Origin of the sequence: Rhizorhapis suberifaciens (assembly GCF_014200045.1) — a bacterium.
In the GTDB taxonomy this organism is placed as follows: Bacteria; Pseudomonadota; Alphaproteobacteria; order Sphingomonadales; family Sphingomonadaceae; genus Rhizorhapis; species Rhizorhapis suberifaciens.
This window is the reverse complement of record NZ_JACHOV010000013.1, coordinates 1-53751: the sequence shown is the minus strand read 5'-3', so window position 1 is coordinate 53751 and position 53751 is coordinate 1. Positions and strand designations below refer to the sequence as shown.

Annotated in this window: 65 protein-coding genes (1 of these 65 only partly in view); 30 read left to right on the top strand and 35 right to left on the bottom strand. The window is 62.0% G+C overall.

Annotated elements, in window-relative coordinates; all coding sequences use genetic code 11:
- Positions 1 to 761: the 3' portion of a carboxylate-amine ligase gene (locus HNQ99_RS14875; RefSeq protein WP_184477042.1), read on the top strand. It extends 427 nt beyond the left edge of the window; 761 of the gene's 1188 nt are visible here — the last part of the coding sequence; the start codon falls outside the window, past its left edge; the stop codon is at positions 759 to 761.
- A gap of 33 nt (positions 762 to 794) precedes the next feature.
- Here the strand turns inward: HNQ99_RS14875 and HNQ99_RS14870 are convergent, their stop codons facing one another.
- Together HNQ99_RS14870 and HNQ99_RS14865 are read right to left on the bottom strand one after the other, a co-directional pair.
- Positions 795 to 2282 carry a DHA2 family efflux MFS transporter permease subunit gene (locus HNQ99_RS14870; RefSeq protein ID WP_246415025.1) on the bottom strand — a complete coding sequence of 496 codons (1488 nt, stop codon included), beginning with the start codon at positions 2280 to 2282 and terminating at the stop codon, positions 795 to 797.
- Between the two features lie 19 nt (positions 2283 to 2301).
- Positions 2302 to 3339, bottom strand: coding sequence for an HlyD family secretion protein (locus HNQ99_RS14865; protein WP_184477038.1), 1038 nt, complete (start codon positions 3337 to 3339; stop codon positions 2302 to 2304).
- A gap of 491 nt (positions 3340 to 3830) precedes the next feature.
- Here HNQ99_RS14865 and HNQ99_RS14860 point away from each other — a divergent pair, with 491 nt between their 5' ends.
- The 4 genes from HNQ99_RS14860 to HNQ99_RS14845 are packed head-to-tail and all read left to right on the top strand — an operon-like array spanning position 3831 to position 7263.
- On the top strand, positions 3831 to 3998 hold the full coding sequence (locus tag HNQ99_RS14860; protein ID WP_184477036.1) for a hypothetical protein: 168 nt from the start codon (positions 3831 to 3833) through the stop codon (positions 3996 to 3998).
- Positions 3999 to 4013: 15 nt separating this feature from the next.
- Positions 4014 to 5531, top strand: coding sequence for a radical SAM/SPASM domain-containing protein (locus HNQ99_RS14855; protein WP_184477034.1), 1518 nt, complete (start codon positions 4014 to 4016; stop codon positions 5529 to 5531).
- Between the two features lie 17 nt (positions 5532 to 5548).
- On the top strand, positions 5549 to 6289 hold the full coding sequence (locus tag HNQ99_RS14850; protein WP_184477032.1) for a 2OG-Fe dioxygenase family protein: 741 nt from the start codon (positions 5549 to 5551) through the stop codon (positions 6287 to 6289).
- A 26-nt stretch (positions 6290 to 6315) separates the two neighbouring features.
- A complete protein-coding gene (locus HNQ99_RS14845) occupies positions 6316 to 7263 on the top strand; it encodes a 2OG-Fe(II)-dependent halogenase WelO5 family protein (protein ID WP_184477030.1) in 948 nt (315 codons plus the stop codon).
- Positions 7264 to 7285: 22 nt separating this feature from the next.
- Here HNQ99_RS14845 and HNQ99_RS14840 read toward each other — a convergent pair whose 3' ends face one another.
- From HNQ99_RS14840 to HNQ99_RS14820, 5 genes are all read right to left on the bottom strand, one after another.
- A complete protein-coding gene (locus tag HNQ99_RS14840) occupies positions 7286 to 8569 on the bottom strand; it encodes a Fic/DOC family protein (RefSeq protein WP_184477028.1) in 1284 nt (427 codons plus the stop codon).
- Entirely contained in the window at positions 8569 to 8826 is a 258-nt protein-coding gene (locus HNQ99_RS14835; protein WP_184477025.1) for a hypothetical protein, read from the bottom strand. The genes HNQ99_RS14840 and HNQ99_RS14835 overlap by 1 nt, the downstream gene beginning before the upstream one ends.
- 169 nt (positions 8827 to 8995) lie before the next feature.
- A complete protein-coding gene (locus tag HNQ99_RS14830; protein ID WP_184477023.1) occupies positions 8996 to 9496 on the bottom strand; it encodes an RNA polymerase sigma factor in 501 nt (166 codons plus the stop codon).
- A 465-nt stretch (positions 9497 to 9961) separates the two neighbouring features.
- Complete coding sequence (locus HNQ99_RS16720; protein ID WP_246415024.1) at positions 9962 to 10393, bottom strand: hypothetical protein; 432 nt, start codon at positions 10391 to 10393, stop codon at positions 9962 to 9964.
- Entirely contained in the window at positions 10390 to 11307 is a 918-nt protein-coding gene (locus HNQ99_RS14820; RefSeq protein WP_184477021.1) for a GGDEF domain-containing protein, read from the bottom strand. The genes HNQ99_RS16720 and HNQ99_RS14820 overlap by 4 nt, the downstream gene beginning before the upstream one ends.
- 102 nt (positions 11308 to 11409) lie before the next feature.
- Here HNQ99_RS14820 and HNQ99_RS16715 point away from each other — a divergent pair, with 102 nt between their 5' ends.
- Positions 11410 to 11673 carry a helix-turn-helix domain-containing protein gene (locus HNQ99_RS16715; protein WP_184477019.1) on the top strand — a complete coding sequence of 88 codons (264 nt, stop codon included), beginning with the start codon at positions 11410 to 11412 and terminating at the stop codon, positions 11671 to 11673.
- 92 nt (positions 11674 to 11765) lie between these two features.
- Complete coding sequence (locus HNQ99_RS14810) at positions 11766 to 12242, top strand: hypothetical protein (RefSeq protein ID WP_246415023.1); 477 nt, start codon at positions 11766 to 11768, stop codon at positions 12240 to 12242.
- Positions 12243 to 12258: 16 nt separating this feature from the next.
- On the opposite strand, the gene HNQ99_RS14805 is transcribed toward HNQ99_RS14810, so the two are convergent.
- The 3 genes from HNQ99_RS14805 to HNQ99_RS14795 all read right to left on the bottom strand — a co-directional run bounded on the left by HNQ99_RS14805 (position 12259) and on the right by HNQ99_RS14795 (position 15435).
- Positions 12259 to 12765, bottom strand: coding sequence for a MucR family transcriptional regulator (locus HNQ99_RS14805; protein WP_184477017.1), 507 nt, complete (start codon positions 12763 to 12765; stop codon positions 12259 to 12261).
- Positions 12766 to 13371: 606 nt separating this feature from the next.
- Entirely contained in the window at positions 13372 to 15198 is a 1827-nt protein-coding gene (locus HNQ99_RS14800; RefSeq protein ID WP_184477015.1) for a ParB/RepB/Spo0J family partition protein, read from the bottom strand.
- A gap of 45 nt (positions 15199 to 15243) precedes the next feature.
- Positions 15244 to 15435: a hypothetical protein gene (locus HNQ99_RS14795; protein ID WP_184477013.1), complete on the bottom strand. Its 192-nt coding sequence runs from the start codon at positions 15433 to 15435 to the stop codon at positions 15244 to 15246.
- 326 nt (positions 15436 to 15761) lie between these two features.
- On the opposite strand from HNQ99_RS14795, the gene HNQ99_RS14790 reads away from it, so the two are divergent.
- The gene (locus tag HNQ99_RS14790) at positions 15762 to 15956 is read left to right on the top strand and encodes a hypothetical protein (protein WP_184477011.1); all 195 of its coding nucleotides are present in this window, start codon (positions 15762 to 15764) and stop codon (positions 15954 to 15956) included.
- A gap of 52 nt (positions 15957 to 16008) precedes the next feature.
- Here HNQ99_RS14790 and HNQ99_RS14785 read toward each other — a convergent pair whose 3' ends face one another.
- The 7 genes from HNQ99_RS14785 to HNQ99_RS14755 form a co-directional block, all read right to left on the bottom strand.
- Entirely contained in the window at positions 16009 to 16455 is a 447-nt protein-coding gene (locus HNQ99_RS14785; protein WP_184477010.1) for a hypothetical protein, read from the bottom strand.
- Positions 16456 to 16532: 77 nt separating this feature from the next.
- Entirely contained in the window at positions 16533 to 17054 is a 522-nt protein-coding gene (locus tag HNQ99_RS14780) for a hypothetical protein (RefSeq protein WP_184477008.1), read from the bottom strand.
- A gap of 149 nt (positions 17055 to 17203) precedes the next feature.
- A complete protein-coding gene (locus HNQ99_RS14775; RefSeq protein WP_221232714.1) occupies positions 17204 to 17851 on the bottom strand; it encodes a class I SAM-dependent DNA methyltransferase in 648 nt (215 codons plus the stop codon).
- A 55-nt stretch (positions 17852 to 17906) separates the two neighbouring features.
- The gene (locus HNQ99_RS14770) at positions 17907 to 18104 is read right to left on the bottom strand and encodes a hypothetical protein (protein ID WP_246415022.1); all 198 of its coding nucleotides are present in this window, start codon (positions 18102 to 18104) and stop codon (positions 17907 to 17909) included.
- The gene (locus HNQ99_RS14765; protein WP_184477004.1) at positions 18101 to 18418 is read right to left on the bottom strand and encodes a DUF7673 family protein; all 318 of its coding nucleotides are present in this window, start codon (positions 18416 to 18418) and stop codon (positions 18101 to 18103) included. Before HNQ99_RS14765 ends, HNQ99_RS14770 begins: the two co-directional genes overlap by 4 nt.
- A 30-nt stretch (positions 18419 to 18448) precedes the next feature.
- Positions 18449 to 19117 carry a hypothetical protein gene (locus HNQ99_RS14760; RefSeq protein ID WP_184477002.1) on the bottom strand — a complete coding sequence of 223 codons (669 nt, stop codon included), beginning with the start codon at positions 19115 to 19117 and terminating at the stop codon, positions 18449 to 18451.
- Positions 19114 to 20037, bottom strand: a complete 924-nt coding sequence (locus HNQ99_RS14755) for an ArdC family protein (protein WP_184477000.1) — start codon at positions 20035 to 20037, stop codon at positions 19114 to 19116. The genes HNQ99_RS14760 and HNQ99_RS14755 overlap by 4 nt, the downstream gene beginning before the upstream one ends.
- Positions 20038 to 20370: 333 nt before the next feature.
- Between HNQ99_RS14755 and HNQ99_RS14750 the strand changes: the two genes are divergently transcribed.
- Complete coding sequence (locus HNQ99_RS14750) at positions 20371 to 20610, top strand: hypothetical protein (protein WP_017184242.1); 240 nt, start codon at positions 20371 to 20373, stop codon at positions 20608 to 20610.
- Positions 20607 to 21173 carry an AAA family ATPase gene (locus HNQ99_RS14745; RefSeq protein ID WP_184476998.1) on the top strand — a complete coding sequence of 189 codons (567 nt, stop codon included), beginning with the start codon at positions 20607 to 20609 and terminating at the stop codon, positions 21171 to 21173. Before HNQ99_RS14750 ends, HNQ99_RS14745 begins: the two co-directional genes overlap by 4 nt.
- A 172-nt stretch (positions 21174 to 21345) precedes the next feature.
- On the opposite strand, the gene HNQ99_RS14740 is transcribed toward HNQ99_RS14745, so the two are convergent.
- The 3 genes from HNQ99_RS14740 to HNQ99_RS14730 all read right to left on the bottom strand — a co-directional run bounded on the left by HNQ99_RS14740 (position 21346) and on the right by HNQ99_RS14730 (position 23610).
- Positions 21346 to 21690: a hypothetical protein gene (locus HNQ99_RS14740; protein ID WP_322790383.1), complete on the bottom strand. Its 345-nt coding sequence runs from the start codon at positions 21688 to 21690 to the stop codon at positions 21346 to 21348.
- 439 nt (positions 21691 to 22129) lie between these two features.
- Positions 22130 to 22729, bottom strand: a complete 600-nt coding sequence (locus HNQ99_RS14735) for a thermonuclease family protein (protein WP_246415021.1) — start codon at positions 22727 to 22729, stop codon at positions 22130 to 22132.
- Entirely contained in the window at positions 22726 to 23610 is an 885-nt protein-coding gene (locus HNQ99_RS14730) for a DUF7146 domain-containing protein (RefSeq protein WP_246415020.1), read from the bottom strand. The genes HNQ99_RS14735 and HNQ99_RS14730 overlap by 4 nt, the downstream gene beginning before the upstream one ends.
- A gap of 109 nt (positions 23611 to 23719) precedes the next feature.
- Between HNQ99_RS14730 and HNQ99_RS14725 the strand changes: the two genes are divergently transcribed.
- From HNQ99_RS14725 to HNQ99_RS14655, 15 genes are all read left to right on the top strand, one after another.
- Positions 23720 to 23995: a hypothetical protein gene (locus HNQ99_RS14725; protein WP_184476996.1), complete on the top strand. Its 276-nt coding sequence runs from the start codon at positions 23720 to 23722 to the stop codon at positions 23993 to 23995.
- A 122-nt stretch (positions 23996 to 24117) separates the two neighbouring features.
- Positions 24118 to 24513, top strand: coding sequence for a hypothetical protein (locus HNQ99_RS14720; protein ID WP_184476994.1), 396 nt, complete (start codon positions 24118 to 24120; stop codon positions 24511 to 24513).
- Positions 24513 to 25202, top strand: a complete 690-nt coding sequence (locus HNQ99_RS14715; RefSeq protein ID WP_184476992.1) for a lytic transglycosylase domain-containing protein — start codon at positions 24513 to 24515, stop codon at positions 25200 to 25202. Before HNQ99_RS14720 ends, HNQ99_RS14715 begins: the two co-directional genes overlap by 1 nt.
- On the top strand, positions 25199 to 25570 hold the full coding sequence (locus HNQ99_RS14710; RefSeq protein ID WP_246415019.1) for a TrbC/VirB2 family protein: 372 nt from the start codon (positions 25199 to 25201) through the stop codon (positions 25568 to 25570). The genes HNQ99_RS14715 and HNQ99_RS14710 overlap by 4 nt, the downstream gene beginning before the upstream one ends.
- A 63-nt stretch (positions 25571 to 25633) precedes the next feature.
- Positions 25634 to 25978 (top strand): type IV secretion system protein VirB3, encoded by a 345-nt coding sequence (locus HNQ99_RS14705; RefSeq protein ID WP_322790382.1) that lies wholly within the window; start codon positions 25634 to 25636, stop codon positions 25976 to 25978.
- Complete coding sequence (locus HNQ99_RS14700) at positions 25971 to 28361, top strand: VirB4 family type IV secretion/conjugal transfer ATPase (protein WP_184476990.1); 2391 nt, start codon at positions 25971 to 25973, stop codon at positions 28359 to 28361. Before HNQ99_RS14705 ends, HNQ99_RS14700 begins: the two co-directional genes overlap by 8 nt.
- 12 nt (positions 28362 to 28373) lie before the next feature.
- The gene (locus HNQ99_RS14695) at positions 28374 to 29087 is read left to right on the top strand and encodes a type IV secretion system protein (RefSeq protein WP_184476988.1); all 714 of its coding nucleotides are present in this window, start codon (positions 28374 to 28376) and stop codon (positions 29085 to 29087) included.
- Positions 29084 to 29389: a hypothetical protein gene (locus tag HNQ99_RS14690; RefSeq protein ID WP_184476986.1), complete on the top strand. Its 306-nt coding sequence runs from the start codon at positions 29084 to 29086 to the stop codon at positions 29387 to 29389. Before HNQ99_RS14695 ends, HNQ99_RS14690 begins: the two co-directional genes overlap by 4 nt.
- Positions 29390 to 29417: 28 nt before the next feature.
- Positions 29418 to 30422, top strand: a complete 1005-nt coding sequence (locus tag HNQ99_RS14685) for a type IV secretion system protein (RefSeq protein ID WP_184476984.1) — start codon at positions 29418 to 29420, stop codon at positions 30420 to 30422.
- 401 nt (positions 30423 to 30823) lie between these two features.
- Positions 30824 to 31516: a virB8 family protein gene (locus tag HNQ99_RS14680; RefSeq protein ID WP_184476982.1), complete on the top strand. Its 693-nt coding sequence runs from the start codon at positions 30824 to 30826 to the stop codon at positions 31514 to 31516.
- Entirely contained in the window at positions 31513 to 32346 is an 834-nt protein-coding gene (locus tag HNQ99_RS14675) for a TrbG/VirB9 family P-type conjugative transfer protein (RefSeq protein ID WP_184476980.1), read from the top strand. The genes HNQ99_RS14680 and HNQ99_RS14675 overlap by 4 nt, the downstream gene beginning before the upstream one ends.
- 1 nt (position 32347) lies before the next feature.
- Positions 32348 to 33532, top strand: coding sequence for a type IV secretion system protein VirB10 (gene virB10, locus HNQ99_RS16920; protein ID WP_322790381.1), 1185 nt, complete (start codon positions 32348 to 32350; stop codon positions 33530 to 33532).
- Complete coding sequence (virB11, locus tag HNQ99_RS14665) at positions 33529 to 34539, top strand: P-type DNA transfer ATPase VirB11 (protein ID WP_184476978.1); 1011 nt, start codon at positions 33529 to 33531, stop codon at positions 34537 to 34539. Before virB10 ends, virB11 begins: the two co-directional genes overlap by 4 nt.
- Positions 34529 to 36331, top strand: coding sequence for a type IV secretory system conjugative DNA transfer family protein (locus HNQ99_RS14660; protein WP_184477055.1), 1803 nt, complete (start codon positions 34529 to 34531; stop codon positions 36329 to 36331). The genes virB11 and HNQ99_RS14660 overlap by 11 nt, the downstream gene beginning before the upstream one ends.
- Positions 36332 to 36395: 64 nt before the next feature.
- The gene (locus HNQ99_RS14655) at positions 36396 to 37070 is read left to right on the top strand and encodes an LPD7 domain-containing protein (protein ID WP_246415018.1); all 675 of its coding nucleotides are present in this window, start codon (positions 36396 to 36398) and stop codon (positions 37068 to 37070) included.
- Positions 37071 to 37194: 124 nt separating this feature from the next.
- Here HNQ99_RS14655 and HNQ99_RS14650 read toward each other — a convergent pair whose 3' ends face one another.
- The 5 genes from HNQ99_RS14650 to HNQ99_RS14630 form a co-directional block, all read right to left on the bottom strand.
- A complete protein-coding gene (locus HNQ99_RS14650; RefSeq protein WP_184476974.1) occupies positions 37195 to 37452 on the bottom strand; it encodes a hypothetical protein in 258 nt (85 codons plus the stop codon).
- Between the two features lie 70 nt (positions 37453 to 37522).
- Positions 37523 to 39076, bottom strand: a complete 1554-nt coding sequence (gene tnpC, locus HNQ99_RS14645) for an IS66 family transposase (protein WP_456153893.1) — start codon at positions 39074 to 39076, stop codon at positions 37523 to 37525.
- Between the two features lie 60 nt (positions 39077 to 39136).
- The gene (tnpB, locus tag HNQ99_RS14640; protein WP_184476972.1) at positions 39137 to 39484 is read right to left on the bottom strand and encodes an IS66 family insertion sequence element accessory protein TnpB; all 348 of its coding nucleotides are present in this window, start codon (positions 39482 to 39484) and stop codon (positions 39137 to 39139) included.
- On the bottom strand, positions 39481 to 39864 hold the full coding sequence (tnpA, locus tag HNQ99_RS14635) for an IS66-like element accessory protein TnpA (protein WP_037543215.1): 384 nt from the start codon (positions 39862 to 39864) through the stop codon (positions 39481 to 39483). Before tnpA ends, tnpB begins: the two co-directional genes overlap by 4 nt.
- 132 nt (positions 39865 to 39996) lie before the next feature.
- Positions 39997 to 40473, bottom strand: coding sequence for a hypothetical protein (locus HNQ99_RS14630; protein ID WP_184476970.1), 477 nt, complete (start codon positions 40471 to 40473; stop codon positions 39997 to 39999).
- A 69-nt stretch (positions 40474 to 40542) separates the two neighbouring features.
- On the opposite strand from HNQ99_RS14630, the gene HNQ99_RS14625 reads away from it, so the two are divergent.
- Positions 40543 to 41106 (top strand): GNAT family N-acetyltransferase, encoded by a 564-nt coding sequence (locus tag HNQ99_RS14625; protein WP_221232712.1) that lies wholly within the window; start codon positions 40543 to 40545, stop codon positions 41104 to 41106.
- A 28-nt stretch (positions 41107 to 41134) separates the two neighbouring features.
- Here HNQ99_RS14625 and HNQ99_RS14620 read toward each other — a convergent pair whose 3' ends face one another.
- From HNQ99_RS14620 to HNQ99_RS14600, 5 genes are all read right to left on the bottom strand, one after another.
- Positions 41135 to 42241 (bottom strand): relaxase/mobilization nuclease domain-containing protein, encoded by a 1107-nt coding sequence (locus tag HNQ99_RS14620; RefSeq protein ID WP_184476968.1) that lies wholly within the window; start codon positions 42239 to 42241, stop codon positions 41135 to 41137.
- On the bottom strand, positions 42241 to 42765 hold the full coding sequence (locus tag HNQ99_RS14615; RefSeq protein ID WP_184476966.1) for a hypothetical protein: 525 nt from the start codon (positions 42763 to 42765) through the stop codon (positions 42241 to 42243). Before HNQ99_RS14615 ends, HNQ99_RS14620 begins: the two co-directional genes overlap by 1 nt.
- A gap of 239 nt (positions 42766 to 43004) precedes the next feature.
- Complete coding sequence (locus HNQ99_RS14610) at positions 43005 to 44009, bottom strand: ParB/RepB/Spo0J family partition protein (protein ID WP_184476964.1); 1005 nt, start codon at positions 44007 to 44009, stop codon at positions 43005 to 43007.
- The gene (locus HNQ99_RS14605; protein ID WP_184476962.1) at positions 44006 to 44746 is read right to left on the bottom strand and encodes a ParA family protein; all 741 of its coding nucleotides are present in this window, start codon (positions 44744 to 44746) and stop codon (positions 44006 to 44008) included. The genes HNQ99_RS14610 and HNQ99_RS14605 overlap by 4 nt, the downstream gene beginning before the upstream one ends.
- A gap of 3 nt (positions 44747 to 44749) precedes the next feature.
- Positions 44750 to 44938: a hypothetical protein gene (locus HNQ99_RS14600; RefSeq protein ID WP_184476960.1), complete on the bottom strand. Its 189-nt coding sequence runs from the start codon at positions 44936 to 44938 to the stop codon at positions 44750 to 44752.
- A 95-nt stretch (positions 44939 to 45033) separates the two neighbouring features.
- Between HNQ99_RS14600 and HNQ99_RS14595 the strand changes: the two genes are divergently transcribed.
- Positions 45034 to 45234, top strand: coding sequence for a YlcI/YnfO family protein (locus HNQ99_RS14595; RefSeq protein ID WP_184476958.1), 201 nt, complete (start codon positions 45034 to 45036; stop codon positions 45232 to 45234).
- Here the strand turns inward: HNQ99_RS14595 and HNQ99_RS14590 are convergent.
- From HNQ99_RS14590 to HNQ99_RS14580, 3 genes are all read right to left on the bottom strand, one after another.
- Positions 45231 to 45551 carry a single-stranded DNA-binding protein gene (locus tag HNQ99_RS14590; RefSeq protein ID WP_184476956.1) on the bottom strand — a complete coding sequence of 107 codons (321 nt, stop codon included), beginning with the start codon at positions 45549 to 45551 and terminating at the stop codon, positions 45231 to 45233. The genes HNQ99_RS14595 and HNQ99_RS14590 overlap by 4 nt on opposite strands.
- Positions 45552 to 46087: 536 nt before the next feature.
- A complete protein-coding gene (locus tag HNQ99_RS14585; protein ID WP_184476954.1) occupies positions 46088 to 46924 on the bottom strand; it encodes an RNA replicase in 837 nt (278 codons plus the stop codon).
- A gap of 449 nt (positions 46925 to 47373) precedes the next feature.
- Positions 47374 to 48216 (bottom strand): replication initiator protein A, encoded by an 843-nt coding sequence (locus tag HNQ99_RS14580; protein ID WP_184477049.1) that lies wholly within the window; start codon positions 48214 to 48216, stop codon positions 47374 to 47376.
- 335 nt (positions 48217 to 48551) lie between these two features.
- Between HNQ99_RS14580 and HNQ99_RS14575 the strand changes: the two genes are divergently transcribed.
- Complete coding sequence (locus HNQ99_RS14575; protein WP_184476952.1) at positions 48552 to 49142, top strand: recombinase family protein; 591 nt, start codon at positions 48552 to 48554, stop codon at positions 49140 to 49142.
- 99 nt (positions 49143 to 49241) lie between these two features.
- On the opposite strand, the gene spt is transcribed toward HNQ99_RS14575, so the two are convergent.
- Positions 49242 to 50471 carry a serine palmitoyltransferase gene (gene spt / locus HNQ99_RS14570; protein WP_184476950.1) on the bottom strand — a complete coding sequence of 410 codons (1230 nt, stop codon included), beginning with the start codon at positions 50469 to 50471 and terminating at the stop codon, positions 49242 to 49244.
- Positions 50472 to 50720: 249 nt separating this feature from the next.
- Here spt and HNQ99_RS14565 point away from each other — a divergent pair, with 249 nt between their 5' ends.
- The gene (locus HNQ99_RS14565; RefSeq protein WP_246415017.1) at positions 50721 to 51569 is read left to right on the top strand and encodes an N-formylglutamate amidohydrolase; all 849 of its coding nucleotides are present in this window, start codon (positions 50721 to 50723) and stop codon (positions 51567 to 51569) included.
- Positions 51570 to 51658: 89 nt separating this feature from the next.
- On the opposite strand, the gene HNQ99_RS14560 is transcribed toward HNQ99_RS14565, so the two are convergent.
- The gene (locus tag HNQ99_RS14560) at positions 51659 to 52906 is read right to left on the bottom strand and encodes an ATP-grasp domain-containing protein (protein WP_184476948.1); all 1248 of its coding nucleotides are present in this window, start codon (positions 52904 to 52906) and stop codon (positions 51659 to 51661) included.
- Between the two features lie 289 nt (positions 52907 to 53195).
- Between HNQ99_RS14560 and HNQ99_RS14555 the strand changes: the two genes are divergently transcribed.
- Positions 53196 to 53723: a GNAT family N-acetyltransferase gene (locus HNQ99_RS14555; RefSeq protein ID WP_184476946.1), complete on the top strand. Its 528-nt coding sequence runs from the start codon at positions 53196 to 53198 to the stop codon at positions 53721 to 53723.
- Positions 53724 to 53751 lie beyond the last annotated feature (28 nt).

Here is a 53751-nt window from a genome sequence, read left to right as displayed (position 1 = left end):
GCATTCGGATACTGAATTCCATATTGCCTATGGTGCCGGTATTCATCGCGCTCGCGGCCAACTCTCCCATTTTCGATGGCAGTGTCGGTGCGTTTCTGAGCATGCGTCGAGCAGTGCTGAGTGCGATACCCAGATTCGGTTTCAATCCCCCATTCCGTCGATATGAAGAGTACGAATTGTGGCAGAGCCGCTACCTGAAGTCAGGTATAATAGCCCGTCCGGGGGAACTCTGGTGGATGGTCCGACCTTCGCAGAGCTATCCGACCATTGAACTCCGCGCGCCGGACACGTGCAGATCACCGCTGCTGGCGGCCGCGCTTGCCGCTCTGTTCAGGTGCCTCGTGATTGCCGGATGTAGGTCAGATGGTGCGAGCGAGCCGATGGCTTCTGAGCTAAGTGTGCTGGAAGAGTCCTGCAGACAAGCGGCCCGATATGGCGTACGAGCTCGCCTTCCCGATCCAATGGCAATACCACTTGAATTGGCAACGCTCGTGCGAAACTGCTTGTCTCAGCTGCAGCCTATCGCAGCCGAGTTCGGTCATGATGATGACTTCGGTTTCATTGCACATGCTGTCACGGGCAATGAAGCCGCACTGCGGACGATAGAAGCGTGGGAACTGTACCAAGACGGTCTCACCGAGGCCGGACGCAAAAAGTTTTTCGATACGCTGACCGTCACGGCTGATACACAGTGGAGCGTATATGACGATGGCCGCCGGCGAAGGCCGGCAGAGAACATTCCGACCGCTGAGACCAAATAGCCTCGAAGTCAGCACCGGCAAATCCGCACTGGCTTAGGATCGGTCAGGTGCGGCCGCCGCGATCCGACCTCTCAGCGTGAAGGCCAAGATCGCCGCGCCCCAGCAATAGAGGGCGGTCAACGCAAAGCAGCGATTGAAGCCGAGAACCAGCGCGGCGTCATTTAGAGCCGCAATCGGGACCGCATTATCCCCAGGCGCGGCATGGGGTCCAGCGACCACACGGTAAGAAGCAGACAAGTCGGCGTAGGCTTGGTGGGATGCCACCACAAGCTCGCTAGATAGCAGCGCTACGCCGAACGCACCGCCCAGGTTACGCGCGAGGTACAAAAGGCTGGTCGCGCTGCTGACCTGCCCAGCATCGACGCCCTTCATGGTGAGGCTCTGCGTGGTCGTCACCGCGACGATCAGGCCGATCCCGCGCAAGATTTGCATGGTCGCGAACTCCCAGAAGTCCCACTGTGCGGTGGCGGCCTGACCGAGCCAGAATGCATAGCCCGCCATCGCGAAGCCGCCGCCCATCAAGAGCCGCGGATCGACCCGGCTCAGACGCGGCATCAGCACCAGCCCCGCGATGATCATGCTCACTCCTGAAACCATCAGGGTCTCGCCCACCTGAATGGGTGAATATCCCCGCACGTTGGCCAGGAAGAGTGGTAGTAGATAGCTTCCCCCGAAAATCGATACGCCGCTGACCGTAACCAAGAGCCATCCAGTGCGGAAAGCGTGGGCGAGCAGCGGCCTTAGGTCGATTAGCGGATCTTTCGCCACCATGCTGCGCCGGACAAATGCCAGCAGTCCAACCGCGCCGAGCACCATCAGCGCACATATCCACCCGTCCTCTGTCCAGTTGCGCCGCTGCCCCTCCTCAAGGGCGAACTGTATGGAGGCCAGGCACGCGGACAGGGCGACCAGCGAGCCCCAGTCAAGTGGCGGCGCCGGGCTCACGCGCCCCTCGGTGGCCGAGATCGAGCGCGTAACCGCGAGGATCGCTAGCAAGCCAGGCATGACGTTAACGAAGAACAGCCACCGCCATCCCGCCGCATCTGAAATGTAGCCGCCGAGTACCGGTCCGATCGCGGGTGCCGACACTGAAAATAACGCCAGGATCAAGCTGATTCTAGGCTTTAGCGCCTCGGGGAACGCGGTAAAACCATAAGTGAAAGCCATTGGAAGCATGACGCCGCCGGCACAGCCTTGAAGCGCGCGTGCCACTATCAGCATGGGCAGTGACTGCGCGGTGCCGACTGCAAGACTGAATAACACGAAGGCACCGCAGGCGATCCCAAACAGGGTTCGTAAGCCGAGCCGTCGAGTCAGACTTCCGACTAATGGGATCGAGAGGGTTTCGGCGATCAGGTAGGAGGTCTGCACCCAACTGATCTCGTCGACGCTGGCGCCGACGCCAGCCTGGATCATTTCGAGCGACGAGGTTACAATCTGAACGTCGAGCACAGCGATGAATTGTGCCACCAGTAATCCGATAAAACACCACCAGGTGGATTTCCCATGTGCGGGCGGCATCGTCGGATCGCTCGACATGTCAGCGGGCTTCGCCGAGATCGACGGAAACGTTTGCGGACAGGCCAGGTCTGAGCATCCGATCGGCCGCGGCCGCTGCGGCTGGCGCTAGTTCTATCCGGACCGGTACACGCTGGACGATCTTTACGAAATTGCCGTTTGCGTTGTCGATCGGCATTGCCGCGAATTTCGACCCGGTAGCGGGTGAGAGGCTCTGGATACGGCCGGTAAGGACGCGGCCTGGAAAGGCATCAAGCCGGATCTGTGCGACCTGTCCGACGCGCAACCGACTGAACTGCGTCTCTTTGAAATTGGCGACGATGTATTGCGCCCGTGCTGGCACCACATGCATCACCACATCGCCGGGTCTCAGAAACTGCCCAACCCGGGCGAGCACCGGACCTACGGTCCCGCGCACCGGCGAGCGAAGAGACGTACGCTCCAAGTCCAGTCGCGCACGCGCGACCTCCGCGTCGGCCCGGGCGAGATCGGCCGCAAGGGTTTCCGCCTCCCCGGACACCGTGCGACCCTGCGCCGCCTCTGCCGCCATATCGGCCTTCGCTTCATCAATGTCGGCCGTCGCCTTTGTTGCGTCGGCTGTGGCTGTTTGCAGAAGCCGGCCTGTCGCCCAGCCCTGAGCGGCGAGCCGCGCGATCCGCTCCTGCTGCGCTTGCACCGCCTCGCCCGTCGCCATCGCGCCGCGGAGCGCGGCCACTTTCTCTTGCAGTGCCGCTCGCCGCTCGGCGCTTCGGTGGGTGAGCTGAGTAATCGCCGCCTGTGCAGCGCGTCGTCTGGCAAGCGCAGCAGCTAGGGTTAGCCGGAAGTCGGCTGGCTCAATGACCGCCAGCGTCTGTTCACGGCGAACGTGGTCATTGGGAGTGGTCACCACCTGCACTACAAAGCCGCTAATCTGTGAGGACAACATGATGATGTCCGTATCAACAAAGGCATTGTCCGTGGTCACGTAGCGCTGCCGATCGGACCACCACCACCAGGCGCCCGCACTGATGACCAGTGACAGCGCGAACCATGCCCCCCTTTCGAAGGTCAGCGCACGCATACCGGTCGTACGCGATGCTAGCCATGCGATCCCTTTCACCGGGGATCGGGCGCGCGGAATCGAAACCGCGTCTGGACCTTGCCTGTGCAACCGGCGGTGCTCACCCGCACAGGAGATCCGCGGCGGTCGTCGTGCAGTTCCCCGGCGCCTCGTCGGAGCAATATGGTCCCGTGGGAATGACCGTTGTCACGGCTACTCCCGCCTTCTGGGAAGATTTGACCGGGGGCCATGGCAGAAAGGTCGTCGAAATGGCACATAACGGGAATCCATATATATCTTCCTTATAGAGCGCGAGTGCCTCAAGGTATTATGTTGCCATATACAATAACTGATCCGCCGTTATTGGAGTGAATTCGCTCCATACTTTGCACCAAGGCTACACCAACCCGCTTCTTGTTATCATTATCTACTTTCGTATCTTGTCTGGTGGCTTGCTGATCGAGTCAGTTGGCCGAGGTGAAGTTGATTCAACCAGCTGAAGGAGCGACATCATGAAGACAACGATCAGTGGAACTGTGGGCGGTACTGTCGGCGGAACCGTCGGCGGTACGGTGGGCGGAACCGTCGGCGGCACGGTGGGCGGCACTGTCGGCGGAACCGTTGGTGGCACGTCCGCCATCCACAACGGCGTCATGCTGAAGCATGCGCTGACCAAGTAAGAATGGAGGCTGTCCGTGCTGAAAACGCCGAACATGGTTCGCGAGAACATCGCACTCGTCCTTTCGGATGAAACGGTCGAGCGCAACGTCGGAAGCCGGACAGCCGTCTATCATCGGCGGCTCGGCGGCCTATGCCTCTTGGACGAAGCCGCTCTTGCCACGTTGCACAGCTTCAAAGGTGGTCGAGCGATCCCGGCCAAATGGCTCGAGGGTGATGCAGAGTCACGTGAAGCCGAGCTCGTCCAACAATTGGAAGCGCGGCAATTATTGTTCCGGGAGGGCCAGTCCTCGGATCGTCGGCAAGATGAAACCAAGCCCCCTCGGGTGACCGTCATCCAGTTGATAATGGCCAACGCGTGCAATTTTGGCTGCACATATTGCTTCGAGGGCATTCAAGGCCGCGAGATGTCGGTCGAGTCTGAGGTACGGAAGGTTGAGTCTGCTCGCCTTGCGTCTCCGGAAAGCATCAAGATCGATCTCGGCGACTCGATGTATGCGTCGAAGGAGCGCTTCGAGCATCAGTTCGACCCGAAAAACCGACGCATGAAGCCCGACGATGCCGTTCGCTACATCGACGAGGCTCTTGGCGTGGCCAGAGCTGGCGGCGTCAACGAGGTTATGATTCAATTTTTCGGCGGTGAGCCGCTGCTGAACTGGCCTGCGGTGGCCGCCGTTCTAAAGCGCTTCGGCAATGGTGCCGACGATGGGATGACGATCCACTACTCAACAGTGACGAATGGCTCGCTTATCACAGAAGAGATCGCCAGGACCTTCAGCGAATATGGCGTCGCAGTTTGCGTGAGCTTCGACTCGCCCGACAGTCCGAACCGCCCCCTCAAGGATGGGTCTAGCAGCACGCCATCAGTCATGCGGGGGTTCCGCTACCTCCAAAAGTTCGGCAATCGAGTGGCGATCAATGCTGCGCTAACCTCCAGCACATGGGATCAGTTTGACAACTCGATTGTCGACCTCGCCGTGGATGTCGGCGCATCCGAGATTGGCGTGGTGGTCGATTTCGATCCGACATTTTACGTCAGCTATGACGCTGACCAAATTGGCGACCGGCTATGGTCCGTCATCGAGTACGGTCGACAGCGCGGTGTCGTGTTGACCGGCTACTGGCACCAGATATTTCAGGTACTGCTCGGCTTCGACGTCGTGAGCCAACGAGGTTTCAAGAACTGCTCCGCCAAGGGCGCGCAGCTCAGCATCGAACCAAACGGTTCGGTCTTCTCCTGCAAGGCTGGTTCCACGCTTCTTGGTAAGATCGATGCCGGCGCCGATCTTCTCCGAGCCGAGCCATATTTGGCACATGACAAGCTGCGCACTGAGAACCCCCCATTTTGCAATGGATGCGAGATCGAGGGTTTCTGTGCGGGCCTTTGCCTCGGCCCCTTGGAGAAGAAGTTTGGCGAGATCGATATGATCGAGCCAGCAGCCTGTGATTTCTATCGTGACATCACACGCAAACACATCGCTGCCCTGCAGCCTTTTGAGGTGGCGACGTTCGACCTTCAGCACCAGCCAGCTTAACCCCAGGGGAACTCGGAATGCTTGATATTGTAGAAAAACCACTCTCGATCGCCGGTGATTTCGCTGTGGACGGCTGGACGATCATCGATACACCGCCGCTTTCGAACGAGATGCTGGCAACCTTCGAGGACCTGCCGCGCGACATGCATAGCCTCCAGCGCTATCGCACCGTTCGGCTTACGCAATATTTCGCCTATTGCGAGGATAGAGAGTGGATTTTTGCGCCGCTTCCGCGTCGCGATTATGTCCAGTCTGCCGAGTATATTAAGATTCCCGAGGCTGGCGGCGTCAAACGTTTCCGCGAGCAATTGGTGTGCGACCCTTCCTCACTTCTCGTTGCAATACTGGCCGTGCTGCCGATCGATCGCGATGAGCTCTACCAAATCAATGTGAGCCAGTTTCGAGTGCGTGTCGATGCGGAATGGAAGGGCATCACGGTGCCCGAAGGTCCGCATCGGGACGGGCACCGGTTCAGCGTCGTCGGGGTTGCCCGACGCCATCAGGTCGACGGCGGCGAAACTCAGATCATCGAGCCGGCAACGGGCGAGATCGTTTTTCGGACGACGCTTCAGAACAACCAGGCTATCCTGATGAACGACGACCGTTGGATCCATTATGCGACCGACATCGTTGCCGCTGAAGGCTATGACAGTGGCTACCGCGATATCTGGGTGATCGAGGTCGATCCATGGGCGGAGCGCTGCTACGGTCCTCTGCATGAGCAGCGTGCTTCCGCACCATCGATTGCCGCTGAATGATCTAGCCCGCAGTCGGGCGGCCATTGGTGATCGAACACATTATCGCGAACAATCGTACGGGCACTTCGTCGTCGTACATTCCGAGCTTCACGGGCGACAGGAATTTGGAAGGAGGGCTGCGGTCACGTGGCTCAGAAGGAACGGACATGTTCAGAGGTCAAGAAGTCTCGGCTCAGGAATTTGCCTGGAACTCACGCGTACTTTCGCCCGAAAGTCTTAGCGACGATGCTTCTCTGGAAGCACTCATTACAGGGCAGGCGGGTGTCATCGTACTGCGTGGTTTTCTGTCGAAGGAGGTCTTGTCGTCTGCCTTCGGATCCGTAGAAAAAATGGAGCCGCTCATTAAAGACAACCTTTACCCTAATACCCGCCTGATTACAGTAGGGCCTTATCTCGCTGGAGCCTTGGACCTTCCACAAGCCTACTTCGATAGAGCCAGAGATATGGAACAGGCCGTTCCGCCCGAGATGACAGTATTCACTGCAAAGATATACGACTTGGTTGCCACCGCCCTATGTCTTAATACTCTCAACGTAGCACGCGAGGAATCTGGCGACGCCTATTCACCTTTTATGGTACTTATACATCGAAGTGGCATGGCGATGCCCCTGCACAACGATATGATCGCAAGAGATGCCATCGGCAGCAGCTTACGGGTTGCCGCCGCGAGGAGCCAGCTCAGGTGTACCGTTTGCCTGCAGGAATGCACCTCTGGTGGAGAACTCATCCTGTACAAAAAACAGTGGTCTTTGGCAGATGAGGCTTCAAAGATAAGGGGCAACTTTGGCTATCCGCTGAGCGTCGTTGAGGGATGCAAACAGCTCGTTTTTAAGCCGGAGACGGGCGACATCTATATTTTCAATCCCACCTATTACCACGAAGTAGCCGAGACTGCTGGCGACACGAGGGTGACACTGGGTTTTTTCTTCGGACGCGCTGGCGGTGACGATCGCGACATGGTCGCGTGGAGCTGACGTTTGAACTACCCCAGGGCCATCAGCGTCTTCGGTCCTTATCGCGTGGTGCTGTCGCCGGCGCCACGCCACCAATTTTGGGATCCAGCGTATCGCCCGATTTGATCCGATCGGCAACAAGCTGGCGGGTCGAATCGCCGATCGTTCCCACCATGCGGGCGCTTTCACCTCGATCGCGCGCCGTCTGCATTGCCGCGTCGACGATCGCCTGCGCTGGCGCAAGGCGCGGATCGGCATGGTTCATTTCCGGCGTATTCTTCAGGAAAGCGGCGGCAAGTCGCTCCTGACCGGGAGAGTGCCCAGGGGGCAGGACCGGCTTTTGCAGCGCCCGCACGGCACGCTGAATGTGTGCCTGCTGCTGGACGTTGATCTGGATGCCAAGAGCCGCGCCGATCTCTCGCACGCGTTCAAGAGGCGTCTGTTGGGCACTTATGACGGCATCGACCTGCCGAACGCCAAGGTAGGTTAGAAGATGAGACTGATAGACCGGCCCCTTGGCATGGCGGACATAGGCAAGCTCGGTGCGCGCATTGGCGATCGCGGCGGAAGATGCGTCCTCCTTTATCAAGCCGCGCAGCCGCTCGACTGCCTGCTGGCGCGCGGCCGGCAAGTAGCGTTCCAGTTCCTCACGTGCCTTTGTCAACGTCACGCGGTAGCGCTGGCCCTCGGGTGGCGCGCGGTTGGGGAGCAGGGCGATCCCGGCCGGGCCGATGCGCGGCTCGGGCGCGAGATCCCGTTTGATTGCCGCCGCTGAGAGGACCGCGGCCATGCCGCGATGATCACCGGTGAGAAAGCCGTGGCGCGAAGCCTCCATCCACCTGTCCTTGTCGATCGCCGCAATGCGGATCGGATGCCCCGCATCGCGCGCGATCTGCGCCGCGTGTTGGCGCATCGTGCGGCCATTGCCCTCGCGGAAGGGGTGGATGGCATTGATCTCGTTGATGTGGTTGCCGAGCCGATCGAAAAACTCGTCTCGAGGAAGGCCACGGAAATCGTTCGTTGCGCTCATGTCCGTGAACAGCTTGTCGAGTTCGCGCGCGACGTAGGGCACGGCGGCGAAGCTCGACCCGCCTTTGGCAATGTTGACGGTGCGGTCCTGGCCCGCCCACTCGTAGAGGTCCTGGAACAGGTGTTTGTGGAGGGCTCGGTAGCCGTCGGCAGTCGCCGGAAAGGTCAGGCGCCCAGCCTCCGCGCTCCGTGCCAGCGTCAGGCGTCGCTCTGCCTCGGTGAGCGAGTTCTCGTCGGTGATGCCAAGGCGATTCCTAAACGTCTCCGTGCCGGGATATGCGTAGGGATCGCCGACCATCAGGCAGCGATCTGGTCAGTTCCGGGCTGATAGAGGCTAAGGATGATCGAGGGCATGAGTGCAGGGGGAACACCCTCGTCGAGCATCATCGCGAACATCGCGTCTTCATCGATGGTCGGCTCCATGTCCTCAATGGCAAGATTCGCGCGTGCTTCCGCTACGTCCTCGCGCCACGCCGCGACCTGTTCAGGGGTGCCGCGCTCGAAATCCATCTGCCGGACACGCTCACGCAGCGCCTCAAGATCGATCTGAGCCATCATCATCCTTTCCACATTTACATTACGCCTCCCGGGGCGATTTCTCAACAAATCACTTAATGCAACGTGCATTCGGCTCACCATATTCCACGTCCATTTCGGCGCGACGTATGCAGGCAAATATCAGTATTCGCTTGGAAACGTGACGGTCACTCCGTGCCTGCTATGCTCATGACAGATCGTCCCGGAAACGGCGTATATGTTTCATCGCTTTCGCAAGGTGATATTCGACGCCGTGGATGCTCAACCCGTAGCGGGCCGCGAGTTCGGGAAGCGTCAGGCCGTCTACCCGATGAAGGAAAAAGATGGTTCGCGTTCGTGGAGTGAGCCGCACAAGGCTCGCCTCGACCCGGCGCAACAGGTCGGCCGCCTCAAGCTGCATAAGGGGATCGAGCCCGCATAGATCGACGCTATCGGTGGAGACATGCCGATCGACGCGATGCCGGGACCGTGCCCGCCAATGCTCAATCGCGAGGTTGACCGCCGTTCGCATCAGGAAGGCTTCGGGACGGTCGGCCCTGCGCCCGACCGTTCGACGAAAACACTCCTGCACCATGTCCTCGGCTTCGTCGCCGAAGCCCTTGTTGCGAAAGTAGCGCCTTAGTCTCGGGGCGGCACGATCAAAGACGCTCTCGATCGGCTCCCCGGTCGGCGTTGGCGACGTCCCCATAGATTTTCCTCCGGCATGGGCCACAAGGCCGCTCGGGCCTCAGGGCCCTGCCGTTCCGGCGAGGAACGGGATGGGGAGGGGGAATGAGAATCGATCGTTGGCGCGGGCGAGCCGCCTAGCCTGGCCGGCGCTCTCCGCCGGGAGCCGGGCTTGGCGGATTACACGGGCGATCGATTGTCGTTCGGGAACGAAAGGGCGGCGCCCTTGGCGTTCCCCTCGTCCGGCGCAGCTCGTCCGCCAGTGCACGCCGGTCGACAAAGACTCTCGCGCCCCGGCGCGCGGCCGCAAGAGAAACCCTTCACGTCTTGGACAGCGGCAATTCGTCGCGCGCTGTGTGTGATCCGGCGAGTTTCACCCGAGCCTGCGCGTGCATAGCGATATGTTTCCGCCTAAAGGGCCGCATCGGCCTCCTGGCTGACCACTCCCGGCGACAATCCACCTTGTCGCCGGGAGACCATGAAGCCCTTAGCGGCGCTGCATCGGTTCCCCGCGCTGCGCCTCCGCGACATCGCGGAGGATAGCCCCCCAACAGGCGATAATCAGCCCCTCATCGTCGGACGTTTCCTGGGTCGCCAGCGCATAGATACCAAGGAGATCGGCAACCTCTTCGACCGAGCTGCCGCCCCGGCGTGCCAGCAAGGTGGCGAATACCGCCAGCGCGCCGCCGATCGCGCGGACCAGCGCCGGATCGGCGACAAGCTGGGGAACGGAGGTAGAGGCGCCGCATCTTTCATCCGGCAGCTCGTCACCCGGCTTCATCGGGGGAATCCGCTCGGCGACGTCGATGGCCATTTGCAAGTGGACAGCGGCGACGTCCTCCCTCGTTTCGTCGAGCATGGCGATGGCCTCGCGCATAAGTGCGACGGCGCGCCGCCGCAGCGAAACCGAATCCTTCATGCAAGTCCCTTCTGGCGCTGGACGGCGGTGCGGCCGATCGGCGGCCTGTCGGGCTCGCCGATCCTGTCTACAACGATCGAATTCTTGCCCGTCCGTTTGGCGCGATACATGGCCTGATCGGCAGCATGCACCAGTTCCGCGGCGTTGCGCGGAGCATAAGGCGGGATCAGCAACGCGCCCATGCTGCACGTCACGGGATAGCGTGCATTGGTTAGCACGGCCGTCAGGCGGGCGTGCATGTCGTGCGCGAAACCTTGACCCTCGGCGATCGACGGCACGCGCACCAGCAAGGAAAATTCATCGCCGCCGATGCGGCCGATGAGATCTTCCCGGCGCATGATGGTTGAAACGCCTTTGGCGAACGTCGTGAGAACTTCGTCGCCGGCCTGATGCCCCTCCCGACTGTTTACGGCTTTGAAGTCGTCGAGATCGAGGATGACCAGCAGCAGGGTTTGGCCTGTATGCGCTGCACCCTGGATGGCCTTGGCGCAACGGCGTTGGAAGACTTCCTTGTTCAAGGTGCCCGTCATGCGATCGCGATGGGCGTGGAATAGTTCGCGATCGTAGGAGCGACGAAAGCTAGTGATGGTTGCCGCGAGGAAGAGGAATGTCGCGACGTAGATTATGACGCGCAGCGCATGGACTGCAGGATCGACCGGTGAATCTACGCGCAGCGCCGGCATGATGGCCAGCAACGCCGCGATCACCGCCACGAAATAGCCCTCGCGCGCACCCAGGCCCCATGCTGCTCCGCAGATGATCGGGATGTAGAGCGGAGCGCCACCTACAGCGGGCACCGCATGGTCAAGCGCAGCGACAATGCTGGTCGCGGCGACCATTGCGACCCAGATTTTTTCTCTCGAGAGGGCTTCGAGATATCCGGCCAGGCGGCCGACAGGCAAATGGCTGTTCATGCACGTTTTCCAACTCGGCAAATTCCTGACCTTAGCAGCGGTTCGTAAAATGATACTTAAAACCCGTCGCCTTATAACCATCTCGCAGGCGATTTATGAAGGGTGAAACGCACCCATCCCGGATGCTTACGTGCTATCGTCGCAACCAATATCCGCCGATACCGGAAAGCCCTTGGCATCAGCCAACAGGACTTCGCTTATGACATCGAGATGGATCGCACCTATTTCGGCGGCATAGAGCGCGGGGAGCGCAATGTCGCCATCGACAATATCGAGAGGATAGCGACAGGCTTGAAGGTCAGCCCCTATCTGTTGTTGCTCGATCCAGGCACAAATGTTGAAAGTGCCGATACACCGTCGGAATGAGGGTCGGCAGCTGCTTCGAAAACCGGCACAGGCCCGGTCGGCGTGCCGATTTTCTGCTTTCGTTCTCGGCTCGACTGATTCAGAATCGGCCCATGCCGATCGCCCCCGAACATCGCTGGCTCTATCCGATCGACTGGCCCGAACTGTCGAAGCTGATCCGGTTCGGCCGCGCCATGGGGTGCTGCGAACATTGCCGCCGCCCGCATGGTCGGCGCGTGTTTCACCTGGGCGATGGTCGCTGGTGGGATGCCGATCACCGGCTCTGGCGCGATGGGCGCGGGCGCCGGGTGCGAGCGCCAGGCTCCGACATCGTGGCGATCGTCCGCCTCACGCGGGTCTATATCGCGTGCGCGCACCTGAATCATGATCCGACCGACAACGCGCCGCGCAACCTCGCCGCGCTCTGCCAGCGGTGCCACATGATCCACGACGCGGCCGAGCATCGGCGCCGGCGCTGGCGGAATGCCTATCGACGGCGCGCGCTGGGCGACCTGCTGGTGTTGCTCGACGCGCCTCCGGCGACGGGCTGGGGTGTGCCACGTGGCACACCTGCAGCGGCTCGCAGCTAGATCCGCAGCGCCGGCGTTACTCCTTGGTCGATAGACCGAGCTTGCGGCGTCGGGGCTTCGGTGCTGCCGGCGTTTCTGGCGCGGGCGTCGATGCGGGCGCGGCGGGCTTGCGGCCAAGACCGATCTTCTTCGCCATTGCGCGCCGCGCCTCGCTGTAGGCGGGCGCGACCATCGGATAATCGGGCTTCAGCTTGTAGCGAGCGCGATACTCGTCGGGAGTGAGACCGTGCGTCGAAAGGTGGCGGCGCAGCGTCCGATAGGGCTTTCCGTCGATCATCGAAATGATCCGCTCGGGTGAGGCGAGAGACTTTTTGGCGGTCACGGCAGGGGTATGAGCTTCGGCCGCATCGCCGGGGACGTCGTCGGCCGTTGCACCGGCTCCGGCGCGGAGTTGGGCGATCGCACCGTGCACGGCGTTCAGGAACGCGGGCACGGCCTCGGCGTCCGCGCGCGTGTTGGGGTTCGCCAGCCAGGCGGCGGTCAACTCGGCCGCCAGTTCGATCGTGCTCGGCGTATCGTCCATCTGCTCCCCTTGCTGGGCGAACCCGCCCGATTTTCAGGATGGGGCGTCATCCTGCTATTGGTTGTTAAGCTCCAAAGGAGTATATAGCCCTTGCTGTTTCGTGATTGTCGATTGCGGAACCATCCTGAGCCCGTCGAGCTGCTACTCGGCGGGCTCAAACTTTCAGGACATCCTGAAAGGAAAGGACGGGAACCCTGCTAGGCTCCCGTCCCCCGTCAGGCTACTTGTGGCGGCCCAACTTTACAATCGCCACCACGAGCGAAAAGCCCGCGATCACGACCATTGCTGTTTCATATATCGTCAAATTGCGTCACCTCCTTTGACCGGCAAGATTGCGGGGGAGCTGCTACATCCGTCCGCCGCCGATCGAGGCCATTCTAGCCGATCCGGGCTGACGGTGGCCGTAATTCTGACGCGCTCCCGGTCACGATTACGTCAAGTCGCCACGGCGCCGCCCGTCCCTTGTGGGCGGGCGGCGCCCGCGGGCCTGAAAGGGCAGCGGGCGCGACGGCCATGCGGGGCATGGCTGTCGCGCCGGCGACGGGGCCGCTCCTGATGGAACAGCAAGGAAGGAAAGGGGGCCGATTATCACCGGCCCCCGATGGTTCACGCCATTTCGTCGTCGGCCATATCCTCCATGCCGTCGCCGTCCATGTCGGTGTCCTCCGGATCACCCTCGGGCTGGTCGAACGCGCCGATCTTCATCGGGGCCGGAAGCCAATTGGCGGACAGCCGCTCCGACACGTTGACGGCAAGGTCAGCCTTCTTCTTGATGGTCGCGCAATTCTCGGCGCTCGGAGCACCGCATTCCTCGCGCAATAGGTCGATCATCGCCGCGCGGCGCATCTTGTCGAACAGGCCGATAGGGGCGCTCCAACGCGCGGCAATGTCCACCCCGCCCGCCCGTGCGATCTGCTCGAAATGATGGTGGCGCTGGCCGGGGGAGCCGCCCGCGAACACCGTGCCGTCCAGCGTCATCGCGACAAGCCCGGCGAGCAACGCCATCTTGTCGTCGGTCGTCATGGTGCGGATTGCCTCGAAACGCCCTTCGGCGGGGATGGAAGCAAAGCGGGTCGCCATTGTTTCCTCGACGGGGCGGACGTCGCTGGTCGCCATAAGCTCGTCGGGAACGTCCGTCGCGATGGTCTTGGCCTGAACCTCAAGCGCCATCTGATAGCTGTGCGCGCCGTGAAGCAACTGGCCCGCAAGGCTGTCCAGCATGATGTCGAGCGCCAGCGCCGGGTCGGCCGCGACCGCCTCCTGCACGATCTGCGTCTTGATGCGCGACAGGTCGGCGAAGAGGCTGTTGCTGTAGAGCGGCGTCGGGCCATCACTGGTCGCCTTGGGCTTGGGTTCCGCCTTGGCCCGATAGAAGCTCTTGCCAAGCGTCCCGTCCCGCGAAACCCATAGCGCCACGCCTCCGACCGCCACCTGTTCACGGTTGAAGGCGCGCAACCCCTCGATGATTGCGTCCCGCTGGTCGGACAGCGGCTCGATACGATCACTGTCCTCGCCCTCGGCCTCCGCGATCGCCTCGATCTCGGCATCGATAGCGGCAAGCCGCTCGGCCTCGGCCTCGGTCGGCTCGCGGGTGGCGGGATACATGCTGCCCTTCATGTAGAGGTCGTATGGCCGGTCCAGTTCGGCGCGGACCTCGTGCCACCCGACTGCCCGATATTCTGCGGCGATGGCGTCCAGCTTTTCCTCTGCCAGTTCCTGCACAAGCTCGGGCTGGTCGGCAAAGCCCTCATCCCCTTGGCTGAACAGGTCCACCGTGATCGTCCCGCCCTTCGCCTCATAGGCTTCGCGACCGACGAACAGAAACGCGCCGCTGGTGGTGTCTACCTTCTCGGTGGTGAGCATCCGGCGAATGGTGTGGGCTTGACCGTTCGCCGCCTTGCAGACCTTCACTTGGGTGGCGTGATCGTCGGTGAGCGTGAGCGCGCGCGCCGCCTCAAGCGACAGCTGGTCCTTGGCGATAAGATTAATCAACGACGGTGCGAGGGCGGAAAGGCGGAGCATCTTATAGACGAAGCTGACCGCGACTCCGGACCGGGCGGCGATATCCTCGGCGGACATGCCGGTATCGCGGAGCGCCCCATAGGACCGGATGCGGTCGGCGGGGTGCATGTCCTCGCGCTGCTCATTCTCGATCAGCGACAGTTCGATGGCTTCTTCCTTGGCGCGAACCTCGACGGGGAAAGCATCGCTATTCTTGATCCGCTTGCGCTTCGCCAGTTCCTTCAACCCACGGTAGCGCCGCCCTCCGGCGAAGACGTAGAACAGGCCGTCTTCCTCATAGGCGACAAGGTTCTGCAACAGGCCGTGCGCGGCAATGTCGTCGGCCATCGCGTCGATGGCGCTCGGCTTCACCTTGCGCTGATTGAGTGGGGAAAGACGAAGCTGCGACAGCTTAACGGTGATGATAGCCATGATGAAACTCCTGTGAATTTCGATAGTGTCAATTGGGGGGAGGGGTCAGCCTTCGAGGGCTGCAAGTTCGTCAAACTCGGCCGATGCGCGCACCGCGCTGTCGCCCGCGTAGGTCGCGCCGGTTCGTGGATAGAAGAACACGCGCTCGCCTCGGCGATAGGGCGTGCCGTCGGCACTGGTCCCGTCCACCTTGGCCCGTTTCCAGTAGGGATCGCCTTTGTATCGGGTGTAAGCCATTGTCCTTTCTCCTTCTTCTGAGCGGCTGAAAGCCGGTTGCCGCAGCAACCGGATCTGCCTCTCCGGCGAGGAGCGGGATGGGGAGGGAGGGGGAAAATCGATGACCTTGGCGCGGGCAGGCCGCCCTAGCGCGGCCGACGCCCCCCTAGGGCGTCGGGTGCCGCGCTTGGCGGACCACACGGGGTCGTCTATTTTCCTTCGGGAACGAAAGGGCAGCAGCCCTTGGTGTTCCCCGCGACGGATGGCCTCCGGGGGAGGGCATCGACGCCAACGGGCATACGCCGCGCCCCCTGGGCGCGTCAGACAGGCGTGGAAGAGGAGAACCGATGGAACCCCTACATATTGGACTGGCGGAGCATTGCCGCCTTCAGCGCAACCATAACGGGCAGGCCGCGCTATGGCTCTACGCCGGCAGGACGCTCGATGGCGATCGGCCGGTAATCGGCGTTGCCTTGCTGTCGGATACCGCGCTTACCGAACTGTCGAAGGCTTTGAACGGCGAAGACGCCGGCACCCCCTGATGCAGCCGGCGACCTGTTCACCTCGGCCCGGCGCGAGCCAGATCGCCGCGCCTTAAGCGCGTCTGTTTGCCGCCCCAAGCTGGCGAGCGGCGACGTCCAGGAGCCGTTGGAGGCAATCGAGCGCGCGGGCAGGGTCGGGAAGATCTTGCGGGACACGTTGCGGGTAGCGAAAGCACTGGATCGCGTGGGGGTAGGACAGCGCGTCGATGATTGCCGTGAGGTCAGCGCCGATCGCATCGGACAGGTCGAGCTGGCCACGCCGCACCGCTCGGCAGCATCCGTCGAGGTCATGCCCTATGAGCATCAGATCTTCCTCATCCCATCCGTCATTGAGCAGGATCGCCTTGAGGCCAAGTTCTAGGCCGTGCGCGACGACCGCGAAATAGGGCAGGCGTTCGGCGCCGACGATCCCCTGCGCCAGCACGCGGCGCGCGGCCTCGGCATAGGCGCCGGCAAGGACCAGGTGCCGATCGGCGCGTGTGGGTATCTGGGACGGCATGACGAACGGTCTTGATGCCGATCGGCACGAAACACCCCGAAGCGGGTGCGGTCAGCGCGAGGAAAATGGAAAGCCGTTCATCCGTTAAGGTAGAGGCCCCGCTCCCAAAGCCATGCTTCGAACTCGGCAATCGTGCGGTAGCCGGCATTAGGGACATCGAGGATCTGCGCGCGCGTCAATGCGGCAATGCGCTCGGGGAGAAGGCGATCGCGTTCTGCGCGATCCGCCTCGGGCTCGTCGATCAGGTTGTACAGCACGCCTCGGGCACGCACCGAAAGACCGGCGCGGTTCGGTTCGTCCGCCAGCATCATGGCCCGCGCCTGCGTGCGGGCCATGAGCTGGCGCACTCGGTCGATGCTGATGCCGAACGCTTCGGCGATCTGCCGATGCGTCTTGCCCTCGGCCTTCATCGCGATCATGCGCGCGCCGCGATCCTCGCCATCGTCGCCCGGCCTGACCGATCGTGGCCGAGCGGGCCGCGCAACCTCGATCATTCGTTCGCCATCCCAAAGCCGGATCGCGCGCAACGCACCGCCCCTGATTGCCGCCACGGCCTGCGTCTTGGCATCGTCCATGTCGGGGGCGTCGATGATCGTCATCGATGGCTCGCCCATTTCTGGGATTATGTAGAACGCAAACGCCGGCATTGATGCGAAACCTCCAATGCTCGCGATTTTCCGATGAAACGGGTGCGGTCGCAACACGACAATTGCCGCCGATCGCCGCCGTTTCTACGCTCGATCGCGACCTATAGGCGCCGCGCGAGCCAAATTGTCAGTCCGCCAGTTGTGGGATCATTCTGGACATGATCGATCAGAGCGAAGTCGTGGGTATGGAGGAGCGTTCGATATTCCTCGGTATTCAGGCTCGCATGGTAAAGTCGCTCGCCCTGCCAACATCCGAAAGCCTCGCCCTGCTGCGTGCCGCTCGTGAACATGAGTGGTCCCCCGCTGCGCAGGTGCTTGGCGAAAATCGGGAACATGCGACGCTGCGCGTCGATTGGAAGATGAAAGAAGCTGTTCCAAGCAAGGATGCCATCGTGGTGATCGGCCAAGTCGAGGTCGCGCATGTCGGCAACGATCCATTGCTGCTGTGGCATTCGCGCACGACACAAGGCGATCAGCGACGGCGAGGAATCGACGCCGGTAACGCGGTGTCCGCCATCGACCAGTTCGGCCGCGATCGGTTCTCCTGAGCCACATCCGAGGTCGAGAATGGAGCTGCCTGGCCCTGCCGCCTCGGAGAAGCGGGCAATCCACGCCCGCTCGCCTTCCTTGCGATCGTCCTGCTGCCGATCGCGGTCCCATGCCTGGGCATTGTCGTCGTAAAGGTCCGGGACGCGGTCAGCGCTGCTATCCATAGGGTGGAGGATAGTAAATTCGCTCGGTCCCGTCATCGGCCCTTGTCGCGCCGTTCGCCCGCCCTGCGGGGAGCGGCGCCCGATCCGGGCGTCATTCGGCGATGAAACTGCCGCGCCCGCCCCGAAACGCGCCGACGACGCTGCCTTGATCCCAATGGCCGGAAAGGATGCCGCGCCGGGGGATGCTCCCGACCGGCTTGCGGCGTGCGGCGAGAAGCCGCGCGCGCCGGGTGTCGCGGTCGACGGGCAAGCCGGTAATGAAGTCGGTGGCGGTCCGCAGCACGATCATGACAGCCGCCATTGCTCCACAAGCAATTCCATCGCGTCGCGGTAGCCCCAGGCGTCGGCATAGACGGTCGGCTCCTGCGCCAGATGCGCCATGATCGTCACCATGTCCTCTGAAATGACAGCATCGCAGTTGCACAGGTGAAGGATCGGGAAATGGCCGTTGTCGTCGCCATTCCACCACGCCAACAGGAAGTCGGCGACCCGCGCCGACTGGCCGGTGTCCGACTTTGCGATGTCGATCAGGCGGCCAATAGCCTCGCCGACTTCCTCAAAGGTGACGGCGCGGATCACGGGGCGGCGCTGGGGCGGATTCATCTGTGGCTCCTTTCGGAAAGTCTTGGGTGATCATACGGAGAAGGAGACGGGAACCAACAGCGGATCGTCGATCGGCTCGACGTCGCGCAGCTCCACCATCGGCGTTTTCTCGACGCGCTCCGCGCCGATCGGGTCGAGATAGACATAGAGATGATCCGCAAAGACCGGGCTGCACAAGCGCCAGACGACTCCTTTGCGTCGTTTGCGGCGCTCGAAGCGGCCATCATAGGACGAGGACGATCCGACGATGCGGACGCGCTGCCCGATGCGCAGCCAGTTCGCGGCCGAGCGGATCAGCGCCGCCTTTTCGTCCTCGCTGAGGGCGAGGCGGCCGATGCCGAACGTCGCATTGGGATCGCGCGCGATCCGCGCCAGCTTCTCCGCAACCGGCTCCGGTTTCCAGTCGATGACCGGCCCGGACGCGGCCTTGTGCATATGCGTCACCGGCTTCGCGCCGAACAAGTCGGGTTGCACGCCGACAAGGCGGCGAGCGAACATCGCCTTGTGATAATCGCGCCGCCATTGCGCCTCGCGCGTGAGCGGCTTGGCCGCCGGGCCGTCGCGCATAATCGCGAGCAGCTCGTTAAACTCTTCCTCGCTGACGGTGGCGAAGCTCGGATCATAGATCAGTCGTCCCGCGATGGCCCGACCCACCTCGGGACCGGGATCGTCGGGGCCAGGATCGTGGGGGGCGGTCACGCCGCCTCCTCCTGGGATACGGCGCTCTGCGCGCCCATCCGGCTTAGCAGCCAGTCGGCCGCGTCCTGCGCGTGACGGGCGGCGGTGAAGATGCACCGTTTATCGTTGCGAAGGGCCTGTAGCCACGACGACAGGTAGGCGGCATGATCTTCGCGGTCGTGAAGCTTGATGCCGATGGCACCGCTGACGAATGCCGCGCCTAGCTCCGCGACCAGTTCGTCGCGGGCATAGTCCTCGCGCTTGGTCGAAATGAGCGTCGGCCGCGCGAGGCGCGAGGGGTGCCCCACGGCATGACAAAGTTCGTGCGCAAGGGTCGAATAATAGTCGTCGCTGGTGTGGAAGTCTGAAAATTCCGGCATGACGACAATATCGTCGCTGGGCCGGTAATAGGGCTGGGAGCCTTGATGCCTGACGGTGACGGGCACGCGGCCAAAGAGCGCGTCCAGTTCGGCATCCCGTTCGTCGGGGTTGGTCGCGGTGATGATCGGCGCTGGGGCGGGATATTTTCCCTCGACGCCATCGATCTGCTCGGAATTGAAGACCGTATAGCGCTTAAGGAACGCCACCTGACGCTTGCCATCCTCGCCGCCCTGATCTCCCTTGTCGGTGTCCACCTCGATCTTGTTGGCATAGACGACGGTTGAGCCTTTCTCGCCCTTGCGGACGCAACCGCCGAGTGCGAGGGCCTGCTTGAAGGTCAGCCAATGCGGCGAGGCATAGCCCTTCGTCATCGACGCAACCCACAGGGTCAGGACGTTAATGCCGCGATAAGGAACGCCGGTCGAGCGCAGCGGGATATTCGGCGCGGCGCTGCCGTTCCACGATTTCGACCAAGGCCGGGTGCCAGCCTCGATCATGGCGATCATCTGATCGGTTATTTCCTGATAGACGTCGGCCCGGTTGTCGGTGATCCGTCCCATGATGTCTTCCTTTCCTTTGAGGCTGAAAGCCGGTCGCAACAGCAACCGGCTCTGCCTTTCCGGCGAGGAACGGGATGGGGAGGGAGGGCGAGAATCTTGCCGCTGGCGCGGGCGAGCCGCCCTAGCGTGGCCGATGCCCTGCAGGGCGTCGGGCGCCGCGCTTGGCGGATTACACGGGCGGCACGATTGTCGTTCGGGAACGAAAGGGCAGCCGCCCTTGGTGTTCCCCTGCGGGGACTGGCCTCCGGGGGAGGGCAGAGCCGCCATCGAATGGCGCTTTTGCAAACCGCGTTCGGTGGTGACGAAGTCGGCGTTTCATGATACAAGGCTGCTATGGCCACGCAGTTGAAATCCCCGGTCGATCCCGACGATGAGCTGGCGACGATCATCATCAACGCCGCGTTGCATGATGACGGTGCCGCTGCGCGATCCCATCTCGAAGCCGGTTTCCCGGTCTATTACAGCGAGCCGGAAACCCCGGCTGATGCCGTCATCAAGGAATATCCGGGTGGCCGGCGCGAGTTGGTCCGGTTCGATCTCCACGGCGAGCATTTCGTCCAAGCGATGGCGTGAAGCCGCGGCTATGGGTGTTCGCCGGCCCCAACGGCGCCGGGAAATCGACGATCGTTGACCGCTACGTCGAGAAGCGCATTCCGATCGTGAACCCGGACAATATCGCGCGCGCATTGCCAGCCACGGTGTCAGGCACGGCACGGATTCTCCAGGCGGGGAAGTTGGCGCTGACCGAAAGGACAAGCCTTCTCGCCGCCGGTAGAACCTTCGGCATTGAGACGACGCTGACCGGGCACAGCGAACTCGATCTGATGCGGGCAGCTATCGATGCCGGTTATAACGTGAATCTGGTCTATGTGGGTCTGCGAAACGTACAGCATTCGATCGCCAGGGTGAACGAACGCACACGCCGCGGCGGTCATGACGTTCCGGTCTCGGATCTCTTCCGGCGCTTCGATCGCAGCCTGGCCAATCTCCGCACGGCCATGTCGATCGCCAATCATCGTGTGATCCTGCTCGACAACAGCGGGAGCCGGCGAAGGCTCGTGTTCACGCGTATCGGCGCACGCGCACGCTATCGCTCGCCGAACCCGCCGGAATGGGCTGCATCCATCATCCGCTGACGGCATAGCATTGCATCTCTAGCAGCAGGTTCTACCTCGCGAACACACGCGGGCCTCCCTGGGGGAGGGTCCGTTTCCCGAAAAGGGTACTAAAAGCCGAGGCCGCCCCAAAAGGGCGGCCTTTGGTTTGTCGGCGGTCATCCCCTGTGCCACGTGGCACACCCTAGGGCCGTCAGAACCATTGCCCCTGAAGGACAGCGCCGAACTCGACGGCGAGGACGACAGTACCGGCGACCAACGCGGCGAGCGCGAACAGCGCGAGCCGTGATGCGATACCGAGACGCGGCCCGCTGCGGCGCGTAATGACGATCGCGCTCCCGATCGCGATGGCGAGGATCAGCGCCGGCCCCAGCTCGTAGAGAATCAGGCCGGGGAGGCGGTTCGGCAGCAGATAAGGGAAATTGCGGATAAGGCGGCCGATCAGGACGGCACCGATCACGAGACACAGCGCAGCGCCCCAGCGACCGATAAGGATCGCGGTGGGGGAACCGCGCTCAATCATGGGCTTGTCGCCCACGACAAGCTGCGCCCGCCCGTAAGGGCGGCCCGTTGCAGCCTAGCCGATCGCAACCCGCATGGGCGGAAACCCGCTCGCGGGGTTCCGCGGAGCGCCGCGATAGCGGCGCGCAGTAGAGCGCGGGCCAAAGGCAGGCCCCGTCTATTTCCTGTCATCCGATCCATAAAGCCGCCGCACCAGCGACGCCCCTTTGGCCGACAATTTCCATCCGGCGCCTCCACGCGGTCCAGGGCTGTTATCGACATAGCCTCTTGCCTCGTAATCCCACATGAGATCGAACGCTGCGTCTCTTGCGGATTGCCTGTTCGTGAGGACGCTACGCTTATACAAGTCACGTGCAATTTCCGCCAAAGTCAGCCTTGCGCCAGCCTGTGACCCGAACAGATTCCGCAGGTCCTGGCGACCCGATGATTCTCGGACATACGCCATCACCCTCACCCTATTTCCTGATCGTCCCTACGCTGCATCCTTGTGGCACCTGTGCCCTGCGAACGGCAAGTTGACGCATCCGCTCGTAATCCACGCCCCAAAGTCCTGACCGCCGCGCTGCCGCTTTTTGCATCAAGTCGACATAGGCCCCGCCTGAAAACACGCGGTAATCGACCGCATAGCCTTGCGCGACCATCGTTGCCCCAACACTCGCTTTGTTCGCGGGAAAGCGACACGCCAGATTGAGACGCCCATAGCTCTTGGCATCTGTCCGACACTGGTTTTCGTGGCGAAGCGCATAGTCGAACATCGACACGGAACAGTCCATTCCACCGTCCCGCATCGCCAGATCCCGCAACGCCTGGCTCGAAATGGCTTTGAGCTGGGGCAAATCATCATCGGGCGCATCGATCCCGACGACACGCACCCGCCCATTGGGAAAGTCGACCGTATCTCCATCGATAATCGCTGGCTGAGACGAAGACAGCCGCGTTCTCGATGCTTCGATCAGCGATTCCTTGTTCTGCCCGATCGAATAGACCGCGACGATGACGAAGGTGATCCCCATCATCCACCGCTGAAACGGCGTCGCGCCGGGAAACAGCTTCATAGGCTGCGTATCTCGCGCAACAGGTCGTTCCAGTCGCCAGCATGGGGCGGCGGCTTGACGACGAGCTGGCGGCCATTGGCCGTCAGGTGCGGGGTGGCGCGCGTGATCGCGCGTGCCGCCTCGCCCCCATGCTGGGTGTAGATGACGACGGTGTGGATGCTCTCCGGGATAGCGACGGCCTGATAGCGCTCGATCCCGAGCACGGGCCATACGAAGCGGCCCGCTCCAAGCATGTTCATCACGCTCGCTGCGTCCTCGACGCCTTCGGCGAGGCGCAGGGTGCCGTCGAGCGGGATTCCGCCCCAGCGGACCGCGCCGACGCCGGGATTGCCGAGCATTCGCTTGGGCTCGTCCATGTCGGCCTTCCAGCGGCCATCGGGCGTTAGGAAAGTGCGGTGGATCGCGACGACGCCGGCGTCTTCCTCGATCGGCACGATCAGCGCCGGCGCGAATGCCTTGGCGGCGCCGGCACCGCATTGGCAGCGCGGATCGAAGCGGGCGTTGATCCCGTCGGGGATGATGGACCGGCCCTCGCGCAGATAGCGATCGGCGAGCGTGCCGGCGAAGGGTTCGGCGTGGCGCCACACCGCGAGGGCGAGCTTGTTGAGGTCCGCCTTGCTCTCCTGGCGCTGGCCCGGGTCGTGGTCGGCGGGCGCGCGGTTCTTGTCCGAGCGGAGAGCCGCCATGATCGCCGTGGACGTGCAGCCGGCGAAGCAATGGAAGAGCACGGCCCTTGCCCCAACGCGGATCGACAGGCTCGCGGTGCTGTCGGCGTGCGCGGGGCACCGGCACATGGCGAAATCGCCCTGCCATTTCCCGCCGAGCTGACGAACGATCCGGTCGGCCTGGTCCTCGATCGATGCTGTCTCTCTTCGGTCCATCTCTCTGGACACTCCCATGTCTAACCGCATAATTGCTAACGCGGCGTAAAACATCACGCTAGCGAAAACCTATAGAATCGCTTTTTCGCAGGGCAGGATGGAACTAGAGTTGATACTAGAGCGCGAGCTGACGACGCAACGGCCGCCTGGGGGCACGATGACCGATGTCCATGTCTGTCAGCATGAAGCTGGCAAATGGTATATCGATGTGCGCGTGAGCTGGCGCGGCACCGCGCTCTACCATGTCGGCCTTTACGACAAGAAGCGTATCCGTTTGTATAAAAAAGCATCTTCGGCCTTTCGTCATATAGTATTGGGGTACGGCTACGAAGGCGTGATCCATGTACATCCCTACGAGGGACTGCACGACCCAACCGCCTTTTGATCCAAAAAATGGACCTATCTGCGAACCGTTCTCAAAAAGCGATGAGGCGAGCCGCATCGGTCTTTTCGGACTAGCACCGGCTTGAATCGCGATTTAGCGTGTCTTCACGGAGGAGTGAAAACATGGCAAATCGCTTGTTTGTGTCGCTCGCAGCAACCGGTCTGGTCGCCGGTTCGCTCGTCACCTCGCCGGCGCGCGCCGAAAATACGTGGGCGTGCGAAGTGCTCCTCTGCGCGAGCAATCCGGGCGGGTGGATGCAGTTCGCCGAGTGCGTTCCCCCGATCCGAAAGCTGATCTCGCATCTGGCGCTCGGCGGGGGTTTCCCGACCTGTAGCGCGGGCGGGGTCAGCAAGGCCGACTATACCAAGCCCAAAAACGGGCGGCCCGGCTATGTCGTGATGACGATGACCGACGGCACCCGCACCCGCTACACGGTGCCGACAGCGGCGCAGGTGGCCCAAGCGGAAGCCACGGCGCAGCCGGGCTCGCCCCTCGGCTCGGAAACATTGGAGCGGTAATGACGCTCTCTGCCGCTGTCGTCATGGGTCTCGCGGCGCAATGCGCGCCGAGTGTGGCACCTGAGACCATCGCGGCGATCGTCCAGACGGAAAGCCATGGCAACGAGCTGGCGATCGGGGTCAACGGCCTCGCCCGCCAGCCCGCGCCTGCGTCTAGCATCGTGCAGGCGGTTCAGATCGCCCGCTACTATGTCGGCAAGGGCTACTCGGTCGATCTCGGCCTCGGGCAGATCAACTCGCGGAACATGAAGGCCCTCGGCCTGACCTGGGACAACGTGTTCGATCCCTGCACCAACCTCGCTGCCGCTGCTGTGGTCCTGTCGGGCAATTACCGCGGCGTTCGCGCGGGCCTCCATCCCCAACGCGCGCTGCGCATCGCCTTGTCCATGTACAACACGGGCTCGCAGTCGCGTGGCTTTTCCAACGGCTATGTCGGGAAGGTGATCGGCAATGCCGGCGTCTCCGACGGCATCCAGCCCGTCGCGATCCGCGTCAGCGCGTTCACCGGCGCAACGTATACCGGCGAAGGATCGAGCGCGGCAGCGCAGCTCGCCGCGCTAGTCGCAGAAAACACGTCCGCAAGCGCGCAGCCCAAGGCTGCGCCACCCCCACCGCCGCCATCGTGGGACGTGTTTGCGAGGGCGGATTATGAGCGAGCGCGGCTCGCCGGAGAAGGAGAAAACCGATGAACCTCGTATCTTTCGGCGGGCCGGCGCTCGCCCTCCGAGCCCGTGTCACCAAGCGGGTCGATGAGATGACGCCGCGTCAGCGCAAGGTCTCGCGGGTGCTGTCGATGTTCGGCTTGGTGGCGCTGACATCGCTGCTGACGGCGGAGCCGGCCTTTGCGCAAACCAATCTGGAGAGCTTCGGCAACGCGGTCCTCGGCCTGCTGACGAACGGGCTCCTGCGGATCGTCGCGATCCTCGCGCTGATCGCGGCGGGCTTCGGATGGCTGACGGGCCGCGTGAACACCGGCGCGCTCGTCACCGTCATCATCGGCATCGCGATCATCTTCTCGGCGCCGTGGATCGTCGATCAGCTCAACACTGGCGCCTGATCCTCATGTGGGCGGGTTGCGAACAGCGCCCCGTCCACACCAAGTTTGTGTGGAGTGCGTAGCGTGGATGAAGAACGGGAAGTGATGGCGCGCAATCCGCTGTTTCTGGCGGTGACGCGGCCCGCGCTGTTCGCCGGCATCCCGATCGAGGCGGCGGTGGTCATCCTGCTCGCCTCGGTCATCACCCTGATCGGCACGACGAACCCGATCTATGGCGGGGTCGTCGCCGCTGTGATGTTCGGCATCTCGCGCCTTGTGGTGCGCCACGACGTCAACGCTTTCCGCCTGATCTTCCTATGGGGCCGCACCAAGGCGGCCAACCGCAACCGAGCCTTTTGGGGCGGGTCGAGCTATACGCCGCTCCCGCTGAAAGGCATCAAGCGCAAGGGGTTCGGCCGCAATGGCTAGCGCCAATCGCCTGACCGATCAGGTGCCGATGAAGGTCGCGCTAAAGGAAGTGATGCCGACCAAGTTCCTGCCGTATGCGCGGCACGTCACCGATGAAATGGTGATGCTCGATTCCGGCGCGATCATGTTGACGTTCGAGCTGCAGGGCCGCGCTTTCGAGACGGCCGACGTGCGCGATCTGAACGACTGGCACTCGAAGCTCAACGGGATGCTGCGCAACCTGCATGACGACCGCCTGTCGATCTGGACGCATCTCGTGCGTGCGCGGGTCGAGCAATATCCCGGTGGCAACTTCCGCTCCCGCTTCGCGCGCGAGCTGGATGCGGCCTATTTCGGACGGATGAACAAGGAGCGGCTGTTCATCAACCGCTTCTTCGTGACGCTGGTGCTGCGCCCATCGGTCCACGGCGCCGACATGCTCGTCCAGCTCTTCAAGAACAAGGCGAAGGCGGGCGCGGAAGCCGATGCAGTAGATGCCGATCTGCTAGAAGCACTGGAAGACAAGGCGCGCGATTTCGAGAAGCTCATGGATCGCTGCTCCCCGCGCCGGCTCGCGATCTACGGGCATAACGGCCTGAAGTTCTCCGAAACGCTCGAAGTCGTAGAGATGGTGATGACGGGCCGGCATCGCCGTGTCCCGATCATTCGCGGCCATCTCGGCAGCGCGCTCTATCGCCAGCGGGTCATTTTCGGCGGGGAGACGGTCGAGGTCCGCGACGCCGATCGCAGCGCCTTTGGCGGGATCTTCGGCATCCGCGAATATCCCGCGACCACGACGCCGACGCAGTTTCAATCCCTGCTGGCGGTCGATTTCGCGTTCGTGCTGACGCAATCCTTCACCTTCCTCGGCCGCGCTGCGGCGTCGGAGCGGTTCCGGCTGCGGCAAAAGCAGATGGAGAATGCCGACGATCGGGCCGTCAGCCAGATGCTCGATCTCGTCGACGCGGCGGACGATCTCATGTCCAACCGCTTCGTCCTGGGCGATCATCACTTCACGCTCGCGGTCTATTCGGAAAGCCTCAAGGGGCTGCGCGACAATATGTCGATCGCGCGCGCCGCGCTTGCCGATACCGGCATGGTCGCGGCGCGCGAGGGCGCGGCGCTGGAAGCCGCTTATTGGAGCCAGCTCGTCGGCAATTTCGCATGGCGCGCGAGGCCGGCGCCAATCACGTCGCTCAATTTCGCCGCGTTCTCGCCCTTCCACACCTATCCCGCTGGCCTCGCCACGGGAAATCATTGGGGTGACGCGATCGCGCTGATGAAGACGAGCGCGCGCAGTCCCTATTTCTTCAGCTTCCACAAGCGCGACATAGGCCATACGCTGATCGTCGGCCCGACCGGGGGCGGCAAGACGGTCATCGTCAATTTCCTGATGGCGCAGGCCGAGAAGACGGGCGCGCGGCAGATATTCATCGACAAGGATCGCGGTGCGCAGATTTTCGTGCTGGCATCGGGCGGCACTTACCTCACGCTCGAGAACGGCAAGCCTACGGGCTTCGCGCCGCTCAAGGCGCTCGAAAACACGGCGGAGGATCGGGCCTGGCTGTCGCTGTGGGTACGCCAGCTCGTCCGCGCCGAAAGCCGCCCGATCACGGTCCAGGAAGAGCGCATGATCGATGAAGGGATCGCGGCGGTGATGCGGCTCCCGCGCGACGATCGCTCGCTCGACGCGCTGCGCACGATGCTCGGCATGGCGGACGCGGGTGGCATCGGCGCCCGTCTCGAAAAGTGGACCTCGCGCGGATCGATGGGATGGGTGTTCGACAACAGGGCGGACGAAATGACGCTCGATGCCCGGTTCATCGGGTTCGACATGACCGACTTCCTCGATAACGGCGACATCCGCACGCCGCTGATGCTCTACCTGTTCCACCGGATCGACAAGCTGTTGACCGGCGAGCGCACCATCATCGCGATCGACGAGTTCTGGAAGGCGCTCGGCGACGATGCGTTCCGGAGCTTCGCGCAGGACGGCTTGAAGACATACCGCAAACGCAATGCGCTGATGGTGTTCGCGACCCAGTCGCCGGCGGACGCACTCAAGAGCGATATCGCGCACTCGATCCTCGAACAGGTCGCAACCCAGGTGATGCTTCCCAATCCCAAGGGCGCACGCCGTGACTATGTGGAAGGCTTCTCCCTGACGGACGCCGAATATCAGCTCATCCGCGAGGAATTGTCGCCGGAATCGCGCAAGTTCCTCGTCAAGCAGGGGCATGACAGCGTGGTTGTCGAACTGGACCTTACCGGCCTCGACGACGAGCTGGCGGTGCTGTCGGGACGGGCTGAGACGACGCCGATCGCTGTCGCGGCCGCGGCCGAGTTCGGTTCCGACCCTGCCAACTGGCTCCCCATATTCCACCAACGTCGTCGTCCAAGCTGAAGGAGAAGGGACATGCGTAGATTGAAGATTATCGCATTCGCGCTGTCGGGATCGGCGCTGATGATGGCCGGATCAGCGCACGCGCAGGGTATTCCGGTCCATGACGTCAGCTCGATTTTCCAGCAGATCGAACAGGTGCGGCAAGGCGTTCAGGTGATCCAGCAGGGCGCCGATCAAATCCGCGAAGCGCAGAAGCTCTACCAAGACCTCAACAAGATGACGGATATTGGGAACGTCGCCAATCAGCTCAAGAACGACGCGCTCCGGACCAGCAACGTGTCGTCCAGCAGCCTTGATGGCTACACCAATGGCGATCTGAATGTCATCGGTGGCCTGCGCGGCAAGGCAAACGACGTATATCAGGATCTCATCGGCCGTGGGCCGCAAACGATGACAGCCTCGCAACGCGCCGCCTATGAACAGGGGTCGCGCGAGGCGGCAGTTTCTACAGGTCTGGCGAGCAACGTGGGCGATGCGGTGACAAGCCGGCGTCAGGGTCTCGAAGAGCTGCGCAGCCGGCTCAACAGCTCGACGTCGGCCGCCGAGCGCGCCGATATGTCGGCGCGTCTCCAGCTCGAACAGGCGCAGATGATGAACGATCAGATGGGCCTGCAGGCGATCGAGCTTCAGCGCCGCGCGAAGGCCCAAGCGGATTATCAGCGCAGCCTCGCGTCGAACCAGGCCGAAATCGACAAGCTGCGGACTGAGGCCGGGGTCAATCCATGACGAAAGGGCTTTGGATCATACCATGCCTGCTGGCGCTGGCGGCCTGCGGCAAGAGTGATTCGGTCCCTGAGAACGGCGAGCTGCGGTCTGACATGCCAGCTCGGACGGCAAAGTATTACCTCCAGCATCGCGACGAACTCGCGGAGATGGAAAAGGTCTGTGGAGCGTGGCAGGCATCTCAACGCCCGCCCGCTTCATGGCCCGCCGTGGTCTTTGGCAATTGCAACAGTGTGAATGCGGCAAAGACGTCAATCTCTAATGGTGCCGAGACGGACAAGCTCCGCAAGGAAGCCGGCATCTAATTGACGTTTAACAATCCGGGATCGGGTAATGGGCTTTAATATCTACACGGAGATGTTCAATCAGCTCAACGCTGCATTAGCGGGCGTGATCGCCACCTATGCGGGTGTGATTGGTTGGATTTCTGGCCCTCTCCGGGTGGGTGTGACGATCTATATCATCCTCCTCGGCTTCGCGATCCTGCGCGGTGCCGTCGAATATCCTTTCCGCGAGTTCGTCTATCGGGGCTTGAAGCTCGCTGCGCTCGTGTTCGCGGTGACGACACTCTACGGCGCCTCGGTCGGGCTGCTCGCTATGAACGGCCTGCCAAGAGAAGTTGCGAACGCCGTTGGCGCACAGGACGTCAACGGCCTGGGTGGCTTTTTCGATGGCATTTTGAAAGGCGCGGTTCGCGCTATCGCCAATATCAAAGAGATCGTGGCTGCCCACACCGCCGAGGAAGGGGAGAATCTCGTCGGCATCCCGAATAATTGGGATGAGATCATTGTCAGCGAGATCATCAACATCGTCATCATGTTGGCCGCGCTGTTGGCCTCGGCCCTCGGCTTTGCGATCTGCGCGTTCGCTCTCTTCGCTTTGGCGCTGCTCGCGGCAGTGGGGCCGCTCTTCGTGGCCGCGCTGCTTTTCGATTCAACGCGGCCGTTCTTCTTCCAATGGCTCGGCAGCATCGTAAATTACGTAATTCTCGTGGCGTTCGCGCTGCTGGTGACAGTGTTCATTTCCAATGCCGCTGACGCTTTCATTGACGCGATCACACAAGATGACTCGCTGATCCTCGCATCGGTCAAAGCTCTTGGTTTCTACGCGCTGGGATTTTTCTTCTTCCTCCAGATCCCCGGCATGGCGGCGGGCCTGGGCGGTGGAGGAGCCTCGCTCGCTTCGCAGTTCGCCAACGCGGCAACGGGCGGCATCGCGCCGATGATCGGTCGTGCATGGTCGAACGCTCCTCAACGGGCCTTGAATCGCTGGCAACAAAGCCGGGCTCGCCGCGCGGAATCACGTGCCGCTGGCGGCACCCTCTACAACAACAGCTAACGGGAGACCCCGCATGAAGCTCGGCTCGGCACTGGCCTTTCTCGCCCTCGCGGCCCTCACACCGTCGGTCCCGGCTGTTGCCGCAAAGGATGACAAGCTGCCGCGGTGCAATGGGCGGCAGAAGCGGCCCGCGAACCTCTATGGGACCGTCCTGCCGTCTATCCCGGCTCGGAACGCGACTTCCGCCGCCGTAGCTCCACCCCCTGACGGTGTGCCACGTGGCACACCCGCGCGACCATCATCTCAAACGCCGACGCAGAATCTCTTTCCGCCTGAAGGCCCGGCGCCAGCCCCGGAAGGGCCGGATACGTCTCGGGCCGACAAGGTGCCGGCGATCGGCGCCCTTGGCACGGGCACAGGCCCGACCGCCGCGCTGCCAACAACATATGCGAGCTGCTGACATGGCGATCGGCGTTAAGGACAAAGAGGAAGATCTGAAGGCGTATTTCGCGGAAGCGGAAAGCTGGGACCGGGATCGGTTTGTGGCTGCGGTTCGCTCGCGGCGTGTCGCTTGGATCGTCGCCGCTGTCGCGATCGTGTTCGCCGCGATCTGCGCGGCTGCGGTGTTGGCGCTCTCGCCGCTCAAGACGGTCGTCCCGTATGTCGTCACCGTCGATCGCTCGACGGGCGCCACGGAAGTCACCCAGGAGCTGCGCGGCGACAGGACAATCACCTATGACGAGGCGATCCGGAAGTATTTCCTCGCCGACTATGTTCGCGCTCGTGAGGGTTGGATTCCGCAAGCGCGCGAGGAGTTCTTCCGCAAGGTGTTGGCGCTGTCCACGCGGGAGGAACAGACCCGTTGGACGGCCTTCTACAAGAAGGATAACCCCGACTCCCCGCAAAATCAGTTTACCGCCAGCGATGCGGTGTTCGTCGCGATCAAATCGGTCGCGTTCATTTCGCCCAATGTCGCGCAGGTTCGGTTCATCAAGCGGCTTCAGCGCGATCAGCAGGTTATCGAGACGCCTGCCATTGCGACCATCACTTTCGACGTGCTGTCGAAGCCGGAAACGGAGTCCGGTCGATACGCCAATCCGCTCGGATTTCAGGTGAAGACATACCGGGCAGACGTGGAGGTTCCCGCACGATGAAGACGATCCTGCTCCTGGCGGCGGCGATCGGCGCCGCGACGGCTGCGCTGGCGCAGACGCCGATGCAGCGCGGTCCTGACGCTCGCATTCGCGAGGTCATCTATACCGACGGCAACGTGATCCAAATCCGAAGTGCCTTCCGGACGGCGACGCAAATTGAGTTCGCTCCCGGCGAGGTCATCAAGTTCGTGGCGATGGGGGACACGGTGTCCTGGGAGGTCGCGCCGGCTGAAAACTCGCTGTTTGTGAAGCCTCGCGAGCGTGCCGGCGCGACCAACCTGATCGTGGTGACGGATTTCCAAGGCACCAAACGCAATTACACCTTCGAGCTTACCGCAGTCGCGGCCGCTCGCTCGCCGGGCACGTTCTTTAAGGTCCGGCTCCGCTACCCTGAATATGAAGCTGCGCAGGCCCGGTTGGCGGCGCAGCGCCAGCGGCTCGCCGCGGCGCTCGCTGCGCAAAACGGCGCGATCAAGGCGGCGCTCGATATAGGCGTCCTCGAAGGAACGCGGAACCTCAACTACAAGGTCCAGGGCTCAACCGAGCTGCAACCATCCGAAGTCAGCGACAACGGGCAATTCACAGTCCTGCGCTTCCCGAACCAGCGCGAGATCCCCGCCATCTTCACGGTAAATCCTGACGGGAGCGAGGCAACAGCCTCGTTCGACGTTCGCGACGAATTTGTCGTCGTCCACGGCGTTTACAAGGAAATTCGCCTCCGCCGGGGGAAGGTGGTGCTGTGCATCTATAACGAAAGCCCGAGCTTCTACGGCCGCGATCCCAAGACGGACACGGCCTCGGAAGCGGTTGAGCGCACGACGGAGAACTGACGTGTCCGATAAGAGATTCGACGTCGATGCGACGCCCGACGTGAACGAAATCGACCGCACCCCCGCGGCCGATCGTCCGAACCGGATACCGTCGCTCAATGCGGTCCAGTGGGACAACAAGAAGATGGTCGTTGGCGCAGCCCTGGCCGGTGCGGTCGTGTTCGGCGTGCTGTCGCTCGTCTCTGGCTCCGGAGGCGACAAATCGCTCGAAGCGAGGAAGGCTCCGCCTCCTGCTGCGGAAGCGCCCTACGACCCTAATTCGGTCATCGCGCCGACACTCGCAACCGCTCCCCGCGATCCGAACGCGCCGGTTCCGCTCGCCGGCGAACAGGTGCCGGCAATCGGTCCCGATGGACAGCCGATCACGCCTTACGGATCAGCAGGGGGGCAGCAAAGCCGAGCGATTAGCGAGGCGGAGAGACGCGCAACCGAAGCCCGCGTTTTGCGCGACAATGCCCGGCGCTCGACGCTGATCGCCTATAATGCCAACGAGGGTGTCAATCGCGTGTTGGGCGCCGGCGCCGGCAATACGGAAGGCGATGGCTACAGCGCCCCACCGAAGACGACCAACCTCGACACGCTCAAGCAAACCTCGGCGATCGGCACCGCCTCGGCACGGATGATCGGGGATCGGAACTATCTTGTTACGGCGGGCGCGATCATCCCCTGCACGCTCCAGACCGCGATGGACAGCAGCGTGCCGGGTTACACCACGTGCATCATCCCTCGGGACGTCTATTCCGACAATGGCCGCGTCGTGCTGCTCGAGAAAGGCACGCGCGTTTTCGGCGAGTATCAGGGCGGGTTGCAGCGCGGTCAAAATCGACTCTTCGCGATGTGGACGCGCGCCGTCACACCTCGCGGTGTGGCGATCGACATTGGCTCGCCGGCGTCGGACCCGCTCGGTCGTGCCGGCGTCACCGGCAAGATCGATCGGTTCTTCTGGCAGCGGTTCGGTGCCGCGATGCTGTTCAGCGTTCTCGATGCGGGCGGGCAGATCGCCGGCCAGGCCGTCAGCCCGCAAGGCTCTACCGTGTTCCGGACCCCTGGCGACACGACGTCGCAGATCCTCAATGACACGCAGCAAATCCGCCCGATCGTGCGCGTCAATCAGGGGACCGAGCTGGCGATCACCGTCGCCAAGGATTTCGACTTCTCGCAAGTCTATGGGCTTGGCCTTAAATGAACGCGCCGTTCCGCAACACGGCGATCCTCGATCACGCCGTTCGGCCGCTGCGCCGCTATCTTGACGATGATGGCGTCACCGAAGTCATCATCAACGAGCCGACCATCATCGGCGTCGAGCGGCAGGGTGGATGGACCTGGGAGCGCGAGGATGAATTGACGCTCGACGCGCTCAACCAACTGGCCCGGGCAGCGGCCGCCTTCACCTCACAGGACGTAACGCGCGAGAATCCGATCTGCTCGACGATCTTCCCAACCGGCGAGCGCGTCCAGCTCGTTCTTCCACCCGTGGTGCCTGACGGAACTGTATCGATCACGGTCCGGAAGCCGTCGACGAAGACGCTGACGATGCAGGATTTCGAAGCCAGCGGGTTGTTCGCGCATACGAAGGTCGCGAGCAAGCGCGTGAGCCCGGTCGAAGAGAAACTGCTCGGCCTGCTTCATGCGGGCAGGCACGTCGAATTTTTCGAACTTGCGGTGCGCAGCCGGCTCAACATTCTGATTTCCGGCGCGACCGGTTCCGGCAAGACGACGTTCGCCAAGGGGCTCATCCAACTCATACCGGACAACGAGCGCCTTCTGACGATCGAAGACACGCGCGAGTTTGTGGTGCCGCACAAGAACGTCGTCCACATGATCTACAGCAAGGATGGCACCGGCACCGCCAAGGTGACGGCGAAAGAGCTGCTGGAGAGCGCCCTGCGCATGAGGCCCGATCGCATTTTGCTCCAAGAGCTGCGCGACGGGACAGCATTTTTCTACCTGCGCAACGTCAACAGCGGCCATCCAGGGTCGATCACGACGATTCACGCGGACTCGGCCGAGCTGGCGTTTGAGCAATTGACGCTGCTCGTGAAGGAAAGCGAAGGCGGCGCGGATCTGGCGCGCGATGATATACGCTCGCTGCTCAAGATTCTCGTCGACGTCGTGGTCCAGATGAAAAAGGAAGACGGCGAGTTTCAGATAACCGAGATCTACTATGATCCGGCAGGACGTCATGCCGCTTAAAAAGGGCGCCATCCTCGCGATCGGGATCCCGGTCGCGATCATCGTCGCCTTCCTCATCACGTCGGTCGTCGCGTGGATTTACCTGGGGCTCCCCAGCGCGAAGTTCGACATTCTCAAGATGCCGGCGTTCTTTTGGTATTACCGGCATGATCCCATAGTGCTGAAGGCGCTCGCCGCGGGCGCCTTGATCGGCCTAATCCTCGCCGGCCTCATGCTGTGGTGGGTTTCGAAGCGGAAGCCCCCCCTGCACGGCGCTGCCCGCTTCGCGAAGGAGAGCGAAATCCGCCAAGCCGGCTTCCGCGCCGATAGCGGGATCGTTCTGGGCAAGAAGGGCAGCAAGTTCCTAACCTTCGGAGGGAGCGAACATTGCATTGTCGAGGCCCCTACCCGCTCGGGCAAGGGCGTCGGCATCGTCATCCCGAACCTCCTGTCGTGGCAGGAATCGGTCGTTGTTCTCGATGTGAAGCGTGAGAACTGGGACGCCACCGCGGGTTTCCGACAAAAGCACGGTCAGGCGGTCTATCTCTTCAACCCGACCGATCCGGAAGGCCGGACCGCCCGCTACAATCCGCTCGGCTATATCGACCGCACCGATCCCGACCAGGTGGTGATCGAGCTGCAGAAGATCGCGACGATGTTGTTCGTCGCGCCCGAACGGGGCGAGCCGTTCTGGACGGACTCGGCGCGAACGGCCTTCGTTGGCGTCGGGGCCTATCTTGCCGTTGCGGATCAGCCATTCACGATCGGCGCGGTCTATCGCCTGATGACGACGGGCGACACGCGCGGGTTCTTCCGGCGCGTCCTCGACGATCGCTCCCTCAATCTTTCGCAGGGATGCCGCAACGCGCTCGCCGACTTCACATCGGGAGCGGACAACACGTTCGCCGGCATCGTCCAGACTGTCACCTCCAAGCTAAGCCTCTGGCTCAACCCGCGCGTCGACGCTGCGACGGAAGAATGCGACTTCGATCTACGCGAGCTGCGCACCAAGCCCATGTCGATCTACCTGGGCGTTTCACCCGACGAGCTGGACCGGGTTGCGCCGCTCTACAATCTCCTTTTTCAGCAGCTTGTTGACCTGAACGTCCGCGATCTGCCGGATGCCGCCACGCCGCTAAAAGTTCTCGTCATCCTCGACGAGTTCGCGAGGATCGGGCGGGCACAGGTGATTGCCAGCGCCTTCTCCTACGTCGCCGGCTACGGCATTCGGCTTCTGCCGGTCATTCAGTCCCGATCGCAGCTCCGCGCTGTTTATGGCGAGCATGTTGCGAACGAGATCGTCGCCAACTGCGGCGTCGAGGTCGCGTTCACCCCCAAGGAGCTGCGGGTAGCAAACGAGCTATCCGAGCGGGTCGGCTATATCGGGCAGGAATCCGTCACCAAGTCGCTTACGATCCACGGCGTCCTCGCGAACCGCTCCAAGTCGATGTCGGATCAGCGCCGCGCGCTCCTGCTCCCACAAGAGCTGATGCAGTTTCCCGACGACGAATTGCTCCTACTAAGGGGCGGCATCCCGCCGATCCACGGCAACAAGATCCGCTATTATGCGGACGTGCTGTTTCGCGCTCGCGCGTATCCGGCGCCGGTAGTGGCACCGATCCCGCGCACGCTACGCGACGACGAAGATTTGCCAGACTGCGCGATGCCGACGTTCGATCAGCTCACGGACCCCGATCCGTTCACCTTCGCGATGGATTGCGTCGTCACCCAGGATCATCCCGACATGCTCATCGACGTGTCGGCCGAGCAACGTGGAAACGAGGTCGTTGGTGTAATTGAACAGGAGCGGTGACATGGTTGAAAATGTCGAATCTGCCGGCGCCGGCAAAGAAGGCGAAAGCCGCCGTAGGCGGCCGATGGAAGTGCCGCCCGAGCTGGACGCGCGCTTCCTGCGCGTCGGGAACAAGCTCTATCGCAGCGCCCATGACAAAGAACCCGTCGCGACCCTGACGCCCGATCGCATCAAGGCGAAGGATAGGGAATCGCTGCCCGATCTGATCCGGCTCGCAAAGGAAAATGGGTGGACGTCGATCAAGGTCACTGGCGACACCGAGTTTCAGCGCGCCGCATATCTCGCGGCGTCGGCGCAGGGTATCAAGGTCGACGGCTACAAACCCGACGAAAAGACGCGGGCCGCGGCCGAGCGCGAGCAAGCCCGACAGGCCGGCGTTCCCGATAACCAGACGCGATCGACGCGCACCGTGAACCAGGCCCGCGACACCAAGGAACAGGGGGAGCCGCGCACCGATTTGGCGGAGCGATTCCGTCGGCAGTCCGACGTGCAGAACGCGAAAGACCCTGAGCTGCGCAAGGCGCAAAGCCACGTGGCTTTGGCAATGGTGGTCGCGGTCGAGCGCTTCCCCAGCGACCATGCGAAACAGCGCGAGTTCGTGGCGGAGCGCAAGGAAGATATCGCGGCCCGGATCGGACGCGGCGAAGCCGTTGCCGGGATCGAGGTCAGGGCGCGGCAGGAACAGCGCGTGCGCGAGATGGCGCAAGATCAGATCTTGCAGAAATCGCGGAGCCGGTGACAGTGCGTGCCGCAAGCGGCTCCTGTTGCCCTGTCAGTAGAACATAGGTGTGCCACGTGGCACACCTGCAGCACGGCAGCTACTGCCGAGGCGCCGGCAGAAGGAAAGGTATCGTGCCGTCAAATTAGGATGTGCGCTTGGTCGTGAAGCCGCCGGTGCCACTTTGTGGATCATAAGCGAGCGATGGACCCGGACCGCCGAGTGGCGGCCCAATGATGATCTCGCCCGACTTCATATAGCTCGACGGAGGTTGTTTGGCTCGCGCCTGAGCACTGGCAGCCACTCCTTTGCCCTGAAGGAAGATCTGCGCTTTGGCGACCGCCGCCCCGTGGCTGTCCAGCGAGTTCGCCATCTGCCCAGCAGTCACCCAGCCAAGCGTCACATCGCGTAGGCCTTCCTTTTCTACGGCGTCAAAAGTGTTGGTAATGTAAGCGTGGGCTGGAGACCGCAGATCAGGCGGCTGCGGCGATCGGTTGCTGATCGGGCCGCCAGTTCCAAGGCATGAGTTCATCCCAGCGGGCAGCAGGCCATTCGTCCGCGATCTTGGCGATGACGTCGGCGATATATGCCTGTGGTTCGAGGCCATTGAGTTTGGCGCTCTCGATGACGGAATAGACGGCAGCGGCGCGATCACCGCCGGCCTTTGACCCGGCAAACAGCCAGTTTTTACGGCCCAGGGCCACGCACCGCATGGCGCGCTCCGCGATGTTGTTGTCGATTTCCAGGCGCCCATCGTCGAGGAAGCGCGTCAGCGCGACCCAGCGCTTGCGGCCATAGGCGATCGCCTTGGCCATCTCGGACTTGGGCGAGAGACGGCGCAGGGCATCGTCGAGTGCCTGGCGCAGCTCGTCGATCAATGGCTGGGTGCGGTCCTGCCGGCTTCGTCGTCGGATCTCGGGTTGCTGGCCTCGAACCTCTGCCTCGATCTCATAGATCTGGCCGATGCGTTCCAGCAGATCAGTGGTGAGCGACGTCGGCTTGGTGGCGTGGATGTCGAATATCTTTCGCCGGAAATGCGCCCAGCAAGCAACCTCGGTGACGCGGTTCGTGTCGTAGAGCTTGTCATAACCGGCATAGCCGTCGGCCTGGAGATAGCCGGTGAAGTTGGCCAGCTGCCGCTGGGGATGCGCGCCGGTGCGATCGGTGGTGAACTCATACCAGACCAGCGACGGGGTCGTGGCACCGGAGCCACGATCATCGACGGCGTAAGCCCAGAGCCTGCCAGTCGCCGTCTTGCCGCGTCCCGGATCAAGCATGGGAACCGGCGTATCGTCGGTATGGATCTTCGAGGCGGTCAAGCCGACCTCGCGAATGCGACTGACGATCGGGTCGAGCAGCACGGATGCCTGTCCCACCCAGCCTGCCAGCGTCGAGCGGTCGATCTCGACCCCCTGCGCAGCCATGATCTCGGCCTGGCGGTAAAGCGGCAGATGATGGTCGAACTTGGAGACGACGACGTGGGCCAGGGTGCTGAAGGTCGCCTTGCCCCGCGCTATCGCCTTCACCGGCGCGGGCGCCTGCACGATCTTCTCGCAGGCGCGGCAGCTATACTTGGGGCGGATGGTCCGAACGACGCGCCACTGCACCGGCACGGCATCGAGCATCTCATCGCTATCTTGTCCCAGCGGCCGCAGCGCGCCGCCGCAGTCGGGACAGGTGCAGTTACCCTGCTCAGGCTCGATCCGCTGTTCCTCACGCGGCAGATGGGCGGGCAGCGCCCGAACAGGCGACGGCCGATCAGCCTGTGCCAGATCGGCTCGACGCGCGGCAGCGACGATGGCCTCGCCTTCGAGTTCTTCGAGCGCCAGTTCAAGCTGGGCGATCTGGGCGTCGAGCTTCTCGGACGACTTGCCAAACTGCATCCGCTTGAGGCGCGCGATCTGCACGCGCAGCGTGTCGATCAGGATGTCACGAGCCGAAATATCGGCGTGGGCGGCCGCCAAAGCAGCTTCGAGCTCGGCGATCCGAGCGTCTTTGTCAGCTGTGGAAAGGCCTGCGTCCGACACCGCGATCCTATAGCGGAACAACCGCCACAATGCCAGTAAAAGCGCGGGAAAATGGGCGTTTTACCCCGCGAGTGATGGGGTGAAAGTGCGCTCCGGCCGTCGCCAGTCGATGCCTTCCAATAGCATGGAAAGCTGGGCCGCGGTCATCACCACCGACCCGGCCTTGGTCGATGGCCACACGAACCGGCCCCGGTCCATCCGCTTGGAAAACAGGCACATGCCCTGGCCGTCATACCAAAGCAGCTTGACCAGATCGCCTCGCTTGCCGCGAAAGGCGAACAGCGCGCCGGAATGCGGGCTTTGCTCCAGAATCTGCTGCGTCATCACGGCAAGGCCGTCAAAACCCTTGCGCATGTCTGTCGCGCCGCAGGCCAGGAATATCCGCGTCGATGGCGGCAGCGGGATCATCGCGTCAGGATGCCGATCACCCGCGACAGGGCATCGGCATCGACCGTGGCATCCACGCTTACCCTGATACCCGACGGCAACTCGATGCCAATCACGCCGCCGCTGCGCGCCGCGACCGTTGGGGCGGGTAAGGCTAGCTGCTCGCTGATCTGCACCTCCGCAAATGCCGGCTCGGCCAACTTGCGAACCCCGGCAAGCTCACCGGACATCGCCTGGCGCCGCCAGGTGTAGATCGAGCCGCTGCCGACATCATGGCGTTCACAGGCCGCGCGCACGCAGCCCTCCGGCCCGAATGCATCCCGCAGCACGGCCAGCTTCTGCTCTACCGTCCACCGCCGCCGGCCTGACACACGGCTAACGATCTCTATCCGACTACTCATACGACCGCTCGTATGAGCAGTCGCTGCGCCGCTCGCTGAATCCTCAATCTCGTCCGACACCGGCCACCCCGCTCAAAGAGCGGCAATCATCCCCGCGAATGGGCGCCGTGCAAGGCGGCCGTCAGACCTCGCTTACTTGGTAATCCATTCCAGCATCACCGCATCATCAAATATCGAGATGCGGGTACTGCCCATAGCCGACCGAGCGGCATTGCGCACGGAGTCGGGGGTGGTCGAGCGCCGGGCAACCATGCAGCGAGCAAGTACGTAGAGCGCACCACTCGGCTGTTCGGCCACATGATTGGGTTCACCGGCACATAAGCAGCGCAACGACCAGAGAGCCTGCAGTATCTCGCGCGCCGCCAGATCATCCGCATGCGTCTTGGATTGGCCAAGCAGTTCCGCGAGTACCCCCGACACAAGATCGCGCTGGGTCTTCCTTGCGGCTTCCGGATCTGCGGCGCCGACCCGACGCGACAGCGCGTGATCAAGATAGGAAGAGAGCTCCTGCTCGATCTTCTGCACGGAGTATTCGAACAAAGTGCCGTCCATGACGATGCTTTCGCTTGCTGTGCCGGCCACGGTGTTCCCACGGGCAAACCGCCTCACAAATACGCCCTACCCCATCGAACGCCAACCACTCATATCGCCGCCTCGGAGCCGGTGGGACTGTGCCACATGGCACACCCTGATCGACCGTTAACGCCCTTTTCTGCCGTTCTGGCATCGCCACGCAACCGTCCCATTGCCGCCACGATTTTCGGCGAGCGTCATGCTGTGATAGTCATCAGGCGTGCAATCTTCCCCGGTGATACAGCGGCGGTGCTGAGCATCTGGCGCGAGTTTATCGCCAATTCCCCGGTCAATCTCGATTATCAGGGAAATGAAGCCGAGTTCGCGGCCTTGCCTGGCAAATATGCAGCGCCCAAAGGATGCGTACTGCTAGCAGATCGGGACGGCGCAATCGAAGGCTGCGTCGCATTGCGTGAAGTCAGCATCGACATATGCGAGATGAAGCGGCTGTATGCCCGCCCTCACGCACGCGGCAGTCATGTGGGCCACAGCCTGGTGAAACGATTGATCGCGGAGGCTCGTGGCATTGGCTACCGCGAAATGAAGCTCGATGTGCAGGAGAAGTCCGTCTCCGCCCGGAAACTCTATGCGGCCTTCGGTTTCGTCGCGGCCGAGCCGATTTCCTTCAATCCGGTTCCCGGCGCATCCTTCCTCGGCCTTCGCCTGTAGCCCTTTCGGCGCTCGATGATGGCGGCAGCTACCGCCGTCTAGCGGGCGGCGGGGGTGTGCCACGTGGCACATCTGGGTCGGGCTGAGCCTCGGAACGCGCCTTCCCCTGCGCGGCCCTCACGCGCCCTTCTGCTTCGCGCAGCATTCGATCGGGTATCGTCTCTATGTCGGCCCGCTCCTGCACGAACTGCCGCACATCGCGCGCTAGCCTGCGGTCCTCACGATTGCCGGTGCGATCGAGCAGTTCGGCCGCTGCTTCATACCTACGCTTTGTTTCGGCCCAGCGGTCGCGCGTCTTCGAGACGAAAGGCGGCGGCATCGCCTTGCCGAGCGCGATCTGCATGGCCTCGCGAGCTTGGCGTAGATCGGCCTCTGTCGGTTGACGTGATACTCCGCTGCGGATCCGCGCCCGCAACTGCGTCAGCGCCATGCTGGTGCCTGCCCTGCCCTGGCCGCGCGTATAACGCGGCGTGGCCTCGGCCTCGACACCCCGGCTGCGCAGCGCCTCGGCGAACGATTCTCGAAAGCGGAACAAATCCTCGCGCCTCGGATCGAACCGCTTGCGGTTCAGGCCCTCGGCCTGGACAGTAAGGTGGACATGGGGTCGCGGCGTGTCCGTGTGCAGCGCCATCACATAATCGTGGTTGTCCCCGATCATCCGCTCGGCCGTCTCGCGAACCGCCTGTTTCACTGTCTCCGCGTCGGTCCCTGCCGGCATCGAGAACACCATCGCGACAGCCGATACGGTCGTGCCTTGCCGCCAGTAAAGGGAGTCCGACCATTCATCGGCGACCCGCTGGGCCTCTTCCTTTGTCGCGATCTGCTCGCCGTCGCGCGTCTCAAGCGGAATGTCGCCGTGGCGGCCGATATAGTCGAGATGGGCCGCGAGGTGTTTGGCGCCCTTCTTGCGCCCGGTCACTTTGACCAAAACCTCGGGCGTGCGCCGCACGACGCGCGCGAGGGTTGCCCTCGCCTCCCCGAAAGCGTGCGGCATCGCTGATGGCCGCGCCACAAACGGTCCGGTGCCGTTGACCAGGTGCCGGGCATATTTGATGTTCGGATCGCTGACGATGCGCGGCCTGAAGCTCGGCTTCATCGCCTCCCACAGCTCGTCTTCGCGATCTCCGAACGGCATTAGTCGGCGACCTTCCAAAAGGCCGTCTCACTGCGCAGCACGTCCCCAAGCGCTACGATCTGCTCGTTGATCTCTTCGCGCATGTCCGCAATCCGGCGCAGTTCGCGGTCGATTTGCAAGCCACTGTCGGCCATCATCGCTGCGTTGCCGGCCTTCATCGCCTGATTGAGATTGCGGCCGATGCGCTGGAGCTGCATCCGGATTGGCGCAATGGCATCGCGCAGGCCATCGTCGACGCCACTCTTCAGGGCGATATGACGGCGCACAAGCGCCTTTATCCATCCTGCGCGATCAATGCCCCGTTCGGCCGCCCGATAATCGAGGACGGCCGTTTCGGCGTCCGTGAAGCGAAGCGACACGCGATTGCCGGCGCTATTGGCGCGCGGCGCGATACGCGGAGCATCGGCAACATGCTGCAATGCCTGTTGAAGCACGGTGCGCAGGAGAGCGCTGCGCCCTCCCCTTCCCTCGGCCAGCGCGTCGAACGCAACCAGTAGCGCGCGATCGACGCGCGCAGTCAGCATCGCTGTTTCCTTGGTGGGGGATGCAGGTTGCGGCGCGAGTGACATAGCCATAGGCTAATGTAATACAAGAAACGCCGCAATACCTATCCTACTATCAAACATCCCCCACCTAAATCTGCCTTCACGTGTGCCACGTGGCACACCAAAGCATCTTGGAAGTGATGAAGTCGCGGAAAAAAAGATTGGATCTTGGCGCGAGCGTTGGCTGCTACCGACGCTCGCCGTTTAAGCCGGAGCGATCAGCGCCAGCTCACAATGCGCGGTTCTGCTTCACCGTCGAAGTGCAACAGCGCCTCAACAACCATCGCGCGTTTACCCTCGATCTCGATCGTCGGTCGCTCGACCCGCTGCTTCCCCGGTTTCGACTTGGTTTGCGAACGGGGGGCAGGGGTCTCGCTCGGTCCACTTTCCACCGTCAAGGCTACGGGAACCGGCGTCTCATCCAAGGCTCGGTCAGCCTCGTCGTCCCTGATCTCGTCCGTCGTCGATTCTTCGGCGCGCGCCTCGGCGATCGATTCCGGCTCACTCGCGGAAGATCCGGGCGTCTCAATTGGCGGCGCCGGGGCAGGGTCGGGCTTCGGAGCAGACTTCTTCGCACCAACCTCGCGAGCGAATCTCTCGCACGCCAGCACGGTCATATCCTCCGCCGCAGTGTTGGCGACGAAGGCCCGGGTTGCTGCATCGTCGGTCTTCGCCGCCTGGGTGAGAGCGACCGCACTCCGCATCGAAATGTCCGAGAACAGGGCCGTGACATAATCCGGAGCCTTCGCGAGCCCCTGATAACGGGTCAACAGCGTGCGGTTGCGCCCGGTTGCACGCGCGAGCTCGGCGAGCGTGCGGCCCTTTGCAACCTGGCCGGTGACGAACCGGATCATGTCGCCCGTCGACAGATCCTCGCGCTGATCATTCTCGATGAACTGATCAATGCGGACCTGTTCGATGTCGTCAGTCTTGTTGACGATGGCGCGGACTTGCACGTCGAGCTTCTGACATGCGCGCCAGCGCCGCTCTCCGAACATGATCCGATAGCGCCCGTCGGCGTCCTTCGGCGCGACGGTGATGGGCTGAAGCTGGCCGCGCTCTTTGATCGTCTCGGCCATCTCGTCGATCTTGGTCGGGTCGATCTCGCTGCGGACGTTTTCGGGATCGGGATACAGCAGCTCGGGATCGAGGAGCTGAACGCGATCGGCGTCTGCCACGGCCGCCTTCTCGCTGAACACGTCAAAATTGGAGAAGTCTGTCATGAGTGACTCCCGATCCGGGTCATAGCTTCCTCGAGGAAAGCGCGCATCGCGGGGAGCGAGCTGCGCACGTCCTTCTCGAAGCGCCACACTGGAACATGCTCTTGGATGGCCTGGCTGTAGTGCGCGCGCTCTGGAAGGTAGGAGGTAAACAGGTTTCGCCCGATCTTGCTCTTGATCGCGGCAAGCATGTCCATCTGGTGGCGATCGTTGGCACGGACCCGATTGGGGATCAGTCCGACGACGTGGATGGGGGTGCGCCTCTTCCCGTTCACCGTCGCGATCGAATCCGAGACCTGCTTAGTCGCGGCGGGCCCGAACGGCCCCAACTCAACGGGGACGATCAGGTGGTTGCACACCAAGAGCGCCGCATAGTTGATCCACGACCAAGAGGGGGGAGTATCGATCACGCAATAATCGAAGTGGGTGTCGAGGGCCGGGAAATTGACATTGATGTTGGACAGGGCAGGCGGATAATTCGCGTCATACTCGCCGCCCATGCGGTTCGAGTAGATGGCGAGCCGGGGAAGGCTCGCGGGCGGGGCATACCCCGGTTCGAACAGCGGCTTGCACGTGCCGAGGCTCTCGAAATCGACGAGTGCGTCAGTCGCATTGCATTGACGGTCGAGGTCGAGGAACAGCACGCGATGGCCGGCGTCGGCAAGATGCCATGCCACATGGCAGGCGATCATCGTCTTGCCGGCGCCGCCCTTCTCGACGTTGATCGCGATCGTCTTCACGCCTTACCAGCCTCGATCGGAGTTGTTGTTCCAGTGGTCGTAGCCGCGATAATTGGAGTCGGTCCGTGTATTGCGACGCGCCTCCTCGTCGGGAGTGTCGCCGCTCCAGATACGCGGGCTCGACCCACCGCCACGGATGACGGCCCAGGCGGTAAGGACGAACAGCCCGATCGTCAGCAGATTACCCAACATGCCTTCGTCTCCGCCGCCTTGATGGAAGGCGCCCTGTAATATACGATACCGCTAATGCCGTCAATATGCGGTATCGGTAATTACTAGGGCATTGGATGACATCTGGCAACAACCGTTCCGTGGGTCGACCTCCAATGGAGGATCAGACGCTTGCGCGATTCCCGAAAGGCACGCTGGGGCGGATCAAGTCGGTTCTGCGGGATGGCGAAAGCCAGGCCGACTTCATGCGAGAGGCTGTCGAGCTGGAGCTACGCCGGCGAGAGGGGCCGCCGGTAGGCGGCCCCTCTCGCTCTTAGTCACGATCCTCCGAACCCTTGGCGAGAACCGCGAAGCCGTCGGCGATCAGCTCCACCGTGTAGCGCTTGCCTTCGGCCGTGTCGTAGGAGTTCTGGCGGACGCGGCCGGTAATATGCACCAAGTCGCCCTTCTGCGTCTTGGCGGCACGCTCGATCAGCTTGCCGAACAGCGTTACCTCATTCCAGTGCGTGTCCGTCACCCATTCGCCATTGTCCTGGCGGTTGTAGTTGGCAGCGACGTTCACCTTCGTCACCTTATCATGCTCCGTGATCTTGCCGACCCGGCCGATGATCCGAAACTCCGCGATGTTCTGCATGGTCCTGTCCTTTCGATCGATCAGGCTCATTCCTGATGGGAATTGAAGGGGAGTGCAGGCGCCGCGATCAAGCAAAAAAACGGAGGGTCCGCGCAGCGGAAACCGTAGGCGCAGCCGGTTATTTGCTTGATTGTAGAAGGCGGCCAGCGCCCATTTCCCATCGATTCAGGAAAAGCCGATCAGAAAGGCTCGAGCTTGAAACTCGCGCGGGGATCTGCCGGCCCGGACGTAGATTGCGGCGCCGCACCGTGATGATCGACCAGCTCGCTACAGCCAGGGGGTGAAAATGGATGTCGCCAACGCCGAAAAAGGAAAATGTGGGTTCCGATCGCGCCTGCCAGCGCTGAGGGTGAGCGCTACGGCCGCCTTCATTGACGAAAAATGCGTGCAGCAGGCACGAACGCGGCTTTTTGAGCGCGACGGTAAAAGCTTGCTTCCTCGGAAGCATCGCGACGCGAAGCGGCGCGTCCAACGCCTCGGTTGAGTGCTGTCGGGGCGGTTGGTCGCTGTCGGTTCGGTTTAGGGTATCTTCGCCGTCAGGCGTTAGAGCGTTGGCCGACTAGGCCAACTCCATCTTTCGCTAGAACATATGAATCTAGGAGCGGTTGACCATTTTTTTGAGACTCTTTCTTCTCGAGAGCGATCGCCAGGCTGTCCAGCACACGGCGCAGGCCCTCATCCTCGATGTCTTCGGCCACAACCTGGCGAGGCGAGCGCCATAGGCGCATGGCTTCGATCTCCTCGATGCGGTCGATCTCGCCCTGCACGACGTCGTCGGGAAGCGGAACAGGTCGCAGGAAACGCGGGAGGAATCGCGCAAGCCGGTTGGGGAAGCTCATCCGATAGACGTTGGACGTCTGCGCGTTGCGAGCCTTGGGACGATCGGCCGGCGGATCGATCGGCACGCATCGGCGCTGTTTTTCGAGCAAGCCCATCTTGGCGAGGATCGACAGCCCGCGCCCAACGCTGGCGCGCGAAAGACCGCTCGCGGTCTCAATCCATTCCCAGGTTGGGAACACCTTGCCCGCACAGGTGCGCGCCAGCGTCGTAAGCTGCTCGAACACGCGCAGCGCTGCGTTCGTGATCAGCGTGGCAAGCCGTTCGTCTTCGGTGAGCTGTCGCCCCTCGGCGCGCGCGAGGCGCCTGACGGCGTTCTTGCGCTTCAGCAGCTCCACTGCCTTCTTGTAGAGCCGATCGGTCTCGCCTTTCGCATAGCTGTAGAAAAAGTCGTCCTCGAACGTGCCTGCACGCCGGCTGTTCGGGTGGACGTGCGCATGGGTGCGGTTCTGTGCCCCGGATCGCGACTTTGTCCGAACGCGCTCAACCCTTTCGAGCGCCATGAAGCTCGCGCGCGCAATCGAAATAGCTCCCATCGTCTGTCCCCTCTACGGAGGCCAGGACCAGGCAAAACTCAAGCGTGGCGCGAAGCGCGCTCCCTTGAACCGAGGCTCAGGAACGGGTATGAGGGGGGTGTCTTACATCCCGATCGATGCCGCCAAGCATCGCTCATCACGTTCCAGGGTGCCCGGCCTTCGTGCCGGGCATTCGTTTATGTGGTCACGGCCGCTCCCTGACTGGCCGATCGCAGCATGCTCCCGGCTCTTCGACATTTTTGACGAAATAAAGCGGGCTGCGAAACAGTCGAAATTCGTGCTTTCAGCGACCGACTCGCAGAAAAGTTCGTGCTTTTGGCGACCGTCGCCAAAGCCATTCGTGCTTTTGGCGACCGGGATTCGTGCTTTCGCTGACCGAAGTTCGTGCTTGTGGCGACCGATCAGCCGTAAATATCGGCGACTCGATTCGGAACCCGCAGAAGAGGGATTCAGGTGGCCGAAAGAAGGGGACGGGGAGTAATCTTGACGCGCGCCGCGCCAGCGTTCCGACGGGGACGTCCCTTTGCGGGTATTGTCTGGCTCTCCATCAAGTCGAAGGCGAATCCAGGAATGGTGTCCTCGTCCGCTATTCTCTTTAACTCGTACCTGAAGTGCTTGAGCGAGCTTTGATAGCCGAGCTGCAATCGCAGTTCATCTAGATCGACATCGACAGCCCCATGCACGCACGCCGATCGCGCAACCTCATATAATCTGCGCTCAATCGGGCCGAGCTGAAAGTAGGACGGAGCATAGTCCAGCACGCGCCGATCACGAAGGATTGCTCGATAGAGCCAATCGCACAGCCGCACCTTTACGGCTTTTAGGCGCTTATCTCCGGTTTTCGTCTTGGTGTAGTGGAGCTGCGCTTCGGACAGCCACGAGAAGAATCCGGCCTGGCCCTCGCCCCCGGCCTCAATGTCGGTCTTGATCTGCGTGCCCTGCAGCCGCTCCAGTGCGTCGGACAGCCGCGAGTAAGAGCGTGCCGACCCGTTGACGCCAGTGACGCGGAAAAGGTCATGAGCGGTGAAATAGAAGTCCTGGGATACCTGAAAGCCTGCCTCGAGCTTCGCGACCATAAGACTCGCGATATAAAGCAGAACCTCCTTATCGTAGATCGTCGCGACGCCCTTGGCCGTCGCGACGATCTCGATTGATACTGTATCGGTCTTGTAGGCGAGTGGCTTCGTCCACTTCCCCTTGCTCAAAGCGAAGAACGGGAAAGCCATTAAAGACTGTTCGCCGCGAACCTCCGTCAACAATGGGCTGTCGAGCGCGAACAAGTCGCCCTGCATCGATTCCGCTTGGCCCCTACCGTCCCCGATCGCGGCGCTCACCGTTCGGTCGCCAAAAGCACGAAGATTGAGGGGGAGGCGGCCTGCTTCCCTCTGTAGAGGGTCGATTGGCGGCCGAAATTCGTGCTTTCGGCGACCGTTCGGGCCCGGCGCCCGCTGCGTTCGTGCTTTTGGCGACCGGAGACGGCCGGCAGCTCACCGGCGTGTCTCGCAAACGATCGATTTTGAAGCGGGGCCATGTGAGAACGTGTAGCAGCCATGAAGCGCGTCTCAAAACACTTTCTCGATTGAGTCGTATCGTGATAGGCGTGGAAGATGAGTTTTGAGAATCGCCCATGCTGATCGGCTACGCGCGTGTTTCGACGCCAGAACAGGATTTGACGCCTCAGCGCGACGCGTTGCGCGATGCCGGTTGCGAGAAGATATTTACCGACAAGGCGAGCGGCGCGAAAGCGAACCGCGCCGGCTTGGCAGAAGCCCTGTCGCACGCGCGCGCCGGTGACGTGTTAGTGGTCTGGAAGCTGGACCGGCTCGGCCGAACGTCCAAGGGATTGATCGATCTCTCGACGGAGCTGGAAGAGCGTAACATTGGCCTGCGATCGATAACCGATGGGATCGACACTTCCGGAACAGCGGGCAAGTTCGTGTTCCGCATCCTCGCCGCGCTGGCAGAGATGGAACGCGATCTCATCCGCGAGCGGACTACGGCCGCTCTGATGGTTGCAAAGCGCGAGGGCAGGGTAGGTGGCCGAAAGACGGTAATGACACCCAAGCGGATCGAGGCGGCCCGCACGCTGCTCGCTTCCGGAATGACGGTGCGCGAAGTGGCGCCGGCGATCGGCGTCTCAGTCCCGACCCTCTATCGTCATTTCCCGGCGCCGGTGCAGGATGCCATCAGCGCGGAAGGAGAAAGCGCCAGCGCGTAAAATCTGACTTTTCGCCGGCGCCGATGGCTTGTCGCTCTGACGGTCAATGGGAGGGCGCGAACCCTTCAACGAGTTGGACCTTGGGTGGGAATTCGCCTGTCAGGCCACAGCTTCTTGCGGTGCGCCAACAGATAGGATCCCACTTCTCTCCCCCGCCTGTTTGAAGCGGCTGAGAACCTCTTGCACTTGCTCGCTCGTATGCTCGGCACACAGGGAGCACCGCAACAATGTCATGCCAGCGGGCGTTGCCGGCGGGCGCACCAGATTGGTGTAGACCCCTACATCTAGCAGGGCTTCCCACATCATCACCCCCCGCTCGAGGTCGGGCATAACCACAGCTATGATAGCGGATTGCAATTTCTCCGCTGCGATCTGGAAGCCCATGGCCTGTAATCCCGAATGCAGGACCCTTGAATTTTCCCACAGGCGCCGCCTTTTATCGTCGCAATGGCGCAGCTTCCGAATGGAGGTTGCGGCGCTCGCTACAACGCTAGGAGGAAGGCTGGCAGTGAAGATATACGGTCGGCAAACGAGCCGCATGATCTCGAATTTCGGATGATTGGACACGCAAAATCCCCCCACTGTGCCCACCGATTTCGAGAATGTGCCGATTATAAAGTCGACCTCATCGATAACGCCCTGATCCTCGGCCACCCCCCGACCATTTGGGCCAACAAAGCCCATCGAATGCGCTTCATCCACCAACACCATCGCTCCGTGGGCCTTTGAGACACCCACAAGTTCTTTAAGGGGAGCGACGTCTCCTAGCATGGAATAGACCCCCTCCAGCGCTACGAGAACGTTTGCCCCCTCGGGCAGTCGCCTCAAGCGATTTCTGAGGGCGTCGATGTCGTTATGCTTGAAAGGGATAATGTCGGCGGCACTCATAGCGCAGCCATCCCATATACTGGCATGGCTATCGGCATCCAAAAGAATATAGTCGCCTTTCCCGGCTATGGCGCTGATGATTCCTAGGTTCGCTTGATAGCCAGTCGAGAACACGATGGCGTGTTCAGTATCGTAGAACTCTTTCAGGGCCTCTTCGAGATCTTTATGACCACGGTATGTCCCGTTCAGACTACGGCTTCCAGTGGTGCCTGAACCAAACCGGTCTAGCGCATCCTTACCTGCCGCAATGACGTCCGGGTCGAAGGTCATTCCCATATAATTGTATGTGCCGAGAAGGATCGTCTCCCTACCATTGCAGATCGCCACGGTGGGGGACCTTACTTCGTCCATAACAAGGCTAAATGGATCAGCATGCCCGGCCGCAAGCAGTGCTTCGCGTTGCTTTATGAGCAGATCGTACTTAGAAAACAGGTCAGTCATTCTTGCCCTCCCACCGTCGGTTAAAGAGCCCGGCCAGTCTAAAGCCGGATGCAGCATCTCAGTTCGAGCACAAAGGCCGTCGATCATCCTTATTGGTGTCGCGACACGTCGAATCTATGTAAAAAGTGCGGCGCAATTTAGGCGGGCGCAACGCGCCAACTTTAGAGCCGATGGTGCTCGCGTTTGCGTGTTGCGAAAATCGTGCGCGGTCGTGGACAGGGGGAGTGCAGCACGGCTACAAAATTTCGCATGGAAGCGAATAGCGATCCTGCCCCTTCGCGTGACGAGAGCGCCTTTGGATACGCTGCCAACTCCGGTATGCGGCCTCTGCTGGGTCAGGTAGACCCTTCGCCCGTCGGGATCGTAAATCCGGGCGGGCGTTCGCCCTTCCTCCTGATCGGTGACCATGCCGGCAATCGGCTGCCGTCCTCGCTTGCGACGCTGGGGCTATCGGCGGAAGATCTGCGACGCCACATCGCTTGGGATATCGGGGTGCAGTCGCTAGGTGAGCTGCTTTCTGACGCGCTCGACGCTGTCTTCCTGCACCAGCGCTATTCTCGCCTTGTGGTTGATTGCAATCGCGACCCCGAATCTGAATCGCTCATACCTTCCGTCAGCGATGGTACGTTTATCCAGGGAAATCAGGGCTTGTCCGAGCACCAGCGCTTGGAGCGTCTCGAGGCTATCCATGAGCCCTATCAAAGGGCGATCGCTGCGGAGTTGGACAGCCGGAGGCGAAGCGATCAAGCCACCGTCCTTATCTCCTTGCATAGTTTTACGCCGACTCTGTTCACCGTGGCTCGCGATCGGCCATGGCATATCGGCGTTCTTCACGACCGCGGAAACATCAAGTTTGCGACCGATTTACTCGCGGTGCTGCGGACGTTCGAAGCCATGGTCGTGGGCGAGAATGAACCGTATACCATGCCGGGAAGCGATTACACGGTTCCTCGGCACGCCTATCCCATGGGCCTCCCATATGCTGAGCTTGAAATTCGCCAAGACCTGTTGTTGGAGCGTATCGACCTCTTAGGATGGAGAGACCGTCTATCCACCGCTCTCCTAAAGGCCGCTGATCATTCAGGCGGACCATTCTAAGCGTAAAGCCGGTACGGTCTCAAACGAGGCAGGCTTGCATGTTCGCATCAACGCTGGCCGCCGCGCGCCGATTGGTGGCCGCCCGCTCATCATTCGACGCTAACGAGCATATTGTCCCGCTCCCATTGCTCAACGAGGGCAACGTCGTCGTTGATGGCGGCTTCATCAGGCGAGAGCAAGAAAACCAGGCCAAGTCCGGACCAAAGGTCGCGGGTTGGAATGATCTCGGATCCTTCCGAAGCGTACCAAATGACATCCTTGAACGTCCTCAAACTCCGCAAAAGACGGTCGCCAGGGCGGGCCGCTACCCGGCCCCTTTGGGAATTGCGAACGAAGTACGCCCGTAGGCTGGCGTTATGGCGCTGCGGTTCGGCCGCGGCACTCTCGAACGCGTCGGTATCGACGAACGACGATACGGCGAGCTCCAGCGGCGATGTCTCCGCCACAGCCTCCAGGTAGAGAGGAACCATTCCGCCGCATAAGCGGGCGCCGCTCTCAACGAGCACCGGGCCCGCTGCGTCCACGAAAATCTCGGTATGGCTCGGGCCACATGTCACACCCAGCGCATCGAGCACAGCCAACGCATAGGTCAGGAGAGCTTCGTGCGCGCCCCATTCCTCAGGGCGGACAAAATACATCTCTCTGTAAATCGGCGCTCCCTCAGCGCCGCGTTCCTTACGATAATAGGCAACACTTACAACTTGATGGCGCCCGTTGCAGGTGACCGCGTCAATGACGAACTCCGTGCCCTGAATATACTCCTGCGCAATCATGGTGTCGTTGCGCACTCCAAGCGCATTGACCTGATCGATTGCGTTGGAAAACGCAGCATGGGCCTCGGCTGCGTTTTCACAAATTCGAACGCTGTCCGTCGCACCCGACAGAGCTGGCTTCACAACGACTGGCCAGCGTCCGTAGCTCTCGAGCCAGGCTGTCAAATCGGCAAGGTCGCTGACGCGGATCTGCTCAATCGCCCGGAGCCCACAGTCTGCAATCTGCTGATGCATGAGGTATTTGTCGCGGCGTGCGAGCGACCGGGCTGGATCATTGCCTGGCAGGTTGAAATGGGTAGCCAATTGATCAGCTAGCAGGACGCCCCCCTCGATCCCGGGCAGCACGGCGGCGAGTGAATAGTGCCCAAGTGTCGCAACCAAAGTGGTTAGATCGCCATCATGCATGAGACTTGCGACAAAATCCTCATTGCGAAATGATGCCGCTGCCTTGCCTTCGAGAGGACGAAGATGAATCGCGATACAATCGAAACCTCGCGCTCGAAAGCGCTCTGCCAAAAGGGCGCCGCTGAAATAGGGCTCAACAATTGCTATGTGTTGTTGCAAAGTATTGTCCTTTCCCAAAAGACAATCCAACGAAGCTGCAGATTATAATCCCGTTATAATATAAGCACGTTGTCGCCTCACGGTGTGAATGCATGCCGCTGCAGACCTCAGAAGGCAATTATATTTTCGGTTGCAGGGCGCTCCATATATTGGAGCGAAATCGATCCAATATATGGCTTAGTTCGTCGTTTGACTTCATGGTGTCGCCTGCCATACGCTAGCCTGATGCCGTTGTTGTCGTATTCAAAGCTATGCAATGCCGTTCATGTTCAAAGGATTTTAGCCCACATTGAAGTGGATACGCGCATTGATTGAATATCGTCCTGGAACAGCCGATGATGCTGGTGGCTATGTAGCTCATATGAATCGAATGGGCGCAGAGAGCGACTTCCTCAGCTTTGCAGGCGATGCATTCTTTCTGACGGAAGACAAGGTGCGTGATTTTCTGGATGATCTCGTTCGAGCGAAAAACCAAGCCTTCTTTGTCGCCGAGCTGCCGGATAGGCTGATAGGACAGGTGACGCTCGAAAGCTCACCAAGACCACGTCTCGGGCATGCCGCTGAACTTCGTATCGGGGTCGCGAGGCCCTTCTGGGGGCAGGGCGTTGCCAAACAATTGATGGCGCTCGCTGTAGATTTCTTCGAGGCCAATGATGAGCTGACCCGGCTGGCGCTTGAAGTGAGTTTGCGGAATGAGCGCGGGATTGCCCTCTATCGCAGGTTCGGCTTCGCCGAAGAGGGTATCAAGCGGAAAGCCTTTAAGGTTGGCGGCCAATACGACGATCTCGTGATTATGGCGCGCATCAAGGACATTTGAGCGGCGGCCTAGCCGGCGGCTGTCTCTT

Excerpts from the sequence above, each read along its gene's own strand:
- HNQ99_RS14870 (WP_246415025.1), bottom strand. The coding sequence starts at position 2,282 with ATGCCGCCCGCACATGGGAAATCCACCTGGTGGTGTTTTATCGGATTA.
- HNQ99_RS14865 (WP_184477038.1), bottom strand. The coding sequence starts at position 3,339 with ATGCGTGCGCTGACCTTCGAAAGGGGGGCATGGTTCGCGCTGTCACTG.
- HNQ99_RS14860 (WP_184477036.1), top strand. The coding sequence starts at position 3,831 with ATGAAGACAACGATCAGTGGAACTGTGGGCGGTACTGTCGGCGGAACC.
- HNQ99_RS14850 (WP_184477032.1), top strand. The coding sequence starts at position 5,549 with ATGCTTGATATTGTAGAAAAACCACTCTCGATCGCCGGTGATTTCGCT.
- HNQ99_RS14840 (WP_184477028.1), bottom strand. The coding sequence starts at position 8,569 with ATGGTCGGCGATCCCTACGCATATCCCGGCACGGAGACGTTTAGGAAT.
- HNQ99_RS14835 (WP_184477025.1), bottom strand. The coding sequence starts at position 8,826 with ATGGCTCAGATCGATCTTGAGGCGCTGCGTGAGCGTGTCCGGCAGATG.
- HNQ99_RS14830 (WP_184477023.1), bottom strand. The coding sequence starts at position 9,496 with ATGGGGACGTCGCCAACGCCGACCGGGGAGCCGATCGAGAGCGTCTTT.
- HNQ99_RS16720 (WP_246415024.1), bottom strand. The coding sequence starts at position 10,393 with ATGAAGGATTCGGTTTCGCTGCGGCGGCGCGCCGTCGCACTTATGCGC.
- HNQ99_RS14820 (WP_184477021.1), bottom strand. The coding sequence starts at position 11,307 with ATGAACAGCCATTTGCCTGTCGGCCGCCTGGCCGGATATCTCGAAGCC.
- HNQ99_RS14810 (WP_246415023.1), top strand. The coding sequence starts at position 11,766 with ATGCCGATCGCCCCCGAACATCGCTGGCTCTATCCGATCGACTGGCCC.
- HNQ99_RS14805 (WP_184477017.1), bottom strand. The coding sequence starts at position 12,765 with ATGGACGATACGCCGAGCACGATCGAACTGGCGGCCGAGTTGACCGCC.
- HNQ99_RS14800 (WP_184477015.1), bottom strand. The coding sequence starts at position 15,198 with ATGGCTATCATCACCGTTAAGCTGTCGCAGCTTCGTCTTTCCCCACTC.
- HNQ99_RS14795 (WP_184477013.1), bottom strand. The coding sequence starts at position 15,435 with ATGGCTTACACCCGATACAAAGGCGATCCCTACTGGAAACGGGCCAAG.
- HNQ99_RS14790 (WP_184477011.1), top strand. The coding sequence starts at position 15,762 with ATGGAACCCCTACATATTGGACTGGCGGAGCATTGCCGCCTTCAGCGC.
- HNQ99_RS14785 (WP_184477010.1), bottom strand. The coding sequence starts at position 16,455 with ATGCCGTCCCAGATACCCACACGCGCCGATCGGCACCTGGTCCTTGCC.
- HNQ99_RS14780 (WP_184477008.1), bottom strand. The coding sequence starts at position 17,054 with ATGACGATCATCGACGCCCCCGACATGGACGATGCCAAGACGCAGGCC.
- HNQ99_RS14775 (WP_221232714.1), bottom strand. The coding sequence starts at position 17,851 with ATGACGGGACCGAGCGAATTTACTATCCTCCACCCTATGGATAGCAGC.
- HNQ99_RS14770 (WP_246415022.1), bottom strand. The coding sequence starts at position 18,104 with ATGATCGTGCTGCGGACCGCCACCGACTTCATTACCGGCTTGCCCGTC.
- HNQ99_RS14765 (WP_184477004.1), bottom strand. The coding sequence starts at position 18,418 with ATGAATCCGCCCCAGCGCCGCCCCGTGATCCGCGCCGTCACCTTTGAG.
- HNQ99_RS14755 (WP_184477000.1), bottom strand. The coding sequence starts at position 20,037 with ATGGGACGGATCACCGACAACCGGGCCGACGTCTATCAGGAAATAACC.
- HNQ99_RS14750 (WP_017184242.1), top strand. The coding sequence starts at position 20,371 with ATGGCCACGCAGTTGAAATCCCCGGTCGATCCCGACGATGAGCTGGCG.
- HNQ99_RS14735 (WP_246415021.1), bottom strand. The coding sequence starts at position 22,729 with ATGAAGCTGTTTCCCGGCGCGACGCCGTTTCAGCGGTGGATGATGGGG.
- HNQ99_RS14730 (WP_246415020.1), bottom strand. The coding sequence starts at position 23,610 with ATGGACCGAAGAGAGACAGCATCGATCGAGGACCAGGCCGACCGGATC.
- HNQ99_RS14720 (WP_184476994.1), top strand. The coding sequence starts at position 24,118 with ATGGCAAATCGCTTGTTTGTGTCGCTCGCAGCAACCGGTCTGGTCGCC.
- HNQ99_RS14715 (WP_184476992.1), top strand. The coding sequence starts at position 24,513 with ATGACGCTCTCTGCCGCTGTCGTCATGGGTCTCGCGGCGCAATGCGCG.
- HNQ99_RS14710 (WP_246415019.1), top strand. The coding sequence starts at position 25,199 with ATGAACCTCGTATCTTTCGGCGGGCCGGCGCTCGCCCTCCGAGCCCGT.
- HNQ99_RS14700 (WP_184476990.1), top strand. The coding sequence starts at position 25,971 with ATGGCTAGCGCCAATCGCCTGACCGATCAGGTGCCGATGAAGGTCGCG.
- HNQ99_RS14695 (WP_184476988.1), top strand. The coding sequence starts at position 28,374 with ATGCGTAGATTGAAGATTATCGCATTCGCGCTGTCGGGATCGGCGCTG.
- HNQ99_RS14690 (WP_184476986.1), top strand. The coding sequence starts at position 29,084 with ATGACGAAAGGGCTTTGGATCATACCATGCCTGCTGGCGCTGGCGGCC.
- HNQ99_RS14685 (WP_184476984.1), top strand. The coding sequence starts at position 29,418 with ATGGGCTTTAATATCTACACGGAGATGTTCAATCAGCTCAACGCTGCA.
- HNQ99_RS14680 (WP_184476982.1), top strand. The coding sequence starts at position 30,824 with ATGGCGATCGGCGTTAAGGACAAAGAGGAAGATCTGAAGGCGTATTTC.
- HNQ99_RS14675 (WP_184476980.1), top strand. The coding sequence starts at position 31,513 with ATGAAGACGATCCTGCTCCTGGCGGCGGCGATCGGCGCCGCGACGGCT.
- virB11 (WP_184476978.1), top strand. The coding sequence starts at position 33,529 with ATGAACGCGCCGTTCCGCAACACGGCGATCCTCGATCACGCCGTTCGG.
- HNQ99_RS14660 (WP_184477055.1), top strand. The coding sequence starts at position 34,529 with ATGCCGCTTAAAAAGGGCGCCATCCTCGCGATCGGGATCCCGGTCGCG.
- HNQ99_RS14655 (WP_246415018.1), top strand. The coding sequence starts at position 36,396 with ATGGAAGTGCCGCCCGAGCTGGACGCGCGCTTCCTGCGCGTCGGGAAC.
- tnpB (WP_184476972.1), bottom strand. The coding sequence starts at position 39,484 with ATGATCCCGCTGCCGCCATCGACGCGGATATTCCTGGCCTGCGGCGCG.
- tnpA (WP_037543215.1), bottom strand. The coding sequence starts at position 39,864 with ATGAGTAGTCGGATAGAGATCGTTAGCCGTGTGTCAGGCCGGCGGCGG.
- HNQ99_RS14625 (WP_221232712.1), top strand. The coding sequence starts at position 40,543 with ATGGCACACCCTGATCGACCGTTAACGCCCTTTTCTGCCGTTCTGGCA.
- HNQ99_RS14620 (WP_184476968.1), bottom strand. The coding sequence starts at position 42,241 with ATGCCGTTCGGAGATCGCGAAGACGAGCTGTGGGAGGCGATGAAGCCG.
- HNQ99_RS14615 (WP_184476966.1), bottom strand. The coding sequence starts at position 42,765 with ATGCTGACTGCGCGCGTCGATCGCGCGCTACTGGTTGCGTTCGACGCG.
- HNQ99_RS14610 (WP_184476964.1), bottom strand. The coding sequence starts at position 44,009 with ATGACAGACTTCTCCAATTTTGACGTGTTCAGCGAGAAGGCGGCCGTG.
- HNQ99_RS14600 (WP_184476960.1), bottom strand. The coding sequence starts at position 44,938 with ATGTTGGGTAATCTGCTGACGATCGGGCTGTTCGTCCTTACCGCCTGG.
- HNQ99_RS14595 (WP_184476958.1), top strand. The coding sequence starts at position 45,034 with ATGACATCTGGCAACAACCGTTCCGTGGGTCGACCTCCAATGGAGGAT.
- HNQ99_RS14590 (WP_184476956.1), bottom strand. The coding sequence starts at position 45,551 with ATGCAGAACATCGCGGAGTTTCGGATCATCGGCCGGGTCGGCAAGATC.
- HNQ99_RS14585 (WP_184476954.1), bottom strand. The coding sequence starts at position 46,924 with ATGGGAGCTATTTCGATTGCGCGCGCGAGCTTCATGGCGCTCGAAAGG.
- HNQ99_RS14580 (WP_184477049.1), bottom strand. The coding sequence starts at position 48,216 with ATGCAGGGCGACTTGTTCGCGCTCGACAGCCCATTGTTGACGGAGGTT.
- HNQ99_RS14575 (WP_184476952.1), top strand. The coding sequence starts at position 48,552 with ATGCTGATCGGCTACGCGCGTGTTTCGACGCCAGAACAGGATTTGACG.
- spt (WP_184476950.1), bottom strand. The coding sequence starts at position 50,471 with ATGACTGACCTGTTTTCTAAGTACGATCTGCTCATAAAGCAACGCGAA.
- HNQ99_RS14565 (WP_246415017.1), top strand. The coding sequence starts at position 50,721 with ATGGAAGCGAATAGCGATCCTGCCCCTTCGCGTGACGAGAGCGCCTTT.